Source organism: Arsenicicoccus sp. UBA2120, assembly GCF_002330965.1.
In the GTDB taxonomy this organism is placed as follows: domain Bacteria; phylum Actinomycetota; class Actinomycetes; order Actinomycetales; family Dermatophilaceae; genus Arsenicicoccus; species Arsenicicoccus bolidensis.
Genome location: NZ_DCYC01000028.1, coordinates 1 through 57,671, shown reverse-complemented (window position 1 = coordinate 57,671; position 57,671 = coordinate 1). Strand labels below are relative to the sequence as shown.

The 57,671-nt window shown below is 73.2% G+C and carries 52 protein-coding genes; 40 read left to right on the top strand and 12 right to left on the bottom strand.

What is annotated here, in order from left to right; genetic code table 11:
* Window positions 1-19: 19 nt before the first annotated feature.
* The 3 genes from B2P18_RS03365 (at window position 20) to B2P18_RS03355 (ending at window position 5,349) form a co-directional block, all read left to right on the top strand.
* Window positions 20-286 carry a WhiB family transcriptional regulator gene (locus B2P18_RS03365; RefSeq protein WP_029211591.1) on the top strand — a complete coding sequence of 89 codons (267 nt, stop codon included), beginning with the start codon at window positions 20-22 and terminating at the stop codon, window positions 284-286.
* Window positions 287-361: 75 nt separating this feature from the next.
* Window positions 362-3,853: a glycosyltransferase gene (locus B2P18_RS03360; protein ID WP_286955832.1), complete on the top strand. Its 3,492-nt coding sequence runs from the start codon at window positions 362-364 to the stop codon at window positions 3,851-3,853.
* A complete protein-coding gene (locus tag B2P18_RS03355; protein WP_286955831.1) occupies window positions 3,850-5,349 on the top strand; it encodes a DUF5719 family protein in 1,500 nt (499 codons plus the stop codon). Before B2P18_RS03360 ends, B2P18_RS03355 begins: the two co-directional genes overlap by 4 nt.
* A 93-nt stretch (window positions 5,350-5,442) precedes the next feature.
* Here the strand turns inward: B2P18_RS03355 and B2P18_RS03350 are convergent, their stop codons facing one another.
* Entirely contained in the window at window positions 5,443-5,901 is a 459-nt protein-coding gene (locus B2P18_RS03350; protein WP_029211588.1) for a metallopeptidase family protein, read from the bottom strand.
* A gap of 61 nt (window positions 5,902-5,962) precedes the next feature.
* Between B2P18_RS03350 and B2P18_RS03345 the strand changes: the two genes are divergently transcribed.
* From B2P18_RS03345 to secA, 13 genes are all read left to right on the top strand, one after another.
* Window positions 5,963-6,616 (top strand): DUF3499 domain-containing protein, encoded by a 654-nt coding sequence (locus B2P18_RS03345; RefSeq protein ID WP_286955830.1) that lies wholly within the window; start codon window positions 5,963-5,965, stop codon window positions 6,614-6,616.
* A gap of 41 nt (window positions 6,617-6,657) precedes the next feature.
* The gene (locus B2P18_RS03340) at window positions 6,658-8,118 is read left to right on the top strand and encodes a phosphomannomutase/phosphoglucomutase (RefSeq protein ID WP_286955829.1); all 1,461 of its coding nucleotides are present in this window, start codon (window positions 6,658-6,660) and stop codon (window positions 8,116-8,118) included.
* A gap of 5 nt (window positions 8,119-8,123) precedes the next feature.
* The gene (locus tag B2P18_RS03335) at window positions 8,124-8,318 is read left to right on the top strand and encodes a Trm112 family protein (protein ID WP_037215564.1); all 195 of its coding nucleotides are present in this window, start codon (window positions 8,124-8,126) and stop codon (window positions 8,316-8,318) included.
* Window positions 8,319-8,365: 47 nt separating this feature from the next.
* Window positions 8,366-9,562, top strand: coding sequence for an SIS domain-containing protein (locus B2P18_RS03330; RefSeq protein ID WP_239263885.1), 1,197 nt, complete (start codon window positions 8,366-8,368; stop codon window positions 9,560-9,562).
* Window positions 9,563-9,668: 106 nt separating this feature from the next.
* Entirely contained in the window at window positions 9,669-11,141 is a 1,473-nt protein-coding gene (gene ahcY, locus B2P18_RS03325; RefSeq protein ID WP_029211583.1) for an adenosylhomocysteinase, read from the top strand.
* A gap of 191 nt (window positions 11,142-11,332) precedes the next feature.
* Complete coding sequence (gene mtrA, locus B2P18_RS03320; protein ID WP_029211582.1) at window positions 11,333-12,013, top strand: MtrAB system response regulator MtrA; 681 nt, start codon at window positions 11,333-11,335, stop codon at window positions 12,011-12,013.
* A gap of 3 nt (window positions 12,014-12,016) precedes the next feature.
* Window positions 12,017-13,813, top strand: a complete 1,797-nt coding sequence (gene mtrB / locus B2P18_RS03315; protein ID WP_286955826.1) for an MtrAB system histidine kinase MtrB — start codon at window positions 12,017-12,019, stop codon at window positions 13,811-13,813.
* On the top strand, window positions 13,810-15,582 hold the full coding sequence (locus B2P18_RS03310) for a GerMN domain-containing protein (RefSeq protein ID WP_286955824.1): 1,773 nt from the start codon (window positions 13,810-13,812) through the stop codon (window positions 15,580-15,582). Before mtrB ends, B2P18_RS03310 begins: the two co-directional genes overlap by 4 nt.
* Window positions 15,583-15,679: 97 nt before the next feature.
* A complete protein-coding gene (locus B2P18_RS03305; RefSeq protein WP_286955822.1) occupies window positions 15,680-16,531 on the top strand; it encodes a ComF family protein in 852 nt (283 codons plus the stop codon).
* Between the two features lie 10 nt (window positions 16,532-16,541).
* Entirely contained in the window at window positions 16,542-17,243 is a 702-nt protein-coding gene (gene hpf / locus B2P18_RS03300; RefSeq protein WP_019287651.1) for a ribosome hibernation-promoting factor, HPF/YfiA family, read from the top strand.
* A 117-nt stretch (window positions 17,244-17,360) separates the two neighbouring features.
* Window positions 17,361-18,083 carry a response regulator gene (locus B2P18_RS03295; RefSeq protein WP_029211578.1) on the top strand — a complete coding sequence of 241 codons (723 nt, stop codon included), beginning with the start codon at window positions 17,361-17,363 and terminating at the stop codon, window positions 18,081-18,083.
* Complete coding sequence (locus B2P18_RS03290; RefSeq protein WP_286955821.1) at window positions 18,080-19,444, top strand: winged helix-turn-helix domain-containing protein; 1,365 nt, start codon at window positions 18,080-18,082, stop codon at window positions 19,442-19,444. Before B2P18_RS03295 ends, B2P18_RS03290 begins: the two co-directional genes overlap by 4 nt.
* A 105-nt stretch (window positions 19,445-19,549) precedes the next feature.
* Window positions 19,550-22,282, top strand: coding sequence for a preprotein translocase subunit SecA (secA, locus tag B2P18_RS03285; RefSeq protein WP_029211576.1), 2,733 nt, complete (start codon window positions 19,550-19,552; stop codon window positions 22,280-22,282).
* Window positions 22,283-22,347: 65 nt separating this feature from the next.
* Here the strand turns inward: secA and B2P18_RS03280 are convergent, their stop codons facing one another.
* A complete protein-coding gene (locus B2P18_RS03280; RefSeq protein ID WP_019287655.1) occupies window positions 22,348-22,863 on the bottom strand; it encodes an Rv3235 family protein in 516 nt (171 codons plus the stop codon).
* Window positions 22,860-23,726: a LysM peptidoglycan-binding domain-containing protein gene (locus tag B2P18_RS03275; RefSeq protein ID WP_029211575.1), complete on the bottom strand. Its 867-nt coding sequence runs from the start codon at window positions 23,724-23,726 to the stop codon at window positions 22,860-22,862. Before B2P18_RS03275 ends, B2P18_RS03280 begins: the two co-directional genes overlap by 4 nt.
* Before the next feature lie 161 nt (window positions 23,727-23,887).
* Here B2P18_RS03275 and B2P18_RS03270 point away from each other — a divergent pair, with 161 nt between their 5' ends.
* The gene (locus B2P18_RS03270; protein WP_019287657.1) at window positions 23,888-24,430 is read left to right on the top strand and encodes a hypothetical protein; all 543 of its coding nucleotides are present in this window, start codon (window positions 23,888-23,890) and stop codon (window positions 24,428-24,430) included.
* Here B2P18_RS03270 and B2P18_RS03265 read toward each other — a convergent pair.
* Window positions 24,421-24,663 carry a helix-turn-helix domain-containing protein gene (locus B2P18_RS03265; RefSeq protein WP_019287658.1) on the bottom strand — a complete coding sequence of 81 codons (243 nt, stop codon included), beginning with the start codon at window positions 24,661-24,663 and terminating at the stop codon, window positions 24,421-24,423. The two genes, B2P18_RS03270 and B2P18_RS03265, sit on opposite strands and share 10 nt — an antisense overlap.
* Before the next feature lie 220 nt (window positions 24,664-24,883).
* Between B2P18_RS03265 and B2P18_RS03260 the strand changes: the two genes are divergently transcribed.
* The 5 genes from B2P18_RS03260 (at window position 24,884) to B2P18_RS03240 (ending at window position 30,526) form a co-directional block, all read left to right on the top strand.
* Window positions 24,884-25,612 carry an SAF domain-containing protein gene (locus tag B2P18_RS03260; RefSeq protein WP_029211574.1) on the top strand — a complete coding sequence of 243 codons (729 nt, stop codon included), beginning with the start codon at window positions 24,884-24,886 and terminating at the stop codon, window positions 25,610-25,612.
* Window positions 25,613-25,695: 83 nt separating this feature from the next.
* Window positions 25,696-26,814, top strand: a complete 1,119-nt coding sequence (locus B2P18_RS03255; RefSeq protein WP_239265318.1) for an AAA family ATPase — start codon at window positions 25,696-25,698, stop codon at window positions 26,812-26,814.
* 182 nt (window positions 26,815-26,996) lie between these two features.
* The gene (locus tag B2P18_RS03250; protein ID WP_239265320.1) at window positions 26,997-28,601 is read left to right on the top strand and encodes a sugar transferase; all 1,605 of its coding nucleotides are present in this window, start codon (window positions 26,997-26,999) and stop codon (window positions 28,599-28,601) included.
* Window positions 28,602-28,659: 58 nt separating this feature from the next.
* Window positions 28,660-30,078 carry a WS/DGAT/MGAT family O-acyltransferase gene (locus B2P18_RS03245; RefSeq protein WP_286955819.1) on the top strand — a complete coding sequence of 473 codons (1,419 nt, stop codon included), beginning with the start codon at window positions 28,660-28,662 and terminating at the stop codon, window positions 30,076-30,078.
* 31 nt (window positions 30,079-30,109) lie between these two features.
* Window positions 30,110-30,526: a DUF6912 family protein gene (locus tag B2P18_RS03240; RefSeq protein ID WP_029211571.1), complete on the top strand. Its 417-nt coding sequence runs from the start codon at window positions 30,110-30,112 to the stop codon at window positions 30,524-30,526.
* Window positions 30,527-30,541: 15 nt separating this feature from the next.
* Here B2P18_RS03240 and B2P18_RS03235 read toward each other — a convergent pair whose 3' ends face one another.
* Window positions 30,542-30,880, bottom strand: a complete 339-nt coding sequence (locus tag B2P18_RS03235; RefSeq protein ID WP_029211570.1) for a hypothetical protein — start codon at window positions 30,878-30,880, stop codon at window positions 30,542-30,544.
* Window positions 30,877-31,086, bottom strand: a complete 210-nt coding sequence (locus tag B2P18_RS03230; RefSeq protein WP_156911297.1) for a hypothetical protein — start codon at window positions 31,084-31,086, stop codon at window positions 30,877-30,879. The genes B2P18_RS03235 and B2P18_RS03230 overlap by 4 nt, the downstream gene beginning before the upstream one ends.
* Window positions 31,087-31,340: 254 nt before the next feature.
* On the opposite strand from B2P18_RS03230, the gene B2P18_RS03225 reads away from it, so the two are divergent.
* Both B2P18_RS03225 and B2P18_RS03220 read left to right on the top strand, forming a co-directional pair.
* Complete coding sequence (locus B2P18_RS03225; protein ID WP_286955817.1) at window positions 31,341-36,215, top strand: NAD-glutamate dehydrogenase; 4,875 nt, start codon at window positions 31,341-31,343, stop codon at window positions 36,213-36,215.
* An 86-nt stretch (window positions 36,216-36,301) separates the two neighbouring features.
* On the top strand, window positions 36,302-37,813 hold the full coding sequence (locus B2P18_RS03220) for a sensor histidine kinase (RefSeq protein WP_029211568.1): 1,512 nt from the start codon (window positions 36,302-36,304) through the stop codon (window positions 37,811-37,813).
* A 203-nt stretch (window positions 37,814-38,016) separates the two neighbouring features.
* Here B2P18_RS03220 and B2P18_RS03215 read toward each other — a convergent pair whose 3' ends face one another.
* Entirely contained in the window at window positions 38,017-38,265 is a 249-nt protein-coding gene (locus B2P18_RS03215) for a WhiB family transcriptional regulator (protein ID WP_029211567.1), read from the bottom strand.
* 346 nt (window positions 38,266-38,611) lie between these two features.
* On the opposite strand from B2P18_RS03215, the gene B2P18_RS03210 reads away from it, so the two are divergent.
* Window positions 38,612-39,016 (top strand): hypothetical protein, encoded by a 405-nt coding sequence (locus B2P18_RS03210; protein WP_156911295.1) that lies wholly within the window; start codon window positions 38,612-38,614, stop codon window positions 39,014-39,016.
* Window positions 39,017-39,124: 108 nt separating this feature from the next.
* On the opposite strand, the gene B2P18_RS03205 is transcribed toward B2P18_RS03210, so the two are convergent.
* The 3 genes from B2P18_RS03205 to B2P18_RS03195 are packed head-to-tail and all read right to left on the bottom strand — an operon-like array spanning window position 39,125 to window position 44,189.
* Window positions 39,125-39,502, bottom strand: a complete 378-nt coding sequence (locus tag B2P18_RS03205) for a fluoride efflux transporter FluC (protein ID WP_029211565.1) — start codon at window positions 39,500-39,502, stop codon at window positions 39,125-39,127.
* On the bottom strand, window positions 39,499-40,035 hold the full coding sequence (locus B2P18_RS03200) for a fluoride efflux transporter FluC (protein WP_029211564.1): 537 nt from the start codon (window positions 40,033-40,035) through the stop codon (window positions 39,499-39,501). The genes B2P18_RS03205 and B2P18_RS03200 overlap by 4 nt, the downstream gene beginning before the upstream one ends.
* The gene (locus B2P18_RS03195) at window positions 40,032-44,189 is read right to left on the bottom strand and encodes an FtsK/SpoIIIE domain-containing protein (protein ID WP_286955812.1); all 4,158 of its coding nucleotides are present in this window, start codon (window positions 44,187-44,189) and stop codon (window positions 40,032-40,034) included. Before B2P18_RS03195 ends, B2P18_RS03200 begins: the two co-directional genes overlap by 4 nt.
* Window positions 44,190-44,366: 177 nt before the next feature.
* Between B2P18_RS03195 and B2P18_RS03190 the strand changes: the two genes are divergently transcribed.
* From B2P18_RS03190 to B2P18_RS03160, 7 genes are read left to right on the top strand one after another with little or no spacing between them, the layout of a single operon-like run.
* The gene (locus B2P18_RS03190) at window positions 44,367-45,599 is read left to right on the top strand and encodes a CpaF family protein (RefSeq protein ID WP_286955810.1); all 1,233 of its coding nucleotides are present in this window, start codon (window positions 44,367-44,369) and stop codon (window positions 45,597-45,599) included.
* The gene (locus B2P18_RS03185) at window positions 45,596-46,462 is read left to right on the top strand and encodes a type II secretion system F family protein (protein WP_286955808.1); all 867 of its coding nucleotides are present in this window, start codon (window positions 45,596-45,598) and stop codon (window positions 46,460-46,462) included. Before B2P18_RS03190 ends, B2P18_RS03185 begins: the two co-directional genes overlap by 4 nt.
* Window positions 46,459-47,397 carry a type II secretion system F family protein gene (locus B2P18_RS03180; RefSeq protein WP_286955806.1) on the top strand — a complete coding sequence of 313 codons (939 nt, stop codon included), beginning with the start codon at window positions 46,459-46,461 and terminating at the stop codon, window positions 47,395-47,397. The genes B2P18_RS03185 and B2P18_RS03180 overlap by 4 nt, the downstream gene beginning before the upstream one ends.
* A gap of 27 nt (window positions 47,398-47,424) precedes the next feature.
* Window positions 47,425-47,652: a hypothetical protein gene (locus B2P18_RS03175; protein ID WP_019287675.1), complete on the top strand. Its 228-nt coding sequence runs from the start codon at window positions 47,425-47,427 to the stop codon at window positions 47,650-47,652.
* Window positions 47,653-47,655: 3 nt separating this feature from the next.
* Window positions 47,656-48,102 carry a TadE/TadG family type IV pilus assembly protein gene (locus tag B2P18_RS03170; protein WP_019287676.1) on the top strand — a complete coding sequence of 149 codons (447 nt, stop codon included), beginning with the start codon at window positions 47,656-47,658 and terminating at the stop codon, window positions 48,100-48,102.
* Window positions 48,099-48,605: a hypothetical protein gene (locus B2P18_RS03165; RefSeq protein WP_029211558.1), complete on the top strand. Its 507-nt coding sequence runs from the start codon at window positions 48,099-48,101 to the stop codon at window positions 48,603-48,605. The genes B2P18_RS03170 and B2P18_RS03165 overlap by 4 nt, the downstream gene beginning before the upstream one ends.
* On the top strand, window positions 48,602-49,108 hold the full coding sequence (locus tag B2P18_RS03160; protein WP_286955805.1) for a pilus assembly protein TadG-related protein: 507 nt from the start codon (window positions 48,602-48,604) through the stop codon (window positions 49,106-49,108). Before B2P18_RS03165 ends, B2P18_RS03160 begins: the two co-directional genes overlap by 4 nt.
* Before the next feature lie 7 nt (window positions 49,109-49,115).
* On the opposite strand, the gene B2P18_RS03155 is transcribed toward B2P18_RS03160, so the two are convergent.
* Window positions 49,116-49,442 (bottom strand): MFS transporter, encoded by a 327-nt coding sequence (locus B2P18_RS03155; RefSeq protein WP_286955804.1) that lies wholly within the window; start codon window positions 49,440-49,442, stop codon window positions 49,116-49,118.
* Window positions 49,443-49,614: 172 nt separating this feature from the next.
* Entirely contained in the window at window positions 49,615-50,331 is a 717-nt protein-coding gene (locus tag B2P18_RS03150; protein ID WP_286955803.1) for a FadR/GntR family transcriptional regulator, read from the bottom strand.
* A 155-nt stretch (window positions 50,332-50,486) separates the two neighbouring features.
* Between B2P18_RS03150 and B2P18_RS03145 the strand changes: the two genes are divergently transcribed.
* From B2P18_RS03145 to B2P18_RS03110, 8 genes are all read left to right on the top strand, one after another.
* Window positions 50,487-51,059 carry a gluconokinase gene (locus B2P18_RS03145; protein ID WP_050993353.1) on the top strand — a complete coding sequence of 191 codons (573 nt, stop codon included), beginning with the start codon at window positions 50,487-50,489 and terminating at the stop codon, window positions 51,057-51,059.
* 121 nt (window positions 51,060-51,180) lie between these two features.
* Window positions 51,181-52,566, top strand: coding sequence for a GntP family permease (locus B2P18_RS03140; RefSeq protein WP_029211553.1), 1,386 nt, complete (start codon window positions 51,181-51,183; stop codon window positions 52,564-52,566).
* 102 nt (window positions 52,567-52,668) lie between these two features.
* On the top strand, window positions 52,669-53,427 hold the full coding sequence (locus B2P18_RS03135; RefSeq protein WP_286955802.1) for an AAA family ATPase: 759 nt from the start codon (window positions 52,669-52,671) through the stop codon (window positions 53,425-53,427).
* A 37-nt stretch (window positions 53,428-53,464) separates the two neighbouring features.
* Window positions 53,465-54,580, top strand: a complete 1,116-nt coding sequence (gene prfB / locus B2P18_RS03130) for a peptide chain release factor 2 (protein ID WP_019287684.1) — start codon at window positions 53,465-53,467, stop codon at window positions 54,578-54,580.
* A 121-nt stretch (window positions 54,581-54,701) separates the two neighbouring features.
* Window positions 54,702-54,992: a hypothetical protein gene (locus B2P18_RS03125; protein WP_019287685.1), complete on the top strand. Its 291-nt coding sequence runs from the start codon at window positions 54,702-54,704 to the stop codon at window positions 54,990-54,992.
* A gap of 173 nt (window positions 54,993-55,165) precedes the next feature.
* On the top strand, window positions 55,166-55,945 hold the full coding sequence (gene ftsE / locus B2P18_RS03120) for a cell division ATP-binding protein FtsE (RefSeq protein WP_286955801.1): 780 nt from the start codon (window positions 55,166-55,168) through the stop codon (window positions 55,943-55,945).
* Window positions 55,942-56,853: a permease-like cell division protein FtsX gene (ftsX, locus tag B2P18_RS03115; RefSeq protein WP_019287687.1), complete on the top strand. Its 912-nt coding sequence runs from the start codon at window positions 55,942-55,944 to the stop codon at window positions 56,851-56,853. The genes ftsE and ftsX overlap by 4 nt, the downstream gene beginning before the upstream one ends.
* A gap of 201 nt (window positions 56,854-57,054) precedes the next feature.
* A partial coding sequence (locus B2P18_RS03110) for a hypothetical protein (protein ID WP_286955799.1) occupies window positions 57,055-57,671 on the top strand: 617 nt, incomplete at its 3' end.

Sequence of the window (57,671 nt, the reverse complement as noted above, 5' to 3'; positions counted from 1 at the left end):
ACGAGGTCTAGGAGGGGCCGTGCAAGAACTTCAGCTGGTGCCAGTGCTGGACGCCGCCGACGACAGCCAGCTGTCCTGGCAGGAGCGCGCTCTGTGCGCCCAGACCGACCCCGAGGCGTTCTTTCCCGAGAAGGGCGGTTCCACCCGCGAGGCCAAGAAGGTCTGCACGGGCTGCGAGGTCCGCGCCGAGTGCCTCGAGTACGCCCTGGCCCACGACGAGCGCTTCGGCATCTGGGGCGGCCTGTCCGAGCGCGAGCGCCGCAAGCTGAAGAAGCGCGCCGTCTGACCTGACTCCGGCACCGCCGCGTCGTCACGCTCCACCCGCTGCGCCCACCCGCCCTGTACCAGCCCCGGAGGCCCGGTGCCCGCTCCCACCCCTCCGCGCCCCGGCACGGCATCCGTCCCCGGGGTCCGCGCCGTCGACGGTGTCCTCGTCGTCCATGACGGAGCTCCCTGGCTGACCCGCTGCCTGGACTCCCTGGCGGCCCAGACCCATCCCTTGCGCCACCTGGCCGTCGTGCTGAGCGGCAGCCACGACTCCGTCCCGCAGGCCGCGACGCAGCGGCTGTCCGAGGCCGGGACCCAGGTGCACGTCGTCGAGGCCCGCGGTGCCCGCTATCCCAAGGCCGTCCTGGCCGGGCTCGCCGAGCTGCAGTCCATCGGTGCGCTGCCCGATCGCCCCACCCGCCCTGATCAGGACCGAGAGCTCGGCGCACGGGCCGATGCGGACGCCGAGCTGGCAGCCGCCTCCCACTGGGTCTGGCTCCTCGAGGACGACTGCTTCCCCGAGCCGGCGTGCCTGCTCACGCTGCTGCGCGAGGCCACCCTGTCCGCGACCGTCGCCGTCGCGGGTCCCAAGTACGTCGACGCGACCGACCCCGGCCGCCTGGTCGAGGTGGGGCAGACCGTGTCGCCGACGGGTCGGCGCGTCGCCTCGCCACGGCACGGCGAGCTCGACCAGGGCCAGCACGACCACCGCAGCGACGTCCTGGCCGTCGGCACCGGCGCGATGCTGGCCCGGGCCGACGCCCTCCTGCGGCTGGGCGCCCTCGACCGCGTGTTTCCCGTGGCGGCGGACCTCGACCTGTGCTGGCGCGCCCACCAGGCCGGGCTGCGGGTCGTCGTGGTCCCCGAGGCCGTCGCGCTGGACGCCCGGGCGACCACCCAGGGGCTGCGGTCCCGGGACCGGATGCCGTTCGCCGGGCTGGGCCTCGACGACATCGACGACGACCGGTTCTCGCGCGAGCACGTCCTGCGCGAGCGGCGGGCCTGGGAGCGCGAACGCCGGGGCGCCGTCGACCGGGCCTACCGCCGCGACCGGCGGGCGGTGCGACGGATCGCGCTCGCGCGCTGTCCCGGGCGGCTGGTGCCCTGGTATGCCGTGCGCATCCTGCTCGGAGCGTTGCTGCTGTCGGCGGTGCTCCTGGTCCTCAAGCGCCCGCGCGCCGCGTTCGCCGAGCTCTCCGACGCGGGAGCGGTGCTCACCTCCTGGCGCAGCCTCGGGTCTCGCAGGCGGGCACGGCACGCGGCCATCGTCGGTGGCGCCGGGCTCGGTGGGCTGCTGGCCCCGCACGGCCGCGCCCTGGCGGGGGTGCGCGACGAGGTCTATCGCGGCCTGCCGCACCTGCCGTCGGTCGTGTCGCCCACCGACGGCGGCACCGGCCCGAGAGGACGTGGCGGTGCTGCGGGCACCGGGAGCTCCCTGGCCGAGCCGGGCCCGGTCAGCGACGAGGCGACCGACCTCGACGGGGACGACCTGGGCGCCCGCGCCGCCCGGCACCCCGGCGTGCTCGCGGTCCTCATCTCCGTCGGCCTCGCCGTGGCGGCCTGGTGGCCGGTGGTGCAGGGCAGGGGAGGGGCGCTGCTGGACCGAGGGCTGGCGGGCGGTGAGCTGCGCCCGGGGGCGGGCGGTTCGTCGGCCGCGTGGACCCGCTACCTCACGGGGTGGGACCCCGCGGGCCTGGGTTCCTCCGCCGACCCACCCGCGTGGCTGCCGCTGCTGGCCGCGCCGGCCTGGGCGGTGGAGCACCTCCCGGGGCGCTCCCCGAGCTCTGCCCTCGGCGCCGCCGCAGCCCTGCTCCTCATCGTCGCGATCCCGGCGGCGACGTTCAGCGCCTACCTGGCCGGGCGGGCCGCCACGCGCCGCCCCTGGCCCCGCGCCCTCGCCGCCCTGGCGTGGGGACTCTCACCCGCTCTCCTCGTCGGTCTGGGGGAGGGCCGGGTCGGGGCCGCCCTGCTCGCGATCGTCCTCCCGCTGCTGCTCGCCGGACTTGCCGCCTGCGGACGGCGTTGCCCCTGGTGGCCCGCCGTCGGAGGCACGGTGCTGGCCGCGGCCGTGGCTGCCGCCGTCGCGCCGGTGCTGCTGGTGGTCGTCGTGGCGCTCGGGCTCGTCCTGGCCGCCACCAACCACGGACGCGGCAGGGTCGCCGGGTTGCTCCTCGCCGTCGCGCCCGTCGTCCTGCTCGGGCCGTCGGTGGCGACCTGGTGGCGCGAGCCGGCGTCGGTGCTGACCGGGCCCGGGCTCGCGTCCTGGACCGAGCAGCCGAGGCCCTGGCACTTCGCCCTGCTGTGGCCCGCCGAGCCCGTGACGTCGACCGCCGCCGGGCTCACCGATCCGTCCCTCGCCTCCACCGTCCGCCTCGTGCTCCCGCTGCTCATGGCCACCGTCGTGCTGGCCGGGGTGTGGGGCCTCGCGGTCGACGGGCGCCGCATCGGGTCGTCCCGCGTCCTGGCGGTGCTGGCCCTGCTCGGCATCGCCGGCGCCGCCGCCGCCCCGCACCTCGTCGTCGGCCACGCCACCGACTCCGCCGGAGGACCTCAGGCCATCTCGCCCTGGCCGGGCACGGGCCTGCTCCTGCTGACCCTGGCCCTGCTCGCCGCGGCGTTGCAGGGAGCGGAGGCGCTGCGGCGGCCCGTCCCCGCGCGTCCGCGCGCGACCAGGATCCTGCGGGTGGCCGGAGGCGTGGTGGCGGGGCTCGTGACCGTCGCCGTGCTCGCGCAGGGGACCTGGCTGGCCCTCACCCGCCTCGACCAGGTGCTGGCGTTCCCTGCCCGCCAGGTGCCGTCCGTCGCGCAGGACAGCGCGGACAGCGCGCTCGCGGCGCGATACCTCGCCCTGGAGCGTCGTGGGACCGTCATGGGATATCGCCTGGAGCCCGGCGATCCGTCCGACGTCGTGCGCGACCTCCCACGGGACACGGCTGCTGTCGCACCCAGCGCGCTCCTGCCCGATGTGGCCCACGACCTCGTCACCGACGAGCCCGTCGCTGGTCGCCCGGTGGCGGACCGGCTGGCGGACGCAGGAGTCGGCTTCGTCGGCCTCTCACCGGCGGACCCGGTCGTCGCGGCCCGCCTAGACACCACGGCCGGCCTGTCCCGCCTGACCGACACCGAGGGCGACCCCGTCTGGCGCGTGACTGCGCGACCCGGACCGGACGGCGCAACCGTCCCCGTCTCGGCGGTCCGGGTCCAGCAGCCGGACGGGACCCCCGTCGCGACGGTGCCCGTCCACGGCAGCGGCCCCGAGGTCGACACGGCGCTGAGCGCCTCAGGATCCGGAGCTGGCCCAGGGACGGAGGGGCCTGCAGGGCCGTCACCCTCCGTGCTTGCCTTTGCCCAGCAGCGTGGCTGGGCCGACACCGCGCGGGTGCTCGCCGACGGTCGTGCCCTGACGCCGCGGGACGGCGAGCTCGCGGCATACGACCTCCCGGCGGACACCCGTCACGTGCGGGTGAGCCAGGTGCCCGCCCACCCGACCTGGTCGCTCGTCCAGGGCGCGGGCCTGGCGCTCGTCCTGCTGCTGGCCCTGCCGTTCGGCGTGCGACGCGGTCGAGACGGAGAGGTGGTCCGATGAGCGGGGCAGGGCTGCTGCGCGTGGTCGGCGTCGTCGTGGTCGGTGTGGCCGTGGTCGCCGGCTCCGGCGCGGTCGACGGCCGGGTCACGGTGCCGGGTGCACCGCGAGCCGCGGCCCCGGAGACGGCCCCACCCGCCCGACCCGTCGCCACCCGGACGCTCGTCTGCCCCGGCCAGGAGACCGTCGGGGTCCCGGGACTGCCTGCCGAGCCCGGGGCCACCCCCGTCGACTTGGTGGCCGTCGCCGCCCCCGACGGCGTCTCCGCCGCCCGCGGGCGCGAGCTGCCCGCGGGCATCCTGCAGGTGGGCCCCACCGACGCCGCCGACGCGCAGCGGGTCACCGCGCCCGGCAGCGCCGCGACCGCGCGGCTCGCGGGACCGAGGTCCGGGGTCGTCACCGCGACGCAGCGACTGGCGCCCGCGCTGGCGGCGGTGCAACGGTCCCTGGCGACGTCCGGCGAGAGGGCCGCCCTGGTGTCGGTCCCCTGCGGCGTGCCCGTGACCGATGCCTGGTTCCCCGCGGGTGCGGGCCAGGCCGGCCGCCAGGAGCACCTCGTCCTCACCAACCCGCACGAGACGCCGGTCACCGTCGACGTGACGCTGCACGGCGCGACCGGGCCGATCGCGAGCGTTGCGGGCCGCGACGTCGTCGTCGAGCCCCGCGGACGCACCGTCGTGCTCCTCGACGCCCTCGACGGCACGGAGGCCAGCCCGACGGCGCAGGTGCACGTGCGCGGCGGCACCGTTCACGCGTCGCTGCACGACGGGTGGCTCGACGGCATCACCGCCCGCGGCGCGGACGACGTGGCACCCAGCGCCACCGGCCAGGACCTCGTCGTCCCCGGACTGGTCGTCGCCGGCCCCGACGACCCCACGGTGGTGCGGGTCGCCGGGGTCGCCGATCGGGCCACGGAGGTCAGAGTGACCACCCTCGGTCCGAACGGCCCGGTGGGGGACCCCCTGCGGCCCGTGCGGATCCCCGCCGGGGCCAGCCGCGACGTGGGTCTGCCCTCCCTGCCCGCCGGCACCTACGGCGTCCGCGTGTCGGCCACGGCCCCCGTTGCCGCGGCGGCCTATCTCGGGAGGGCCGACGGCCGACGCCCGCAGGGATCGGGGTCGGTGGGAGCGCCCGTCCGCGACTTCGCCTGGGTGCCGGCGGTCCCGGCGCTGGACGACCTGGCCGGTCTCCCGCTGGGCCAGCCCGAGGGCGCCAGGCTCAGGCACCGTGTCGCGCTCACCAACCCGGGCGACACCGCCGTGGCCACGACCGTGACCGTGGTGGGAGGCGACGGGTCCACGGCCCCGCGCCGGGTCGACGTCCCCGCCCGGGGGACCAGCGCCGTCGACGTCGGCGACGCGACCTCGGTGTGGGTGTCGGCGGCGCAGGGCGTGCGGGCCGCGGTGGTGTCCGAGGCCGACGGCGGTCTGGTGACCGTCGCCCCGCTGGTCGCCCCGTGGCAGACGACCACGCCGTATGTCCTGTCGCCCTCCCGCTGAGCCTGCAGGGGCCATCCCGAGGGGCACGCCAGGGGCAGCCGCGCAGGGGGACGCCCCGTGCGGAACTCCAGCGCGGCTGCGGCGGGGTGACCCTCAGGGGTGACCGTCGTAGTCCGGGTCCAGGTCCTCGGGGGCGACCATCAGCAGGGCCGCCGCCTGCTCCACGACCACGGTGTCGACCAGCTCTGCGAGCTCGGTGCGGTCGCGGACCCGTGACTCCACCGGCCGGCGGTAGACGACGATGCGCGGCCCGGATCGTCCCTGGCCCTGGCGGGCGTGGCCCAGCGGGATCGACCCCTCCCGCTCCGCCGCGACGAGGACGTCGCCGCCCGGCACCAGCTCGACGGCGACTTCCACGCCGTCCAGCCGACCCGCCGCCCGGGGCACGAGCCGCTCGACCGCGTCGAGGACCAGCTGGTCGAACCGGTCCTCGCGCGAGGTCATCTCGGGCACCGGGGGCCACGCGAGCGGGCCGCGTCGTCCGCGGCCCCGGCGGTCGCGGGCGAGCCGACGAGCCGTGGTGGGGTGCGGGTCGGGGGCTGGATCGGTCACGGCCATCACGATACGGCGCGCCGATGGCTCTGCCGCAGAACCAGGACTAGGGTTGCCCACCGTGACCGTCCAGCGACTGTGCTCCAAGACCCCGTGCGGCCGACCGGCAGTCGCGACGCTGACCTACGTCTACGCCGACTCCCAGATCGTCCTCGGGGCGCTCGCGACCTTTGCCGAGCCGCACTCGTACGACCTGTGCGCGGACCACGCCCGCCGGCTCACCGCCCCGCGCGGGTGGGAGGTCGTGCGGCTGGTGCCGGAGTTCGCGGAGCCCGAGCCCGCCCCGGACGAGCTGGTGGCGATCGCGGACGCCGTCCGAGGCCCGCGCCGGCGGCCTTCCTCGCAGCCGCAGCCGCAGTCGCAGGCACAGTCCCAGTCGCAGTCCCGAGATGGTGGCGCGGGTGCGGAGCGTCGCACGGTCGTCGCCACGCCGCGCACGTCCGAGCAGGCCCGTGAGGTCTCGGCGCGGGTCGCCCGCCAGTCGGGGACGGTCTCCGCCGTCGAGGTGGGTCGTCGCGGTCACCTGCGGGTCCTGCGCGACCTCGACACCGACGCTCCCGGCGCTCCCGGCCGCTCCGCCACGGGTGACGTCTCCGACGCACCCGACGCACCCGACGTCTCCGACGCATCCGACGTGCCCGGAGCGCCCGACGTGCCCGACGACGCGGTCGCCTCCGACGAGCCCGGTGGCACCACGCCGGCCCGCTCCTCCTGACCACCCGCGCCCGTCGCACCCGGACCGGTAGGCTCCCCGTCGTGACCTCTCGCACCGACCTCTCGACCTTCGTCAAGGCCTACGACGTCCGGGGCCTCGTGCCCGAGCAGCTCGACTCCCGCGTGTCCCGTGCGCTGGGTTCCGCGTTCGCCCGGGCCGTGATCCTGCCCGAGGGCGCGACCAGCCTGGTGATCGGCTATGACATGCGCCCGTCGTCGCCGGAGCTGTCGCGGGCCTTCGCGGAGGGGGCCGCCCAGCACGGCGTGGACGTGACCATCATCGGCCTGTGCTCCACGGACGGGCTCTACTTCGCCGCCGGGCACCTCGACGTGCCGGGCGCGATGTTCACGGCGAGCCACAACCCCGCGGCCTACAACGGCATCAAGCTGTGCCGGGCAGGGGCGCGCCCGGTGGGCCAGGAGTCCGGTCTCGCGCAGGTGCGCGACCTGGCGCAGGCGATCCTCGACGGCGACGACCCCTCTGACGACAGGGAGGGCGAGCGGCGGACCGGTGCCATCGTCGAGCGTGACCTGCTGGGCGAGTACGCCGCGTTCCTGCGCTCTCTCGTGGACCTCTCGTCGCCGCGCCGCAACCGCCCCATCAAGGTCGTGGTCGACGCCGGCAACGGCATGGGCGGGCTCACGGTCCCCGCGGTCCTCGGCGACGCGGCCGGTCTGCCCGCCCTGCCGCTCGAGGTGGTCCCGCTCTACTTCGAGCTCGACGGCACCTTCCCCAACCACGAGGCCAACCCGCTCGAGCCCGCCAACCTCGTCGACCTGCAGCGCGCCGTCGTGGAGCACGGGGCCGACGTGGGCCTGGCGTTCGACGGCGACGCCGACCGCTGCTTCGCGGTCGACGAGCGTGGCGAGGCGGTCAGCCCCTCGGCGATCACCGGGCTGATCGTGTCCCGCGAGACGGCTCGTATGACGCAGACCGGCGCCTCGGCCGCCGACCTCACGTTCGTGCACAACGTCATCACCTCGCGGGCCGTCCCGGAGGTCGTGGCGGAGGTCGGGGCGCGGGCCGTGCGCACCCGGGTGGGGCACTCCTTCATCAAGGCGACCATGGCCGAGCACGGCGCGGTCTTCGGCGGGGAGCACTCGGCGCACTACTACTTCAAGGACTTCTGGTACGCCGACACCGGCATGCTCGCGGCGATGCACGTGCTGGCGGCGCTCGGCGAGCAGGACGGTCCGCTCAGCGAGCTCGTGGCCCGCTACGACCGCTACGCCGCGAGCGGCGAGATCAACTCCACCGTCGACGACCAGGCCGCCCGCAGCGCCGAGGTCACCGCGTGGGCGCGCGAGCGCGGGCTGGACGTCGACGAGCTGGACGGCCTGACGGCGACCCACGAGGCGGACGGAGACGGCCCGCTGTGGTGGATCAACGTCCGCCCGAGCAACACCGAGCCCCTGCTGCGACTCAACGTCGAGGCAGCCGACCGGCCCACCATGGAGCGGGTCCGCGACGAGGTCCTGACGATCATCCGAGGAAAGGCGTGACCGACATGTCCGAGCCCACCACCAGCACCACGATCCAGCCCTGGCTGCGGGAGATCCTGCGGTCCCCGGGCGGCGAGCACGAGCTCGTCGACGCCGAGGGACCGGACGGCCCCGAGCTGCGCTGCGCCGAGCTCGGCGTGGCCTTCCCGATCGTCGACGGGATCCCCGTCCTGCTCATGGACGAGGCCCGCACCCTCTGACCCACCCGCACGAGCACCCGCACCGCACCACCCGAGGAGGGCCGGCGATGCCGCAGCTGGACGAAGCACTGGTCGACGACCTCGACGAGGTGCAGCGCCTCGACTCGCGCGGACACCTCCGGGCGCTCGCCACGGCAGGGGCTCAGGTCCGGGAGGCGGCCCACCTGGCGGTCGAGGCCGGCGTCGACCGGCTCGGTCGCGAGGAGCGTCCTCGGGCCGTGCTCGTGGCCGCGCTCGGCGGGTCGGCGGTGGTGGGGGAGGTCCTCACCGTGCTCGCCGAGGCCCACAGCCCGGTGCCCGTCTCCCAGCGCGCCGCAGGACCCCTGCCCGCCTGGGTCGGGCCCCTGGACCTCGTCGTGGCCGTCTCGCTGTCGGGACGCGCTCCCGGCCCGCTGGGCCTCGCCGCCGAGGCCGGCCGTCGTGGTGCCCAGCTGGTGACGGTCGGGGCGGCCGAGTCGCCGCTCGCGGACGTCACCGCCCGGGCGCGAGGGCTGCACGTCCCGGTCCCGCGGGGCGTCGTGTCCTCCCGGACCTCGCTGTGGTCCCTGCTGACGCCCGTCCTGGTCGCCAGCGCCACCCTCGGGGTCGTCGACCTGCCGACGCCCGTCCTCGACGAGCTCGCCGACCGCCTCGACGCGCAGGCCGAGGCCTGCCGCCCGTCGTCCGAGTGCTTCGTCAACCCCGCCAAGATCGCCGCGCAGACGCTGGTCGAGACGGTCCCCGTCGTGCTGGGGGACGGCCCGCTCATGGGGGTGGCCGCCCACCGCGCCGTCGCGGGTCTGGCCCGCACGGCCCGCATCCCGGCGATGTACGGCTCCCTGCCGGACGCGGCGTCGCAGGTCGTCGCGACCTTCGGCGGGCCCTACACCGCGGCCGGGGGCCAGGGCGTCGGAGCCCGGTCTGGTGGGCGTGGCGCGCCCGGCGGCGCCGGCGGGCGGGACATCTTCGCCGATCCCTTCCTCGACGCCCCCGAGGAGCCGCCGCTCGGGCTGCTCATGCTGCGCGAGGGCGGCCGCGACATACCGCCGGCGCAGTCCTCGCTGGCCGACCTGGTGCTCCAGGAGGCGCACGACGTCGGGGTCCGGGTGCACGAGGTCTCGAGCGAGGCCGGCCACCCGGCCGTGCGGCTCGCCGAGGTCATGGCGCTCACGGACTTCCTCAGCACCTATGCCGCCCTCGGCCTGGGGCTCGACCCCTCCACCAACCCGCACGTGGCCAACCTGCGCGCGGCCGGCCACCCCTGACCCGTCACCTAGACTGGCCGACGGTCGGCGCAGGTGAAACCGTGCAGCCCAGATGGGCGGCGCCGGGCCCAGACTGTCGTCATACCAACCGAAGGGACTGTCCATCGTGACGTTCGACCACCAGGTCCGCGACCTCTCGCTCGCCGAGGCGGGCCGCCACCAGATCCGGCTCGCCGAGCACGAGATGCCCGGCCTCATGTCGCTCCGCGAGGAGTACGCCGAGGCCCAGCCGCTCGCCGGCGCCCGCATCGCCGGCTCGCTGCACATGACCGTGCAGACCGCCGTGCTCATCGAGACCCTCACGGCGCTCGGCGCCGAGGTCCGCTGGGCCAGCTGCAACATCTACTCCACGCAGGACGAGGCGGCCGCCGCCATCGTCGTCGGGCAGGGCACCCCCGAGGACCCGCAGGGCGTCCCCGTCTTCGCCTGGAAGGGCGAGACGCTCGAGGAGTACTGGGACTGCACCAACCAGATCCTGACGTGGGGCCAGGACGCATCCGGCGAGCAGGTCTACGCCAACATGATCCTCGACGACGGCGGCGACGCCACGATGCTCGTCCACAAGGGCAAGGAGTGGGAGGCCGCCGGCCAGGTGCCCCCCACGACCGAGGAGGACTCCGAGGAGTTCGGCGTCTTCAAGGCACTCGTGCGCCGCACCCTCGCGGAGGACCCCCAGAAGTGGACCCGCGTGGCCGCCGAGATCAAGGGCGTCACCGAGGAGACCACCACCGGCGTCCACCGCCTCTACGAGCTGGCCCGCGACGGCGAGCTGCTCTTCCCGGCGATCAACGTCAACGACTCGGTCACCAAGAGCAAGTTCGACAACAAGTACGGCTGCCGCCACTCGCTGATCGACGGGCTCAACCGCGCCACGGACACCCTCATCGGCGGCAAGGTCGCGGTCGTCTGCGGCTTCGGCGACGTCGGCAAGGGCTGCGCGGACTCGCTGCGCGGCCAGGGCGCGCGCGTCATCGTCACCGAGATCGACCCGATCTGCGCGCTGCAGGCCGCGATGGAGGGCTACCAGGTCGCCACGCTCGAGGACGTCGTGGAGTCCGCGGACATCTTCATCACGACCACCGGCTGCTACGACGTCATCCGCACCGAGCACATGGTCGCGATGAAGGACAAGGCGATCGTCGGCAACATCGGCCACTTCGACAACGAGATCGACATGGCCGGCCTGGCCAAGGTCCCCGGCATCACCAAGACCGAGATCAAGCCGCAGGTGCACGAGTGGACCTTCGCCGAGACCGGCGAGAACGGCCAGCCCGCGGGCCGCTCGATCATCGTGCTGTCCGAGGGGCGCCTGCTCAACCTCGGCAACGCGACCGGGCACCCGTCGTTCGTGATGTCCAACTCCTTCGCCAACCAGACGATCGCCCAGATCGAGCTGTTCACCAAGCCGGGGGAGTACTCCACGGACGTCTACGTCCTGCCCAAGCACCTCGACGAGAAGGTCGCCCGCCTGCACCTCGACGCGCTGGGCGTGCGGCTCACCGAGCTGACCAAGCCGCAGGCGCAGTACCTCGGCGTCGACGTCGCCGGCCCCTACAAGCCGGAGCACTACCGCTACTGAGCGGGTCCGCTGCCTGACCGCGCACCTGCCGTATGCCGCGGGCCGACGCCTCCACCCCGGAGGCGTCGGCCCGCTGCGGCATACGGCCTGGTCACCCCGGGACACGCCGTCGGGCCGTGACCCTTCCGTTATCCCGGGCCCACTGTGTGTGAAGATGACGCAGGACGTCCCGCAGCGAAGGAGCACCCCCCGTGAAGAGCCGGATCCTGGTTGTCGACGACGACCTCGCGCTCGCCGAGATGCTGGGCATCGTGCTGACCAACGAAGGCTTCGACGTGACGCACGTGGCCACCGGCACGGCCGCCGTGCCCGCCTTCCGCGAGGTCAAGCCGGACCTGGTGCTGCTCGACGTGATGCTGCCGGGCATGGACGGCGTCGAGGTGTGTCGTCGCATCCGCGCGGAGTCGGGCGTGCCGATCGTGATGCTCAGCGCCCGCACCGACACGACCGACGTGGTCGTCGGGCTGGAGTCCGGCGCCGACGACTACATCGTCAAGCCGTTCAAGCCGGCCGAGCTGATCGCGCGCATGCGGGTCCGGCTGCGGCGTGGCGAGGAGGTCGAGCAGGAGCACCTGACCATCGGTGACCTGTCGATCGACGTGGCGGGGCACGCCGTCAAGCGCGGCGACGAGGCGCTGTCCCTCACGCCGCTGGAGTTCGACCTGCTCGTCGCCCTGGCGCGCAAGCCGTGGCAGGTCTTCACGCGCGAGGTGCTGCTGGAGCAGGTGTGGGGCTACCGCCACGCCGGGGACACCCGCCTGGTCAACGTCCACGTGCAGCGGCTGCGGTCCAAGATCGAGCACGACCCCGAGCACCCGGAGATCGTGCTGACGGTCCGCGGGGTGGGCTACAAGGCCGGCGGACCGGCCTAGGCCATGGCCCGCACCCTCAAGTCCGACCTCGCGGCCCTGCGAGGTCGGATCGCTCGTCTCGGGGGTGGTGCTCTGTCACGCTCCTGGCCGTGGCTGCGGCACGGCGTCAACCGGCTGGTCGAGCTGTGGAGCCGGTCCCTGCTGCTGCGCACGGTCGCGAGCACCATGGTCCTGGGGACGGCGATGCTGCTCATCGTCGGGTCCTACCTGCACGGCCGGGTGGCCGACGGCCTCACCGAGGAGAAGCTGCGGACCGCCTCCAACGACGCCGCCGCCCGGGTGCGCTCGGCGCAGGCGAGGTTCGACGACGCCGACAAGACCGACGACGCCGCGCTGCGCCAGATGGCCACCGACATCGTGCAGCAGGACAAGGCCCCCGACCTGTCGCGCGACGTGATCTTCACGCCCGCGCAGGACAACACGCGCAAGCCGCTGCCGACCGTCGCGGCGGGGGACCTCACCCTCGGCGAGATCCCGGCGACCCTGCAGGGCCGGGTGCAGGCGGACCGCGGGCACCAGCAGATCCAGGTGGTAACCCTGGCGCGCGACGACGGAGAGCTGCCCACCGTGGTCGTGGGGGCGCGGGTCCAGCTGCCGCCCGGGGTGGGTGGCTACGACCTCTACTACGCCTATCCCATGCGGGCCGAGTCCAAGGCCCTCGACATCGTGACCCGCAACCTGCTGCTGGCCGGGGGCCTGCTGATCGTCCTCATCGGCGGCGTGGCGTTCGTCGTCACCCGGCTCGTCGTGGATCCCGTGCGACGGGCCGCGCAGGTGGCCGAGCGGCTCGCCTCGGGTCGGCTGGACCAGCGGATGGCGGTCAAGGGCACCGACGACATTGCCGTCCTCGGCCGGTCCTTCAACCGGATGGCGTCCAGCCTACAGACCCAGATCGTCCAGCTCGAGGGGCTGTCCCGGCTGCAGCAGCAGTTCGTCTCGGACGTGTCGCACGAGCTGCGCACGCCCCTCACCACGGTGCGCATGGCGGCCGACGTGCTGTACGACGCCCGGGGCGACTTCTCCGCCGGCGCGGCTCGCAGCGCCGAGCTCCTCACCGGTCAGCTGGAGAGGTTCGAGAACCTCCTGACCGACCTGCTCGAGATCAGCCGCATCGACGCCGGGGCCGCGACGATCGAGCCGGCGCCCGGCGACCTGCGCGAGATCGCGCGGGAGGTCGTCGACGACGCGGCGGCCCTGGCCGAGCGTCGTGGCAGCACCGTCAGCGTCGTCGCACCCACCCAGCCGGTGGTCGCCGAGATGGACCGGCGGCGGATCACGCGCGTCCTGCGCAACCTCGTCGTCAACGCCATCGAGCACGGCGAGGGGGAGCCCATCTACGTCGAGATCGGGCGCAACGCCCAGGCCGCCGCCGTCGCGGTCCGCGACAGCGGGGTCGGGCTGCGGCCGGGGGAGGCGTCGCTCGTCTTCACCCGGTTCTGGCGCGCGGACCCGGCTCGGGCGCGCACCACCGGTGGGACGGGTCTCGGGCTGTCCATCTCGATGGAGGACGCCCACCTGCACCACGGCTGGCTCGAGGCCTGGGGCCAGCCCGGCGTCGGCTCGTGCTTCCGCCTCACGCTGCCGCTGACCTTCGGCAAGGACGTGACCGAGTCCCCGCTGCCCATGCAGCCCCTCGGCCTGCGCGTCAACCCGCCGGTCCCCACCCAGTCGACCAACGAGGTCCTCGACCCGGTCCCGGGCACCTCGCTCGACGCCGGGACGGCGGGGGTCCTCGCGCTGCTGCCCGACCAGCTCGCGGCGGCGCCGCACAAGGACCCGACCGGGGTGAACCACCCGTGAGGCCGGGCCGGGCACGTCATACGGCCCGTGCCTGGGGCCTCGCGCTCGCGGCCGCGGTCCTGGCGGCGGGCTGCTCCGGGCTGCCGAGATCGACGCCGGTGGTCCAGGGGCAGGCGGTCGGCGGCGCGCAGGACGCGGGGGTGCGGATCATCCCGCGCGGACCGGTGTCCGGGTCGGACGCCGACGACCTGGTGACGGACTTCCTGCGGCAGGGCCTGGGGGCGGACGACGACAGCAGCGTGGCGCGGGAGTACCTCACCCCCAGGGCGTCGGGCCAGTGGCAGCCGGACGGCTCGGCCTGGATCTACGACGGCCCCGAGGCGCTCACGGTCAAGGTCACCGCGCCCGGCACGGTGACGGTGACGGGGCGCATCAGCGCCCAGCTGGACCGCGAGGGGCACTACGCCGAGCTGCCGCCCGGCCAGACGCGATCGGTCGCGCTGCGCCTGGTCAAGGTCGGTGACCAGTGGCGCATCGACGGCGGCCTGGACGGACGGCCGACGGTGTGGATCAGCCGCGCGGACTTCGGCCTCTACACCAGCTTCCCCATCACCTATGTCACGCCGGATGGCACGGGCGTGACCGACCGGCGCTGGTTCCTGCAGGGCCCGGGGCTCGTGACCCGGCTCGCGCGGGCCCAGCTCGCGCCGCCCCCGACCTACCTGCAGGGCGCGGTCCTGACGGGGGTGCCGGAGTACACCGAGCTGGCCCACGGCTCGGTGTCGGTCGAGGGCGGCACGGCCCGCGTGGTCCTCAGCAGCCGGGCCCTCAACGCGGACGACCTCAACCGGCGGCGCATGTGGCAGCAGATCACGACGACCCTGACCGCCGTCGGAGGCGTCGACGCGGTGCAGCTGGAGGCGGACGGCGCCCGGCTCAGCGTGCCCGGGCTGCCGGACCGCGCCCTCGGGGCGGAGGACGTGGACCTGCGCGACGCCGAGGCGCCGACCGGCCCGGTCCTGCTGCGCAGCGGCGCCGGCCTGGAGCGGGTCGACCCGCGCCAGCTCACCGAGAACCGGTCGCGCAAGGAGGCGCGCGCGGACGGCCCCCCGCTGCCCGACGTCGGCCCGGAGTGGTATCGCCTCGCCGCATCCGCCGACGGGCACGAGATCGCGGGCCTCGACGGCGACGAGGAGGAGCTGGCCCGCTGGCGGGACGGCCGGCTGGTGCGGGTGCGCGGGTTCGCCACCGACCTCACCCGCCCGGCCTACGACCCCGCGGGCTACCTCTGGCTGGCCGGTCGGACCACCGCGGGCACCCGCGTGCTCGTCCAGCCGACCTCCGACCTGAGCGGTCGCCCACCGGTCGCGATCAACGTGCCGTGGCTGGCCGACCGGAGGGTGGTCGCCCTGCGGCCCTCCGCGGAGGGGCAGCGCGTCCTCGTCGTGTCCGAGCCGATCGGTGGCGGGCCGTCCACCGTGGGGGTCGCCGGCGTGCTACGCCGCGACGGTCGCCCCGTGGGGCTGGCCACGCCGATCGCCGTGGGCGGTGCCTCGACGGACGTGACCGACGCGACCTGGCTCGACGCCGAGACGATCGGCGTGGTCGGCGCCGTCGACACCAAGAGCGAGCAGCGGGTGGTGATCGCCCCGATCAGCGGACCCAGCCAGGTGCTGGGGACGGTCCGCAACCCCACGGGCATCACGACCTTCGGCGGCAGCCGCAGCATCGTGGTCACCACGCGCCGCGGCGCCGCGCTGGTCCGGTCCGGCAACGGCCTGACCCCGATCGTGTCCAGCACCAGCGACTTCGTGGTCCCCGGCCACTGAGCTGGCGCACGTCGACCTGTGGACGGCCGACGGGCCCCATCCACAGGCCGGCCGTATGCCGTCCGCCCGCTGCCACGCGGGTGGGACGCTGGGGCGCGTGACTCCCACGCTCGCCTCCGCCCTGGTCGACCTGGCGCTCCCGGTGGTGTGCGGCGCGTGCGGCCGTCCAGGCGGCCGGGTGTGCCCGGCCTGCCGATCGGCCCTGTGGGGGTGGTGCTACCCCGGCGGTCCCCGCGTCGTGCTGCCCGACCCCTGCCCGCCGGGTCTGCCGGCCGTCGTGGCCACGGCGGTCAACGACGGCGTCGTCCGCCGGGTGCTGCACGCCTACAAGGACGAGGGGCGGCGCGACCTGCGCGGCACCCTGCTCGAGCTGCTCGTCCCGGCGCTCGACCTGGCGGTCGGGGCGCTGCGCCCGCCCCCGCGGCGGGGGGGGGCGGTGGTCCCGGCCCCCACGTCCCCGGCCGCCCGCCGGCGGCGGGGCGACCGCCCGCTCGAGCAGCTCGTCGCGGCCGCGTCCGGCGAGGTGGCCGGGGCGTCATACCGCTCCGTCCTCACGACGCGGGGCCGTCCCGCCGACCAGGCGCTGCTGGGTCGGGAGGCGCGCGCGGTCAACCTGCGTGGAGCCATGCGCGTGACCTCGCGAGGTGCGTGCGAGCACCTGCGTGGGCGGCCGGTGCTGCTGGTGGACGACCTGCTGACCACCGGCGCCACGCTCGTCGAGGCCGCCCGGGCGCTGCGCTCCGAGGGGGTGGAGGTGGCCGGTGCCGTGGTGGTCGCCGCGACCCGCCGCAACCCGCCACGGGGCGCGCTGGGCAATCACCGACGGCGTGCGCTAACGTCGGGTAACGGCTCGATGACGAGCGTGGTCCTCCCAGATGGACGGGGGTGGTTCGACACAGTTCTCCGCAGGCCCGACGGGCCTGAGTATGTCGAGCAGGTCACTCCCTAGGAGGGAATTCATGGACATCCAGATCACCGGCCGTCACGTCCCCGTCACCGACCGGTTCCGAGACCACGCGCAGGAGAAGCTCGACAAGATCGAGCTGCTCGCCAACCGCGATCCTCGTCTGGACATCGTCGTCTCCAAGCACGGCAGCGCCAACGGCGTGGGCACCATGACCGTCGAGATCACGTGCCGCGTCAAGGGCCCGGTCATCCGGGCCGAGGCGACCTCGGACGACAAGTACGCCGCCTTCGACGTCGCGGCGGACAAGCTCCTGGACCGGCTCAAGAAGGCCAACGACCGCCGTCGCGGCAAGCGCCGCAAGGTCACCACGTCCACCGACGTGCCGCCCCCCGCCCAGCTGGTCGACGCCGGACCCGGTGCCGCCGCCACGCCGCAGCTCACCGCCACCGACGCGGGCTCCGGCGCAGGAGCCGGGGAGAGCCCCTCCGCCACCCCGGAGGACGACGGCCCCGAGGTGGTCGAGGTCGCGGACTCACCGATCGAGGTCCGCGTCAAGCACCACAGCTCCGCTCCCATGAACCTCGAGCAGGCGCTCTACGAGATGGAGATGGTCGGGCACGACTTCTTCCTGTTCACCGACGCCGACTCGGGCACGCCCAGCGTGCTCTACCGCCGGCGCGGCTGGTCCTACGGCGTGCTGCACCTCGACAGCGAGGTGCAGCCCGAGTCCGACCTCGAGAGTCGTTCGACCTGACCGCCGCTCGCACCACCGCCCAGGGGCGGCCCACCACGGGTGGGCCGCCCCTCGGCACGCGGGCGTGACTGGCACGCCAGACCGGGCTGGGGCCCACCACCGTGGCATCATGCGGGCATGACGGGCATCCAGGACATCCACCCCCGATCCCACGCCCCCGGCGACCGGACGCGGCCAGAGCGGATCCGGGTGCTGGTCGCCGACGACCACGTGCTCTATCGCCGGGGTCTGGAGATGGTGCTCGCCCAGGAGCCCGACATCGAGATCGTGGGGGAGGCCAGCGACGGCGCCGACGCGGTCGCGCAGGCCGAGGAGCTCATCCCGGACGTCGTCCTCATGGACGTGCGCATGCCCCGGCTGTCCGGCCCCGAGGCCACGGCCCGGGTGCGGGAGGTCGTCCCGTCGAGCAAGGTGATCATGCTGACGATCTCCGACGAGGAGCAGGACCTGTACGACGCCGTGCGGGCCGGCGCGACGGGCTACCTGCTCAAGGACGTGCCCGGCGAGGACATCGCGGTCGGGATCCGCCAGGTCCACGCGGGTCAGTCGCTGATCTCCCCGCCCATGGCCTCCAAGCTGCTCGCCGAGTTCGCGCTGATGATGAAGCGGCAGGAGGAGGGGCAGCAGATGCCCGTGCCCCGCCTCACGGACCGCGAGCTGCAGGTCCTCAAGCTGGTGGCGCGTGGGATGGCCAACAAGGACATCGCCACGGACCTGTTCATCTCGGAGAACACCGTCAAGAACCACGTCCGCAACATCCTCGAGAAGCTCCAGCTGCACTCGAGGATGGAGGCCGTGATGTACGCCGTCCGCCAGAAGATCCTCGAACTGCCCGAATGACCGCGCGACGGGACGATCTCGGGACCGCCACCGGGCCGGCCTCCCCGGTGCGTCGGCTCACCTTGTCGCAGGCCCGTCGTATGGCGCTCGGGGCCCAGGGCTTCACCCGCCCCCGCCCGGAGGTGGTGACGGCACGCGACCTCGTGCGGGTCCTGTCCACCGTCCAGGTCGTCCAGATCGACTCGGTCAACGTCCTCACCCGCAGCCACTACCTCCCGTTCTTCTCCCGCGTCGGCGCCTACGACACGGCCCTGCTGGACCGGCTGCGTGACCGTGCCCCCCGCCGCATGGTGGAGTACTGGGCCCACGAGGCCAGCCTGGTCCCGCCCACCACCTGGCCGCTGCTCGACGTGCGGATGCGCCGGGCCGAGGACGACGCCTGGGGCGGCATGCGCCGGGTCGCCCAGGAGCACCCCGAGCTCGTGGCCGCGGTGCTGGCAGAGGTCGTCACGCGCGGTCCGCTGACCTCGCGCGAGGTCGAGCGCGCCCTGGCCCACGACCTGCCCCGGCAGCGGGACGACTGGGGCTGGAACTGGTCCCTGGTCAAGAACGCCCTCGAGCACCTCTTCTGGGCCGGGCGGATCACCAGCGCCGGGCGGACGGCCGGCTTCGAGCGGCGGTATGCCGCCCTGGAGCGCGTCCTGCCCCGCACCGTCCTGGACGACGTGGCCGCCGCACGCGCCGCGCGGGCCGCCGCCGAGGTGTCGTCCTCGACATCGCCGACATCGCCGACATCGCCGACATCGTCCGCCGAGCCCTACGCCAAGCCCCAGGCCGAGCCCCACGCCACGCTCGACGCCGAGCACGTCCGGCGGCTGGTCGAGCTGTCCGCCCGCGCGCTGGGGGTCGGCACGCTGCGCTGCCTGCGGGACTTCTTCCGCCTCTCGCCCCAGCAGGTCGGCCCCGCGGTCGCCGACCTCGTGGCGGCGGGAGCGCTCGTCCCGGTGACCGTCGAGGGGTGGCGCGCGGCGGCATACGTGCACCGGGACGCCAGGGTGCCTCGCACGGTGACGGCGAGCGCCCTGCTCAGCCCGTTCGACTCGCTGGTCTGGCAGCGGGACCGGACCCGGGCGCTGTTCGGCTTCGACTTCCGACTCGAGATCTATGTGCCCGCCGAGCTGCGGGTGCACGGCTACTACGTCCTGCCGTTCCTGCACGGCGAGCGGCTCGTGGCGCGCGTGGACCTCAAGGCGGACCGGCCCACCGGCCGGTTGCTCGTCCGCGGGCTGCACTGGGAGGACGGCGCCGCGTCGGAGGAGGCCGTGGTCGCGCTGCAGCAGGAGCTGTCCACGCTCGGGCACTGGCTCGGCGTCCCCGACGTTGTCCATGACGGCGTGCGTGCGGACCGACCAGCTCGCTGACGCCGGGTTGCCACCCAGCGCCCGCAGGACGGACTACCCTGGGCCAGGTGTGCGCCGACCAGGGGGTCGGCCCCCACGCGTCATCCATCATCGAGGGAGCTCAACGTGTCAGTGATCGAGCGTCTGCTGCGCGCCGGTGAGGGCAAGACCCTCCGCCGGCTGCAGGGCATCGCGGCCCAGGTCAACGCCGTCGAGGAGGACTTCGAGCGCCTCACCGACGCCGAGCTGCGGGCCGAGACGGACACCTTCCGGGCGCGACTCGCGGACGGCGAGACCCTCGACGACATCCTCCCCGAGGCCTTCGCCGTCGTCCGCGAGGCCAGCAAGCGCACCCTCGGCAAGCGGCACTTCGACGTGCAGCTGATGGGCGGGGCAGCGCTGCACCAGGGCAACGTCGCCGAGATGAAGACCGGTGAGGGCAAGACCCTGGTCGCGACCCTGCCGGCCTATCTCAACGCCCTCGAGGGCAAGGGCGTCCACATCGTCACGGTCAACGACTACCTCGCGTCCACGCAGGCCGAGCAGATGGGCCGCGTGCACCGCTTCCTCGGGCTGGAGACCGGGTGCATCCTCGCCTCGATGACGCCCGAGCAGCGGCGGGCCGAGTACGCCAAAGACATCACCTACGGCACCAACAACGAGTTCGGCTTCGACTACCTGCGCGACAACATGGCCTGGTCGACCGAGGAGCTCGTGCAGCGCCCCCACAACTTCGCGATCGTCGACGAGGTCGACTCGATCCTCATCGACGAGGCGCGCACCCCGCTCATCATCTCCGGGCCCGCCGACCAGGCGACCAAGTGGTACGTCGAGTTCGCCCGCCTGGTGAAGCGGCTCGAGCGCGGGACCGACGGCGCCGGCGACTACGAGGTCGACGAGAAGAAGCGCACCGTCGGCATCCTGGAGGCAGGCATCGCCAAGGTCGAGGACTTCCTCGGGATCGACAACCTCTACGAGTCGGTCAACACCCCGCTCATCGGCTACGTCAACAACGCCATCAAGGCCAAGGAGCTGTTCAAGCGCGACAAGGACTACGTCGTGATGAACGGCGAGGTCCTGATCGTCGACGAGCACACCGGCCGCATGCTGCCGGGCCGTCGCTACAACGAGGGCATGCACCAGGCGATCGAGGCCAAGGAAGGCGTCGAGATCCAGAACGAGAACCAGACGCTCGCCACGATCACGCTGCAGAACTACTTCCGGCTCTACAAGGTGCTGTCCGGCATGACCGGCACCGCCCAGACCGAGGCCGCCGAGCTGCACCAGATCTACAAGGTCGGCGTGGTGCCGATCCCGACCAACCGCCCGATGATCCGCAAGGACCAGCCGGACCTCGTCTACCGCACCGAGGCGGCCAAGTTCGAGGCCGTCGCCGACGACCTGCAGGAGCGGCACGCCAAGGGCCAGCCGGTCCTCGTCGGCACCACCTCCGTGGAGAAGTCGGAGTACCTCTCCGAGCTGCTGCGTCGTCGTGGGGTGCCGCACGAGGTCCTCAACGCCAAGCACCACGAGCGCGAGGCCGCGATCGTCGCGGAGGCCGGGCGCAAGGGCGCCGTCACCGTCGCCACCAACATGGCCGGTCGAGGCACCGACATCATCCTCGGCGGAAACCCCGAGTTCCGCGCCATGGCCGACCTCAAGGCCCGCGGGCTGGACCCCGACGAGACGCCGGAGGAGTACGAAGCGGCCTGGGACGAGGCGCTCGCGGCGGCGGAGCGGGCCACCGCGACCGCGCACGAGGAGGTCGTCGGCTACGGCGGGCTCTACGTCCTCGGCACCGAGCGGCACGAGTCCCGCCGCATCGACAACCAGCTCCGCGGCCGGTCCGGTCGCCAGGGCGATCCCGGCGAGAGCCGGTTCTACCTGTCGCTGCAGGACGACCTCATGCGGATGTTCAACGGCGCGATGGTCGAGACCTTCATGGCCCGGGCCAACATCGAGGAGTCGGTCCCGATCGAGTCCAAGATGGTGAGCCGCTCCATCCAGAGCGCGCAGACCCAGGTCGAGGGCCGCAACTTCGAGATCCGCAAGAACGTCCTCAAGTACGACGACGTCCTCAACCGCCAGCGCACCGTCATCTACGACGAGCGACGCAGCGTCCTCGAGGGCGAGAACCTCCAGGACCAGATCCGGCTGTTCATCAACGACGTCGTCGACGGCTACGTCACGGCCGAGACCGGTGAGGCCTTCCCGGAGCAGTGGGACCTCGACCGGCTGTGGACGGCGCTGCGCCAGGTCTGGCCGGTCGCGGTGACCTGGCAGGAGCTCGAGGCGGACGCTGGCGGCCGGTCGGCGTTGCGGAGCGAGGACCTCGCCCTGGAGCTCAAGTCGGACGCCCAGCACGCCTACGACCAGCGCGAGGCGGAGCTCGGCGAGCCCGTCATGCGCGAGGTCGAGCGCCGGGTCCTGCTCTCCGTGCTCGACCGCAAGTGGCGCGAGCACCTCTTCGAGATGGACTACCTCCAGGAGGGCATCGGCCTGCGTGCGATGGCCCAGCGCGACCCGCTGGTCGAGTACCAGCGCGAGGGGTTCATGCTCTTCGAGGCCATGATGGACGGGATCAAGGAGGAGTCGGTCGCCTACCTGTTCAACCTCGAGGTGGAGATCGGCGAGGAGGAGGCTCAGCGCCTCTCCGACGCGGCCGAGGCCAAGGCCGAGGCCAAGGCACAGTTCAAGGCCAAGGGCCTGGAGCCCGAGCGTCATCAGGAGCGGCTGCACTACAGCGCGCCCGGCGAGGACGGTGGCGTCGAGGAGCACGACGAGGGCGCACCCGACTCGTCCGCCGGCTCCCGCAAGGAGCGTCGCGCCGCCAAGCGCAGCCAGCGCAAGGGACGCTGACCAGCCTGTATGACGAACGCCCCCGCACCGGGTAGCCGGGTGCGGGGGCGTTCGTGCTGGTGGGGTCAGCCCACCACGAGCTCGTCGATGACCCAGCGGCCGTCGCGACCGACCATCCGGAAGGCCAGCGCACGGACCCGCTCGCCCACGACGACGACCGCCGTCACCTCGGCGAGGCCGTCGCGGTCGCCCGAGACGTGGACGCTGCGCACGACCGGGCGTCGGCCACGACGTGCGTGCCGGTTGCCGACGGCCTGCGACCCGCGCGCCAGCCGGGCGTAGACGTCGGTGGTGGTCCAGCGCACCAGCTGGCTGACCGGCCGATGCGCTCCGAGCACCTCCACGAGGGCCTGACTGACCTGCTGGGCCCAGACCCGGGCGGACGGCAGGTCCGCGCTGGCGGTCGGCTGGGGCCCGAAGAAGGCGTCCCGCTCGTGGAAGTCGAGCGCGAGCACCGGCTGGCGGTCGTGGTCGGGCTCGTCGTCGAGCGGCAGGGTGACGACGCCGCCGGCGGTGTCCAGCGGCTCCGGGGCGATCACCGGCGCGGGGCGCAGGTGCGGACGGGTCGCGATGACGGTCATGGGTTCCCCTGGAGCTGGTTCACGGTGGGTGCGGCCACCGGGGCGGTCAGGACCTGTCCCGGCAGGATCAGGTCACGGTCCGGGCCGATGGTGTCGCGGTTGCGGTCGTGCCAGGCGGCGCAGGCCCGCGCCACGGTCTCGGCGTCGGCGTCGGGCGGCAGGTGTCGAGCCGCGATCCTCCACAGCGTGTCCCCACGCACCACGACGTGGGTAGCCGCCGGTGCGGGGCGACCGGTCTGGGCCTGGCGGGCCGGTCGCAGCTCGGGGTCGACGGGGGAGGGCTGGGGAGGAGCAGGCGCTCGGAGCTCCGGTGACACGGGGCCGGCCGGGGCACCAGCGCGGTCGCCCTGCCTGGAGCCCGGGGACGAGGACGTCGTCCAGCCCGCGGTGGACCGAGCCCGGGAGCCGTCGGACGGGGTCGCGGGTGCCGCCGCGGTGGTCCCGGCCGTCGACGCGACGGTGGCCGCGGGCGACCGGGGCGCGGCCTGGGCCGGGAGGGCCGTGGCCCCGAGGCTGACGCCCAGGAGCAGGGCGGCGACCCGAGCGCGCCCGGTGGGGAGCATCAGGTGGGAGGGCGAGCCGGGCCCGGCGTCCGACCTCGCGGCCTCCTGGGAGAGGGACCAGACGTCGGTCGAGGTCCGTGCCAGCCAGGCGCCGGCCCCGAGCGCCAGCGCGAGCTCGACCGCCGAGACGAGGACGTCCGGCAGGCCCAACGAGCCGGTGCCGGCCTCGACCAGCTGCCGGCCGAGCAGGACGGCCACGACGACGCAGGCCGCGGCGCCCAGGGCCGTCCCGGCGATGACGAGTGCTGCGCGGGCACGACGCGGACGGGTGGCGTGCACGGGCAGGGGTCGACTGGACATGGCAGCGACTGTAGGAAGTTTGCGATCGTTTGCCTATGGGTGATGCTGAAAGAGTCGTTCCTGGAACTCAGGGTGAGGAGGCCTCGACGGTTCGTGTCTCTGTGTTGACGATGACAGTCACGCAGGGCCACTGGACGTACCCTGAGTGCAGGAGGCGTGACATGGATCGGTGGGACGGCTTCTTCGACGACCTCGAGGGTCGGGTCGAGGAGCAGCGGCGTGCGGACGAGCTGGCCGGGCTCGCCGACCGGGTTCGTCGGGATCGGGCGGGGATCACCCTTGCTGCCCGGCTCGCCGGAGTCGCCCGCTCCGGGGTGCGCGTGCACGTCCTGGGAGGGGAGCAGGTGTCAGGCCAGGTCGACGAGGTGATGGTCGACTGCGTGGTGCTGGAGGACGGCGGTCGACGAGCGGTGGTGCCGCTGGCGTCCGTGGTGCGCGTGGATCGGCTGGGGGACCGTCCGGGCCCGCTCTCGCTGGGGGACCGGCCGGGGCTCGGCCGAGCGGTGCGAGACCTGGCCCGGGACCGACGCCCGGTGCGAGCGCACGACGTCACCGGGGTGGTCAACGAGGGCGTCCTGGACCGGGTGGGTCAGGATCACCTGGACCTGCTCGTCGTGCCTGCCGACCTGACCGTGCGCGCGGCGGAGGGGCGCTCGCGGACGACCGTGCCCTTCAGCGCCCTCGCGGTGGTGCGTCAGCTCTGAGCGCCGGCGTCGGGGTCGACCGAGCCGAAGGGATGGGCCGCGACGAAAGCCTTGGTCTCGGAGTACATCCGCTCGATGTAGTCCTCGAGCTCGCTGGTCTCCACCCGCCACTGTCCTCGTCCGCCGACCTTGATGGCCGGGAGCTCGCCCGAGCGCACCAGCGCATAGGCCTGCGCGGAGGAGATGTCGAGGATCTCGGCGACCTCGGCGAGCTGGATGAAACGCTTGGCCATGGAGTGCTGCTCCTCATGAGGCGGTTGTCGGGCAGGTGGGCCACGTCGGTGCCCGGCGAGGACGAGTCTAGGGCGGGCGGGCCCTTCGTGCGTTCGCCGAGCGGCGAGGGTGTGGACAACTCGGCGGCCTGTGGATGACGGGCGACGCGTCCGCTGCGGATTGACGACGATGGAGCCACGGCTCGCCTCGACGTGCGGCCGTCCAGCAGCAGGAGGTCTCATGCGTCGTTCTCGTCCGACCGCCACCGGCACCACGTCGTCAGGCTCGTCGGCCTCATCAGGTTCGTCGGCCTCGCCGCGGCCCACCGCCCGGCGGCTGCGCCAACCGTCCTGGCGCGACGCCCGGCTCGTGGTGGGGGTGCTCCTCGTCCTGGCCTCGGTGGTGCTCGGCGCTCGCGTCGTCGCCGCGGCCAAGGACACGACCCACGCGCTCGTCGCCACCCGAGACCTGAGCCCGGGGGAGGCGGTGGCCCCGGCCGACCTGAGGGATGTCGAGGTCCGCCTCGGCGACCTCACCGGGGTGTACGTCGCTCCGGGGGCCGTCGGCTCGTCCGGGATGCACGTGGTGCAGGCGGTGCGCGCCGGAGAGCTGGTGCCGGCAGACGCGCTCGGCACCCGCGAGCAGGTGGGGCAGCGGCAGGTCGCGCTCCCTGCGCCCAGCGGGTCCGTGGGGGCGCTGGTCCGCGGAACGGCCGTCGAGGTGTGGGTCAGCAAGCGCAGCGCCGTCGGTGGCACGGACGTGTATGCCGCCCCGCGCAAGGTCGTCGGTGGCGCCACGATCGCGCGGGACCCCCAGGAGGGGGCGAGCCTGATGGGTGGTGGCTCGACGGTGACGCTGCAGGTGTGGGTCCCGGCCACCGTGGTCCCTGAGCTGCTGGCGGCCGTCGACGCGCGCGACCGGATCACCGCCGTGCCGCTGCCCGGCGCCGCGCTGCGGGTGGACTCGTGACGGCGCGGCGGCCCTCGGTCCTCACGGCGCTCCCGGATGTCTGGGACGGCGCGGTGGTCGGGCGTCTCGGGTCCCGTGTGACGGTGGGTCGACGGTGCGTCGACCTGCCCGACCTGCTCGCCGCGGCCCACGCCCGGCTGGGGGACGTGGCGCTGGTCTCGCCCCGCCTGCGGGGGCTGGACCTGAGTGCCGTCCGCGACCTGCGCCTGGGCTCGGTGGGTGTCCTCGGGGTCGTCGACCCGGACGACGAGGCTGGCGAGGCGATGCTGCGCCAGCTGGGCGTCCGGACGTTCGTCGCCCCCGACGCGCCGGCGGCCGACCTCTACGGCGCGGTGGTGGGAGCCCTCGCCGTCCCGTCCGTGCCCTCGGACGGGGACGGGGACGACCTGACGGAGGAGGACGAGATCACCCGTCGTGGACAGGTGGTCGCGGTGTGGGGGCCTGCGGGCGCTCCCGGCCGCACGACCGTGGCGGTCAACCTGGCCGCCGAGCTCGCCCTCGGCGGCCGCGAGGTCGTCCTCGTCGACGTCGACACGCAGGCCGCCTCGGTCGCCCAGCACCTCGCGATCCTCGACGAGGCGCCCGGCGTCGCCGCCGCCTGCCGGGCCGCCGAGCACGGCACCCTCGACGTCACCTCCTTCGGCCGGCTGGCGCCGGAGGTCCTGCCCCGCCTGCGGGTGCTCACGGGTCTGCCCAGCCCCGACCGGTGGCCCGAGCTGCGGTCGGGCGCGATCGAGCGGATGCTCGAGGTGGCGCGCCTGGACTGCGACGTCGTGGTGGTCGACTGCGCGTCGTGCCTCGAGGACGACGACGAGCTGAGCTATGACACCGTGGCGCCCCGTCGCAACATGGCGGCGCTGACGGCGCTGGACGTCGCCGACCAGGTGGTGGTCGTGGGTGCCGGCGACCCCGTCGGCCTGCAGCGGCTGGTCCGGGGTCTGCAGGACCTGGCCGGGCGTGACGTGGAGATCGGGGGGGTCGTGGTCAACCGCCTCCGGGCCAGCGCCGTGGGCGCGCGGCCGATGTCGCGCGTCCAGTCGCTCCTCGAGAGGTTCGGGGGTGTCGAGGCACCCGTCCTGGTGCCCTTGGACGTGGAGCGGGTGGACGCGGCACTCCTCGCCGGGACCGTCCTGCACGACGTCGCGGCGGATGCCCCCGTGCGTCACGCCATCGCGTCGGTGGCCACGGCCCTCGTCGGGTGAACGGCAGGGCCGACCGCCGGGCACCACCGAGCGAGCACGCTGAGTAATCGAAAATCACGGACGGTTCGCCTGCGGGACCAGTCGTGCGGAGATGTTGCAACGGCTCACAGGACCGACATGCGTCACCGTAGTGTGATGGTGAACCGTGGCGTGCACGACACCAGCTTTGCAGGGGGGGGTAGATGACGATCCAGCACGAGCGGATGGGTGAGGATCAGGCGGAGCAGGGGGACGACCGCCGCGAGCCCACCACCCGCACCAGGATCTCGTGGGCAGCCGAGCGGCCGTACGTCGTGCCGGCCGCCGTCGACGACACCAAGGTCGGGCGCGAGCTCGACCACGACTTCGACCCGGTGGCGCGCGCCCACACGCGACGCGCTCGCTGGGAACGACCCGTGATGCTCCAGGCGGTGTCCGGTGACGTGCTCATCGCCATCGGCATCACCTTCGTCCTGATGATCAACGACTGGCGGTCCTTCGGGGAGTCCGTCGCCGGGGCGCTCCTGACGGGCCTGCTCTGGGGCGCGCTGCTGCTCATCCGTCGCGGCTACGACCTGCGGCGCATGAGCGAGAGCACCGCCGCCGTCCAAGCGGTCCTCGGTGCGGCCTTCGGGGCCATCGCCGTGCTGGGCTTCATGTCCTACGCCGTCAAGGTCGAGCTGCCGCGACGCTACGTCCTCGTCGGGGTCCCGGCCATCGCGCTGCTCACCATCGTGCACCGGCTCGTGGTGAGGCACACGCTCAAGCGGCGCCGCACCTCGGGCGACGCCATGCTCCGCACCCTGGTGGCGGGGGACGGCCTGACGGCCGGAGCCTTCGCCCGCGAGCTCGCGAGCACCAAGGATCACGGCATGCACGTGGTCGGTATGGCGTTGTCCAGCCTCGACGTCGTCCCCATGACGCGGGGCGCGCAGGTGCCGGTCTGGGGCGTCCTGTCGGAGATCCCGCAGATGGTCGTGGACCACGACATCGACACGGTCGTCGTGACCGGTGGGGGGCTGTCCGGCACCTCGCTGCGACGCCTGTCGTGGGCCCTCGAGCGCACCGGCGCCGACCTCGTGGTCTCGCCCGGCATGGTCGACACCACCCCGTCGCTGGTCACGATGCAGCCCACGTCGGGCCTGCAGCTCCTGCACTGGGAGCGACCGTCCGACAAGCTGGGCCGAGGTCTGGTCAAGAACATCCAGGACCGCACCATCGCGTGCCTGGCCATCCTGGCGGTCTCGCCGATCCTCATCGCGACCGCGCTGGCCATCAAGCTCACGAGCAAGGGCCCCATCTTCTACACCCAGCAGCGGCTGGGGCAGGACGCCGAGCCGTTCACCATGATCAAGTTCCGCAGCATGGTGACCGACTCCGACGAACTGCGCGCCCAGCTGGTCAAGCAGCAGCAGGCGGCCTCGTCCGAGGGCAGCTCCGGTGGCAACAAGGTCTTGTTCAAGATGGCCGACGACCCCCGGGTCACCAAGGTCGGCAAGATCATCCGCCGCTACAGCATCGACGAGCTGCCACAGCTCATCAACGTCCTGCGCGGCGACATGGCCCTGATCGGTCCGCGTCCCCCGCTGGCCGAGGAGGCGGAGAAGTACCACGACAAGGACAACCGCCGGCTGCGGGTCAAGCCGGGTCTCACCGGCCTGTGGCAGGTCAGCGGTCGCTCCGACCTCGACTGGGACCAGTCGGTCAACCTGGACCTGCGCTACGTCGACAACTGGTCGGTCGGGATGGACATGCAGATCCTGTGGAAGACCGCACGCGCGGTCATCAAGGGCGACGGGGCCTACTGACTAGGGCCCGTCCGTGCACGGGACGGCGACCCCGCCAGAGGTCTGCGAGCATGGTGCCGTGACCACCCGACTGACCCCGCTGGACGCCTCCTTCCTCTATCTCGAGCGGCCCAACGCCGTGATGCACGTGGGTGCGGTCCTGGTCTTCGACGGGGACCAGGCGGCCCCCAGCCACGAGGCGCTCCTGGAGCGCGTCAGCGGTCGGATCGCCCAGTACCCTCGCTACCGCCAGCGGGTGCGGGCCGTCCCGGGCGGCGTCGCCAACCCGGTCTGGGTCACGGACGAGGCGTTCGACGTCACCTATCACGTGCGGCGGTCCGCCCTGCCGAGACCCGGCACCCGCGAGCAGCTCGACGAGTTCGTCGCGCGGGTCCTGGCCCGGCCCCTCGACCGGGCGCGCCCCCTGTGGGAGCTCTACCTCGTGGAGGGCCTGGAGGGTGGGGGCTTCGCGCTCGTCACCAAGACGCACCAGGCGCTCGTGGACGGGGTGGAGGCCGTCGACATCGCCGAGGTCGTCCTCGACGACGAGCCGGTCGAGCAGGAGCCCCCGGCAGCGCCGTGGGCTCCCAGCCGCGAGCCCAGCGACGTCGAGCTCGTGGTCGGTGCCCTCGTGGGCGCCGTGCGTCGTCCGAGCCGTCTGCTCGACGTGGCGCGGAGCGGTGCCGGCGAGCTGAAGGACGCGGGGGAGCGCGTCACCGCCGGGGTCGGCCAGGTGGTCTCGGCGCTGGCCAGCACCTCGCGCAGCACCAACCGCAGCCCGCTCAACGGGCACACCGGGTCGGCCCGCCGGTTCGTCACCGTCGACACCGACCTCGAGGACTACCGGGTCGTGCGCAGCGGTGCCGACCGCGGCGACGTCGGGCTCCAGCCGAGCGTCAACGACGTCATCCTGGCGGTGATCGCGGGCGCGCTCCGCGCCTGGCTGGAGTCGCGCGGCGAGCACGTCACCCGCAGCACGTCCGTGCGCGTCCTGGTCCCCGTCAGCGTCCACGACGGCACCGACGACGGCACCGACGACGGCAGCGGCGACCGGCTGACGGCCTGCTTCATCGACCTCCCCGTCGGCGAGCCGACGCCCCTGGTCCGCCTGCACCAGATCGCCTACGCCATGTGGCGCCAGGTCGACCGGGGTCGCGCGCTGGGTGCGGCCACCCTGGCGGGCCTGGCGGGGTTCGCGTCTCCCACCCTGCACTCCCTGGGGTCCAGGCTGGGGGCGGCGGCGTCGCGCAGCCTGTTCAACCTCGTGGTGACCAACGTGCCGGGACCCCAGACCCCACGCTTCCTCGGCGTCGCGACCATGACCGACACCTATCCCGTGATGCCGGTGGCCGAGGGGCAGGCGCTCGCGATCGGGGTCACGTCCTACGACGGTCAGGTCCACTACGGCATCAACGCCGATCGCGACCTCGTGCCGGACCTGGACGTGCTCGCGGCCGCGATCACCGAGAGCCTCGGCGAGCTGCTCGACCACGCCTGACCGCATCGACCGCCACCACCAGAGGAGCCCCATGTCCCTGCGCCGCGTCTACGTCGCCCTCGATCCGTCCGACCTGCACCAGCTCGCCGACGAGGGCCGGGTGGAGGTCGACGGGAGGCCTGCGCGGGCCGTGACGGCAGCCGTCCGCCGCGAGCTCGCCGAGGTCGACGAGGAGGAGCAGGAGTATGACGCCCTGCTGGAGTGCGCGGCCGCCGCCTCGGAGCGCGCCGGCTCGTCGCGACGCGTCGTGGCCGCGGCGGACCTGCCCGAGGCTGCGGTGCACGACGTCGCCGACGGCTACGCCGAGGTGACGCTCGACGGCCCGCTGCCGCGCGAGCGGCTGGTGTCCTTCCACGTCGACGAGACGACCGAGCACCAGGACGCCGACCTGCTGTGGCACGACGTCACGGAGCTCGAGCAGGTGATCTCCCTGGCCGAGGGCCGCTGAGCGACGCTCGCTCGGCTAGGCCGGCAGGTCGTGCAGGCGCGCGTCGACGGCGGCCAGCACGCGCCGCATCCGGACGACCTCGGCGCGGTGCCGTGCGGTGGCGAGCACGCGCTCGTCGTCCCCCGCCGGTGGGTGGGACTGCAGGTCGGACAGGTGCGTGGCGTGCGCCTGCAGACCTGAGGCGAGCCGGTCCATCGCCTCCAGCAGGCCACGCTCCTCGTCCGTCGTGGATGACCCGCCAGGCTCGCGCGCAACGGCCAGCGCGTCGGCGACCCGGCCGTGGTGGCGGCGCAGGGCGGCGGCCAGCGCCGAGCAGGACGCCGGGTCGCCGGCGGGCGCGGCATACGGGCTCATGACCCGACCAGCTCGGTCGAGCGGTCCTGCAGGGTCGCCAGGCGGGAGGCGAGCCGCACGAGCGTGTCCGACAGGGCCTCCTGCAGCTCCGGCGCCGGCTCGGGTGCCGACCAGGTCAGGTCCTCGACCGCGTCGTCCAGCACCTGCGCGAGGTGACGCCAGGCGTCCCCGGCGCCGGGGGAGGAGGTCGCGGTGGGGGCGGGCACGCGCACGACTCTAGCGGGCCCCGGGAGGCCTGACGGCGGTGTCCACAGGCCCCTGACGCGATCGCAAGGATGAGGGTCCAGGGCCGGACCGACCGGAGGATCGGTGGCCCGCCCGCCACCCTGGTCCACATCCTGCGGGTGCGGAGCCGGGCGAGGCGCAGGGGTCGCCTGCGCGGCACGGCGTCGGGAGGCTAGTCTCGGGGTGGTGCACACCGTCGTGCACGACGTCGAGATCGATGAGGTACCCACAGGCCATGTCTGCATCCTTCGACCAGACCCGCACGGAGCTGCTGACCGCAGCCGCGGAGGTGGCAGGTCGCTCCCGGGACGGCACAACCGCCCAGCTCCTGCCCCGCTACTACCGACACACCGTCGACGAGGACCTGCGGGCGCGCGCGCCCGAGGACCTGCTCGGCGCGGCGCTGTCGCACCGAGAGCTGGCGCGACGCCGAGCGCCGGGGCGAGCGAGCGTGAGGGTCTTCACCCCCACGGTCGCGGAGAACAAGTGGTCCTGCGGGCACACGGTCGTGCAGACCGTCACCGACGACATGCCCTTCCTCGTCGACTCGGTCACCGCCGCGATCATGGCCGGGGGGCGCACGATCCACCACGTGGTGCACCCGCAGCTCGTCGTGCGGCGCGACGCCGTGGGCGAGCTCGTCGAGGTGCTGGACGTCGACCCCGAGGACGCGCCAACGGGCGAGTTCGGCATCCACGTCGAGTCGTGGATGCACGTGGAGATCGACCGTGAGTCCGACGCGCCCGACCTGCGGGAGGTCCAGGAGCGGCTCGAGCAGGTGCTCGGGGACGTGCGCGAGTCGGTCGAGGACTGGTCCAAGATGCGTGACCGGGCTCGTCAGACCGCGGACGCCTTGCGCGAGGACCCGCCCGGTCCGGTGAGCGACGGCGAGGTCGACCAGGCGGTCCGGCTGCTCGACTGGCTCGCCGCGGACAACTTCACCTTCGTCGGGTGCCGCGACTACGCCCTGCAGGAGGACGGCGACGACTTGTCGCTGCACGCCGTGCCGGGCACCGGGCTCGGGATCCTGCGCTACGACGAGCGGCAGGCCTCGGTCCCGCACCTCGTCGGCGCCGTGCGTGACAAGGCCCGCGAGCCGCACCTGCTCATCCTGACCAAGGCCAACTCGCGCTCCACCGTGCACCGCTCCGGCTACCTCGACTACATCGGGGTCAAGACCTTCGACGCCGACGGCGTGGTGACGGGGGAGCGCCGCTTCCTGGGGCTGTTCACGTCGGGGGCCTACACCGAGTCGGTGATGCGGGTGCCCGTCGCGAGCGACAAGGTCCGCGAGGCGCTGCGCCTGTCCGGCTACGCCCCGGAGAGCCACGACGGCCGCGACCTCGTCAGCGTGCTGCAGACCTTCCCCCGGGACGAGATCTTCCAGTCCGAGCCGACCGAGCTCGCCGAGACCGCGAAGTCCATCATCCACGCCAAGGTGCGCCGCCAGCTGCGGGTGTTCCTGCGCAAGGACGTCTACGGCCGCTTCACCTCCTGCCTCGTCTACCTCCCGCGCGACCGCTACAACACGACGGCCCGCCTGCGGATCGAGGCGCTGCTGCGCGACACCTTCGGCAGCGACCAGATCGACTACACCACCCGCGTCAACGAGTCGACGCTGGCCCGCCTGCACTTCGTCGTGCGCGTGCCGCGAGGCGTCTCCCTGCCCGACGTCGACCGAGAAGCCTTGGAGCGCAAGATGATGGAGATCACCCGGGCCTGGGGCGACGACCTCGCCGAGGCCGTCACCCAGGAGCACGGCGAGGAGGACGCGGCCCGGATCCTGAAGTCCTATGGCCAGGCCTTCTCCGAGTCCTACAAGGAGGAGTTCTCCGCCCGCGTCGCCGTCGTCGACCTGGACCACCTGGACTCCGTGCCCGGCGACGGCCTGGGCCTCAACCTCTACCACTCCCTCGGGGCGCCGGGCGACGAGCGCCGGATGAAGGTTTACACCGAGCAGGAGCTCTCGCTGTCGCGACTGCTGCCGATCTTCACCCACCTCGGGGTCGAGGTCACCGACGAGCGGCCCTACACCGTGGACCGCGCCGGTCGTGCGCCCGCCTTCGTCTACGACTTCGGGCTCAAGGCCGACTCCGCCGGCGTGTGGGAGGACCACGGCGGTGACGTGCGTCAGCACATCCAGGAGGTCTTTGCCCAGGCCTGGTCCGGCGAGATCGAGTCGGACTCGCTCAACGCGCTGGTGCTGCGCGCCGGCCTCACGTCCCGCCAGGTCGTGATCCTGCGCTCGATCGCCAAGTACCTCCGCCAGGCCGGCACCACCTTCACGGCGGGCTACATCGAGTCCGTCCTCACCGGCAACCCCGAGATCAGCCGCATGCTCGTCGAGCTGTTCGAGACGCGCTTCGCCGTCGGCACCTACGCCGACGACGAGCGAGGGATCCAGGAGCGGCACGGCGCCGAGCAGGCCGTGGCCGACCGCATCACCGACGCGCTCGAGGAGGTCGCGTCGCTGGACGCCGACCGGATCCTGCGGTCCTTCCTCGGCACGATCCAGGGCGTGCTGCGCACGAACTTCTACCAGCACCAGGACGACGGCACGCCCAAGACCTACCTGTCGATGAAGCTCGACCCCCACGCCGTCCCCGGCCTCCCGGCCCCGAAGCCGAAGTTCGAGGTCTGGGTCTACAGCCCCCGCGTGGAGGGCGTCCACCTGAGGTTCGGCAACGTCGCGCGCGGTGGCCTGCGCTGGAGCGACCGGCGCGAGGACTTCCGCACCGAGGTCCTCGGGCTGGTCAAGGCGCAGATGGTCAAGAACGCCGTCATCGTCCCCACCGGGTCCAAGGGCGGCTTCTTCGCCAAGCAGCTGCCCGACCCGGCGGCCGATCGTGACGCCTGGCTGGCCGAGGGGATCGCGGCATACAAGCTGTTCATCTCCGGGCTGCTGGACCTCACCGACAACCGGGTGGGTCAGGAGATCGTGCCGCCGCGCGACGTCGTCCGGCACGACCCCGACGACCCCTACCTCGTGGTCGCGGCGGACAAGGGCACGGCGAGCTTCAGCGACACCGCCAACGGCGTGGCCCAGTCCTACGGCTTCTGGCTGGACGACGCGTTCGCCTCGGGCGGCTCGGCGGGCTACGACCACAAGGGCATGGGCATCACCGCCCGCGGTGCCTGGGAGTCGGTCAAGCGCCACTTCCGCGAGCTCGGCCTGGACACCCAGACCGAGGACTTCACGGTCGTCGGCGTCGGCGACATGAGCGGCGACGTCTTCGGCAACGGCATGCTCCTGTCGGAGCACATCCGCCTGGTCGCGGCCTTCGACCACCGGCACATCTTCGTGGACCCCTCGCCGGTGGCCGACAGCTCGTATGCCGAGCGCCGGCGCCTGTTCGACCTGCCGCGATCCTCGTGGGCGGACTACGACGCCTCGCTGATCAGCGAGGGCGGCGGCATCTTCCCCCGGTCCGCCAAGTCCGTGCCGGTCTCGCCGCAGCTGGCCGAGGCGCTCGGGATCGCCGACGCGCCCGCGTCGATGACCCCGGCCGAGCTGATGCGGGCGATCCTGCAGGCGCCGGTCGACCTCGTGTGGAACGGCGGCATCGGCACCTACATCAAGGCGTCGACCGAGGTGCACGCCCAGGTCGGTGACCGCGCCAACGACGCGATCCGCGTCGACGGCCGCGACCTGCGCTGCCGGGTCGTCGGCGAGGGCGGCAACCTCGGCGCGACCCAGCTCGGCCGCATCGAGGCCGCCAAGGCCGGCATCCACGTCAACACCGACGCGGTCGACAACTCGGCGGGCGTGGACACCTCGGACCACGAGGTCAACATCAAGATCCTGCTCACCGGCCTGATGAAGGACGGCGACCTCACCCTCAAGCAGCGCAACGAGCTGCTGGCGTCCATGACCGACGAGGTCGCCTACCAGGTGCTCCGCGACAACTACGAGCAGAACGTCCTGCTCGGCAACGCGCGCTACCAGGAGCACGCGATGCTCCCCACGCACCGGCGGCTCATCGCCTGGCTGGAGGAGCGCGGCGAGCTCGACCGCACGCTGGAGTTCCTGCCCGGGGACGCCGAGCTGGACGAGCGCGGCGAGGCCGGCCACGGCCTGACCTCGCCCGAGGCCTCCGTCCTGATGGCCTACGCCAAGCTGGCGCTCAAGGCGGACCTGCAGTCGAGCGGCCTGGCCGACGAGCCGTTCTTCACCCGGACGCTCGCCGAGTACTTCCCGGAGCCGGTGCGGGGACGCTATGCCGAGGAGCTGCAGCAGCACCCGCTGCGACGCGAGATCATCGTCAACTCGGTGGTGAACTCCCTGGTCAACCGCGGCGGCATCACCTTCGCGTTCCGCGCGGTGGAGGAGACGGCGGCCAGCCCCGAGCAGATCACCAAGGCCTTCGTCGTGGCCCGCGAGGTGTTCGGCCTGCGGGACTTCGTCGAGCAGGTCGAGGCGCTGGACACCAAGGTCCCCACCGACACGCAGACGTGGATGTATCTCGAGTTCCGTCGCCTGCTGGACCGCGCCACCCGGTGGTTCCTGCAGAACCGCCCGGCCAACCTCGACGTCGAGGCCGAGATCGAGCGGTTCGCCGACACGGTGCGGCGCGTGCAGCCCCAGGTGGCGGGCCTGCTCCAGGGCAGCGAGCACGAGCGGCTGCGCGAGCAGGCCGACCGGCTCGTCGACCAGGGCGTGCCGGAGGAGCTCGCGGTGCGGGCCGCCGGGCTGCTCGACCTCTACTCCGTCCTCGACATCGTCGAGATCGCCCGTGAGACCGAGCGCCCCGGCGACGCCGTGGCCCGGCTCTACTTCCTGCTCTCGGAGCACTTCGGCGTCGACAGCCTGCTGACGCGGGTCTCGGCCCTCCCTCGCGAGGACCGGTGGGACGCCCTGGCCCGCGGCTCGATGCGGGACGACCTGTATGCCGCCCTCGGCGCCCTCACGATGGCGGTGCTGGGATCGGCCGGGGACCTGCAGGACCCCGGCGAGCAGATCGAGCGGTGGGAGCAGCTCCACGCCGACCAGCTGGGTCGCGCGCAGACGTCGCTCACCGGCATCGCGCGGATCGAGCGTCCCGGGATCGCGCCGCTCTCGGTGGCGCTGCGCACGCTGCGCAGCGTGATCCGCAGCGGAGCGGCGGACTGACGGCGACCCCGCTCGCGGCGGGCCCCGGCATACGGCTCGCAAGGGTCGTGCGCCGGGGCTCGCCTCCGGTCACCTAGGGTGAGGACGTGGCGACCCTCACCGACATCCTGCGTGCCGAGACCGACCTGGACGACGTCGACCTCAACTGGCTCCGCCTGCTGGTGGGCGACTGGCAGATCATCTCGGACCTAACCTTCGCCGACCTGGTGCTGTGGGTGCCGACGCGGTCGGGGGAGTGGCTGGTCGTGGCGCACGCGCGCCCGACGACCGGGCGCATGGTGTTTGCCGAGGACATCGTGGGGACGCGCACCCCGCGCAGCCGCCGACCGCTCCTCAACGAGTCGTTCGCATCCAGGCGGACCGTTCGCGACCAGGACCCGGGCTGGATCGACGACGACGGGATCCGGCAGGACGCCGTCCCGGTCGTGCACAACGGCCGGGCGGTCGCGGTGATGAGCCGCTGCACCAATCCCGCCTACCTGCGGGTGCCGAGCCGGCTCGAGCTGACCTACATGTCCACCGGCGACGCCATGTGCCGGATGATCGCGTCGGGCGCGTTCCCCAGCAGCGAGGTCCCGACGGGGCAGCGGCGCGGGGCTCCCCGCGTGGGCGACGGCATCGTGCGTCTCGACGTCGACGGCGTCATCACCTATGCCAGCCCCAACGCCATCTCGGGCCTGCACCGCATCGGGCACGTCGGGGCCGTGATCGGGGTGACGCTCGCCGAGATCACGACGGGCGTGCTCCGGGACCACGCACCGGTCGACGAGACCCTCGCCCTGGTCGTGACGGGGCGCGCGCCGTGGAGCACCGAGGTCGAGACCCGCGCCGGCCACGTGACGATGCGCGCGATCCCCCTGGTCGAGCGCGAGCAGCGGGTCGGCGCGGTCATCATCATGCGCGACGTCAGCGAGCTGCGGCGCCGCGAGCGGGAGCTCATGACCAAGGACGCGACGATCCGCGAGATCCACCACCGGGTCAAGAACAACCTGCAGACCGTCGCGGCGGTGCTGCGCCTCCAGGCCCGTCGGATGCCGTCAGAGGACGCTCGCGTGGCCCTGCAGGAGGCGGTGCGGCGGGTGGGCACGATCGCGCTGGTGCACCAGACCCTCAGCCAGGCGCTGGACGAGACCGTGGACTTCGACGACATCGTCCGGCGGTCCAGCAGCTCGGTCGTCGAGGTGGCACGCACGGAGGAGCCCGTGCGCACGCAGCTCGTCGGGTCGTTCGGGCGGCTGCGGGCCGAGGATGCCACGTCGTTGTCGATGGTGATGGCCGAGCTCGTGTCCAACGCCGTCGAGCACGGCCTGGCCTCGACCGGTGGCGAGCTCGTCATCGAGGCGCGCCGCGACGCCGACCCGAACGACCCGTCGGACGACGCGGGGGAGCTGCTGACGGTGACCGTCTCCGACGACGGGGTCGGGCTGCCGGAGGGCTTCACGCCGCAGGGCGACAGCCTGGGCACCCAGATCGTGTCGAGCCTGGTCCAGGACCTGCGGGGTCACATCCGCTGGGAGCGCCGCGAACCCCGCGGGACGACCGTGACGTTCACCGCCAAGCTGCGTCCCGAGGGCAAGCCGACCGACGACCTGGTCTGACCGCCGTCGCGTGGGGTCGGGGCGTGCGAGGTCCGCGCTGCGAGCGCTGAGCAGGCACGGTGCGGGGGTCGGGGGCGTGCGGGGTCCGCGCTGCGAGCGTCGGCTCGGCACGGCGCAGCTTCATGGGCCTGCTAGGCGCACGAACGACGGCGTCGCCACCCGGGGGTGGCGACGCCGTCGTTGGTGTGATGTGCCTGCGGGAGTCAGCTCGCGCGGCGGGCCCGGGCGTTGCGGCGCTTGAGAGCGCGTCGCTCGTCCTCGGACATGCCGCCCCAGACGCCGGCATCCTGACCGGACTCGATGGCCCACTTGAGGCAGGTGTCCATGACCGGGCAGCGTCGGCACACGGCCTTCGCCTCCTCGATCTGCATGATTGCCGGGCCCGTGTTGCCGATCGGGAAGAAGAGCTCAGGGTCCTCCTCAAGGCAGGCCGCGCGGTCGCGCCAGTCCATCTTGATCATGCTCCTTGCATTGACGATGCGGCCTGGGTGCGTGAGGGCATCCAGGGTTCCGTACCCTTGTGGGGTGTGGGAGATGTTGGGTCCAACGATGGACATGCCCAGCGTGTTCCGACCCGCTCTCGTCCACCATCACATCTGCCGCATCTGTGGCACAAGGGGTGGGCGTCAGAAGCTGTCGCCTACGCTTGTGGGTACCGTTTGATCGAGCAAAGCTCGTCGCACGCCGACTAGCAACCTTAGTAAGAACATGCCTCGTTGACTAGAGGCTGGGACGAATTCAGGGCCGATCGTGCGATCGGACCTGACCTTTGGTCACGATTGAAGAGGATTGGTCACGTTGAGTAGCAGCAAACCAGCGCGAGGCGCGGCCACGAGCGCCGGGGCCGCACTCTGGTCGGCCCTCGTCCTGGCGATCCAGGCGGTCGTGGCCGTGGTGGCCGCGGGCTACTGGGCAGTGCAGATCGGGTCCGGTGGCACCGACGAGGTGGCGCGGAGCGTGGTCGAGCTCGTGCTGTTCCTCCTGGCCGCGGCGGGCTTCGTGGCGCTGGCGCGGGGACTGTGGCGCGGGAGCAGGTGGCCGCGCACCCCGACGGTGCTGTGGCACGTGCTGCTCGTGCCGGTGGGGATCAGCCTGTGGCAGAGCGGCGAGGTCGTGCTGGCCGCGCTGGTGCTGCTGGGCGTCACCGTGGCGATCGCCGGGATCGTGCTCTCCCGTCCCCACGGCTCGGGCGTCGACGCCTGAGGCGGCGACCCCGACCTCGACCCCCGCGCCGACCCGGACCCCGAGCCGGCGTCGGCCCCCTGCCTGCGTCTCCGAGGCGAGCACCAGCCGTATGACGGTCCGCCGGCGTCAGGCGCCGGCGACGGCCCAGCCCAGGGTGGCGGCCAGCACCCCACCGAGCACGTTGCCGCCGAGGTAGGTGCCGAGCAACGTCCACTCCCGGCGGTGCACGAGCTCGGCGCACCCGACGGCCAGCGGCGACCAGCTGCCGAGGCTGCCGGCGAAGCCCATCCCGACGAGGGCATAGAGCGGCTGCGCGAGGCCGCCGGCGACGAACCAGTGCAGCATCATGCCGATGAGCAGCGACGCCGTGACGTTGACCGCGGTCGTCGCGACGGCGCCGCGGGGGAGGTCCTCTCGGGATGGGGCGCGCAGCGCGACGGCATACCGGACCATGGAGCCGAGCCCGGCCCCGACGGCGAGGCACAGGGTGTCGACGAGCCTCATCGGCGCCACCTCGGACGGGCGGCGCGGACGGGCGAGGTGTGCTCGCGCGGGTCGCGGGACTGGACGGGGTGGGTGCCGGTGGAGGCCTGCCGGCGCACGGCCGAGCGTGGCCCCCCGGAACCGCCCGGACGGTCGGAGCGGTCGGGGCGCTCGATCAGCCTCATCGCGAGGTGCAGGCCTGCGACGGCGGCGGCGACGCCGACCAGGACGGTGGCGAGGAGGTAGACGACGGCGGTCGCGAGTCGCTGCGGGGCGAGCAGGATGACCTGGCCGGTGAACAGGCCGAAGGTCGTGAAGGACGCGAGCGCCCCGGTGAGAAAGGCGAGTGACCACAGGGGTCCGCGGCGCAGCAGGTAGGGCGTGAGGAAGCCGGCCAGCCCGCAGCCGATCGCCTGGGTGAGCAGGAGCGAGGTGGGGAAGTGGCCCGCGTCGTAGGGGACGAGCTCGCTGATGCCTGCTCGCAGGAGCGCTCCGCCGATCCCGCCCGCGGCGACCACGGCGAAGCGCGTCGTCGGGCTCAGGCGGGTGGTCACCCGTCGATTGTGCCCTGTCCCTGCAGGCGGTGGGTCAGCGCGACCTGCACGACGAGGGTGCGGCCACGATCGACCAGGACGCCGCGACCAGGTGGGGGTCCGTGCAGGCGGGGGAGGGCGACGCCGAGGAGGTCGCCGTCGGAGGCGTGGCGTGGCTGCAGGACGATGCCGGTGGCGGCGCGGCGGAGCTCCGTGGCGAGGCCGCGGTAGGTCGCAGCGAGGTGCTGGGTGGTGCCCGCGGCGACGACGGCGGCCCCACCGGGGTGGCTGACGGCGTGCCGCGCGAGCTCGACCAGGACCTGCTCGACGGGGCTGTCCAGCAGGCGCTCGACATCGTCGACGAGGACCAGCGTCGCGGGCTGCTGGGCGAGGTGCCGGCGCAGCGCTTCGTCGTCGCTCGGGCCCAGGACGCTGGCTGCGGAGCCCGAGACGGCCCACGCGGCCACCGGAGAGGGGCCGACAGCGATGACGAGCACCTGCTCGGTCGGCCGCCCGGATGCCTGCGCCAGGGTGATCAGGGTGGTGCTGCGTCCGCTGCCCGGTGGGCCGCACACGGTGACGACCGGCCGGAGGGCCAGGTCCAGCGCGACGGGGGTGGCGGTGTCCCCGCCGAGCCCGAAGGCGCGCGGATCTGCTTGCCGCAGAGCGTCGTCGGTGACCATGGCCGGCAGCGGTCGCAGGGCCAGCGGTGGTCGCCGACGGGCCGGCACCAGGTCACGGGCGAGCTGCCGCACGTCGTTCGGCTCGGTGAGGACGACCTGGACCTCGGCGTGGTCCGTGGCCCGGATGCCGCGCCCGGGAGGCTGGTGGTCCGGGCGGGCCGAGGCCGGGACGCCGCACAGGGCCAGGTCCGTCGCGTCGGCGAGCCGCAGCAGCAGACGCTCTCCCAGGTGGGTCGCGATCGACGAGGTCAGCAACGAGCGATCACCGGCGAGCACCACGACGAGGCCGTGCCCGGGCCCGTCGCGCAGGAGGCCGGTCAGGGCGTCCTGCAGGGCGGCACCGGTGAGAGGGTCCGCGCCGGCGAGGACGGCGTCCCACCGATCGACGAGGACCAGGACGGTCGGGTGCGCGTCGTCGGAGGCAACCTCGGAGGGCACGGTGGGGTGCAGCCCGGCGGCGAGCAGCTGCAGGAGACGCAGGACGCGACCCGGGTCGGCACGCGTCACGCGAGTGCCGCAGTGGGGCAGGGTCTCGAGGTCGCCGAGCCCGCCGTCTCCGTCGACGACGTGCAGGTGCAGCTGGTCTGCGGTGTGTCGCGAGACCGCCTCGACCGCGACGCTCCGCAGCAGGCTCGTGCGGCCGGTCCGGTGGGTCCCGACCACGGCGAGGTGACGACCGGCCTGCAGGTCGTAGTGCCAGACCGCTTGCTGCTGCTCGTGCGGGAGGTCCACCAGGCCCAGGGGCAGGGCGCCGTGGCCGTCGCTCGGGCCGGGGTCGGGCGGGAGGTCGGCGGGGTGGACGAGATCAGGCAACGGCGCGAGCCAGGGACTGGCCGGTCGGGACCGTCCCACGGCCGCCTCGCAGGTGGCGCGAACGAGGGCTGCGAGCTGGGTGTCTGGTCCGTTCCGGGCGGAGGACACGCGTCGCCCGTCCTCGAGCTCCACCGTTACGTCGCCGGTCGTGACGAGGGCCGGTGCTCCGGCCCACGCGGTCTGGAAGGCTCGAAGGCTTCCGTCGCCGGTCCGCCAGAGCGCGCGACCGGCCAGCCGGTCGCTGATCCGGGCCGCGTCGGGTGCCTCGATGACGTCCTCGGAGTCGGCGCGGTCACGCATGCGCAGGGCGATGCGAGCGTTGACGTTGGCACGGATGTCGGGCGTGACGACACCTGCCGGTCGCTGCGTCGCGAGCACGAGGTGGACGCCCAGGGAGCGACCGATCGTGGCGACGGTGAGCAGCCCCGGCACGAAGTCCGGGAGCTCCTGCGCCAGGACCCGGAACTCGTCGACGACGATCACCAGCCGGGGCACGAGCGGGTCGCCGGGCCGGCGGACCCGCTGGTAGGCCTCCAGGTCGACCGCGCCGGCAGCACGCAGGGCACGCTCGCGGCGGGTCAGCTCGGCGCGCAGCGAGGTGAGGGCTCGACGGGCGAGGTGGGGGTCGAGGTCCGTGACGAGTCCTGTGGTGTGCGGCAGGGCGGCGCACTCGGCGAAGGCCGCCCCACCCTTGTAGTCGAGCAGCACGAGGGTGAGCTCGTCCGGCGGCAGCGCGAGAGCCAGCCCCGCGACGAGGGTCTGCAGCAGCTCGGACTTGCCGGCCCCGGTGGTGCCGCCGACGAGCACGTGCGGGCCGTCGGCGGCGAGGTCGAGGGTGATCGGGCCGCCTGCCGAGCGGCCGAGCGCTGCGAGGGGGTGCCGGGTGGGCCGGGTCCAGGCCGCGGCCACGTCGGTCGGGCTGTCCAGCCCGACGGGGCTGACGTCGGCCAGGGTCACCAGGTCGGGGGTGATGGCCGCCGCGCCCGAGGTGGACGCCCGCAAGGGCGCGAGCGCTCGCGCCAGCTCCCACGACACGTTGGGTCCGACCGCGTCGGGGACGGCGCCCGAGACCAGACCTCCGCCCGGCATACCGACTGAGGCCCGGCCATCGGGATCGAGTCGCAACCAGGCCCCGGCCGACGCCGGGAGCCGGTCCGGTTGCTCCGCGACGGTCAGGACCAGCACCGACTCACCTCCCACCCCGGACAGGAGCCGAGGGAGCAGCTCGTCCAGCCCGGCCGAGTCGAGCCCGGCGACCACCACCAGGTGCCGGGGTGATCCAGCCGCGTGCGGGCTGCCGAGGACGTCGTTCCCGAGCAGCTCCTCGATCAGGTCGGAGGCCGCCTGGGTGCCGACGACGGGCACGGGCGTCGTCGGCCGCTGCGAACGGTGCGGCAGCCAGCGGCTCCACTCCCACGACCGGGCCTGGCGGGGCGAGCCGGCCACCACGTCGATGGTCAGCGAATCTGGAGGGCACTCGACGGTGAGGGCGCCCACGACGGCCCGCGCGACGCCGATCGCGCCGGGTCCGCTCAGGCCGATGATGCGGGCCTCCGCCAGGTCCACGTCGACCGGGACGTCGTCCAGGGAGGGCCGGGTCAGGGCGCCGTCCGGCTCGCGGACGGCCGCGCGGGCCGGCAGCCGGGCGCGGCCGAGCCGGACGACCAGCGGCACCGTCGCCCCGGCGGGTCGGGACCACAGCCCGGGCGCCTCGAGCCGGGCGGTCATCAGGACCGCCGCCGGATCCCGCGACGCCTGCTCGCGTCTCACGCGTTCGTCAGCCAGGACCTCGGCCAGACGCCGGTCGAGGTCCGCACCGGCGGCCCGGTGGTCCTCGCGCTCGGCTCGAGCCCGACGACCCCGGGCCGAACGGTCCGTGAGATAGGTGCCGAGCACCATCACCGGGCCCAGCAGGCCGAAGAGCAGGAGGTAGGGCGAGTGCATCACCCAGGCGAGCACCCCCGAGGCGATCAACGGGAGCAGCAGGGTCAACCACGGAAAGCTCCGGCCCTCTGCCCCGGCGGGGGGCCTGGGACGTTCCAGGACGACGTCCTCGGGACGCGGCACGACCGTCGGGAGCGGGTGGACGACGAGGTGGCCCTCCCCGTCAGGCTCGGCACGCTGACGGCGGGCGCTGCGACGGACCGACACGACGGAGCTCCCGAGGCGCACCCGGGTGCCCACCGTCAGGGCCACCGACCCCTCGACCGCCTCCCCGTCGACGTGAGACCCGTTGGTCGAGCCGCAGTCCGTCAGGAGCACGCCGTCGTCGTCCACCGAGACGACGGCGTGACGGCGGGACAGCTCCGGGTCGTCGAGGGTGATGTCGGACGTCGGGTCGCGGCCGACGACGTGCGGTCCTGCGGGCAGCGGCACCACGCGCCCGGCATCCGGCCCGCCCACGGTGACGAGGTGCAACGCCGACGGCGGTCTCGCGGGGGCGGACGCGTCCCCGACGTCGGGCCGGTCGCTCACCCGGGCTCCCCGCACCAGGGGCGGCCGACCCACCACGGCGCCGTCCGGGATCACGGCGGGGCCGAGGCGCCATACGGTCCCTGGGTCGCCTCCGACGGCCGTCGCCAGGAGCGGCCGCACCGTCGACCAGGGCGTGCCTGGCGGGGCCGTGACGGCCACGACCGACTCCACCCCGGCCGACTGCACCCTCAGCTCCACTCGCACTGCGTCCTCCTCCCGCGTCGGGCCCACTGTGCAGGCCGCCACCGACAGGCTTTGGGCGTCATCCACAGGACCGGAGGAACGGTGACGCGCACTCCGTGACATCCACAGCCATTCAGGTGGACGGAGCCTGTGACGCCCGGAATCTCCCTAGATTCGAGGGACCCGGAGCAAGGAGCCATGGTGCAGACGAGCACGACCCTCGAGGCAGAGGTCAGGGACGCGATCAGGCGCGACGGCGTCGACCCCGTGGCCGATCGCGCCCGCGTGACCGCTCTCGTCGCCCGGGCCATCGACGACTACGAGGAGCGGGCGATCGCCGCCGGGCTGCCGCCGCTCGAGGACGTCGACCTCACCGCCAAGCGCATCGTGGACGAGGTGGCCGGGTTCGGTCCGCTGCAGCCGTACTTCGACGACCCTCTGGTGGAGGAGATCTGGATCAACGAGCCGGGCAAGGTGTTCGTCGCCCGGGACGGGGTGAGCGAGCTGACCCCGACGATCCTCACCGCCGACGGCGTCCGCGACCTCGTGGAGCGCATGCTCAAGTCCTCCGGGCGACGTGTGGACCTCTCGTCCCCGTTCGTCGACGCGTCCCTGCCGGACGGCTCGCGCCTGCACGTCGTGATCCCCGACGTGTCCCGCGAGCACTGGCAGGTCAACGTCCGCCGGTTCGTGGCCAAGGCGACCCACCTGGACGACCTCGTGCGGCTGGGCACCCTGACCCGGCACGCGGCCGACTTCCTGGCCGCCGCGGTCGCCTCCGGGCTCAACGTCCTGGTCAGTGGCGGCACCCAGGCCGGCAAGACCACCATGCTCAACTGCCTGGCCTCGGCGATCCCGCCGCGGGAGCGGGTGGTCAGCTGCGAGGAGGTGTTCGAGCTCCAGCTGCCGCTCCGCGACGTGGCGGCCATGCAGTGCCGCCAGTCCTCGCTGGAGGGCACCGGCGAGATCCCGCTGCGGCGTCTCGTCAAGGAGGCCCTGCGCATGCGGCCCTCGCGGATCGTCGTGGGGGAGGTCCGCCAGGCCGAGAGCCTCGACCTGCTGATCGCCCTCAACAGCGGCCTGCCCGGCATGGCGACCATCCACGCCAACTCCGCCCGCGAGGCCATCACCAAGATGTGCACCCTGCCGCTGCTGGCCGGGGAGAACGTCGGCTCCCGCTTCGTCGTCCCCACCGTCGCCGGCAGCATCGACGTCGTCGTGCAGGTCGCCCTGGAGCGTGACGGGACGCGGCGGGTGCGCGAGATCGTCGCCGTGCCCGGCCGGGTCGAGGACGACGTCATCGAGGTCGCCGACCTGTTCACCCGGCGCGGTGACGAGCTCGTGCGCAGCGACGGGTTCCCGCCCCACCTGGACCGGTTCGAGCGGGAGGGGCACGACGTCACCGCCATCCTCGGAGCACCGCGATCATGAGCGGCCTCGCGGTGGGGCTCCTCCTCGGCCTCGGGCTGTTCTGCATCTGGTGGTCCTGCTGGGTGCCGTCCGAGGACCGGGTCGAGCAGGTGCGTGGGCCTCGGCTGGCCCGCCTGGGCGACGAGCTGGTGCAGGCCGACCTGCGCTCGGTGACACCTGCCCAGGTCGTGACGGGCTGCGCCCTCCTCGGCCTCATCACCTTCGTGGCGTCCTGGGCGACCACGGGCGTGGTCCCCGTCGCCGTGTGCTTCGCGGTGATCGCCGGCTACGCCCCGCTGGCGGTGGTCCGCGGGCGGGCACGCCGGCACCGCATGCTCCTGCGCGACCTGTGGCCGGACGCCGTCGACAACATCGCTTCGGGCGTGCGCGCGGGGCTGGCGCTGCCCGAGGCCCTGGCTCAGCTGGCGGTCCGCGGCCCGGAGCCGCTGCGGCCGGCGTTCGCGGCGTTCGCCGACGACTACCGCGTGACCGGACGGTTCGGCGACTGCCTGGACCGCCTCAAGGCACAGCTCGCGGATCCGGTCGGTGACCGGCTGGTCGAGTCGATGCGGCTCGCCCGTGAGGTCGGCGGCAGCGACCTGGGGCGCCTGCTGCGGACTCTCTCTTCGTTCCTGCGCGAGGACGCCCGCACCCGCGCCGAGATGGAGACCCGCCAGAGCTGGACCGTCAACGCGGCCCGGCTCGCCGTGGCCGCACCCTGGGTCGTCCTGGCCACGATGGCCACCCGCCCTGCGTCGCTGCAGCCCTTCGGCACCCCGCTCGGGGCCGTCGTCCTGGCCTCCGGCGCCGTCATCACGGTGATCGCCTACCAGCTGATGATGCGCATCGGGCGCCTCCCCGAGGAGCGGAGGGTGCTGCGATGAGCTGGTTGGCCGACTGGTCGTGGGCCGGCGCCGCCCTCGGGCTCACCTGGGCCACGGGTGTCCTGCTCGTATGGCGCCGCCTCCCCGCACGGCGCCGACCCACGATCGACGACCGGGTGGTGCCATACCTGCAGGACGTGGCGCTCCCACCCCCTGCGGTGGGCCGAGAGCTCGACGACCGTGGGTTGCTGGCACTCCTGCAGCCCTGGCTCGTGCGCGCCGGGGCCCGGCTGGACCTCGCGCTCGGCGGGCAGGAGTCGGTGCGGCGACGGCTGCAGCGCTCCGGCCAGGTGCCCGACGTCGAGGGCTTTCGCGCCCAGCAGGTGCTGTGGGGCGCCGGGGGAGCCGTCCTGGGCGCGGTCGGGGCCACCGTCGCCGTCTCTCGCGACCGGGGCGCGTTGGTGCCGGCCGTGGTGCTCGTCGTCGTGGCGACCGCGGCCGGGGTCGTCCTGCGCGACCACCTGCTCAGCCGCGCCGTCCGCAGCCGTGAGGAACGCATCCTGCAGGAGTTCCCTACGGTCGCAGAGCTGCTCGCCCTGTCCGTGAGCGCGGGGGAGGGTGCCTCCGGCGCCCTGGACCGCGTCTGCCGGCTCTCCGGCGGGGACCTCGCCGAGGAGCTGCGCCACTGCCTCGCCGACGCCCGCGCGGGGTCGTCGCTGCCCGCCGCCCTGCAGTCCCTGGCCGACCGCACCGGGCTCCCGGGCCTCGCCCGCTTCGTCGACGGCATCGTCATCGCCGTCGAGCGCGGCACCCCGCTCGCCGATGTCATGCGCTCGCAGGCGCAGGACGTGCGCGAGCAGGGCCGTCGCGCCGTCATGGAGGAGGGCGGCCGGCGCGAGATCGCCATGATGACGCCCGTCGTCTTCCTCATCCTGCCGGTGACCGTGCTCTTCGCGGTCTTCCCCGGTCTCCAGCTCCTGACCCTCACCGTCTGACCCATCCATACCCTCACGGAGGACGACATGCACCACCTCACCGACGCCGGGCTCGCCCTGCTGACCCGGACCACCGCCACCCTGCACGTCCTCGGTGCGCGGCTGCACGACGACCGTGACCGCGAGCGGGGCGACGTGCCCGGCTGGGTCATGATCACGCTGATGACGGCGGGTCTGGTCGCGGCCCTCGCGCTCGTGGCCAAGCCCGCCCTGACGGGGTTGTTCGAGAAGGCCATGGCCACCATCGGCGGCTGACCGGTGACCCCTGCCCTCCTGCGGGTCGCCGAGCGCGACCACCCCGAGCGCGACCACCCCGTGCGCGACGACCCCGAGCGCGGCTCGGCCGTGGCGGAGTACGCCATGGTCACCGTCCTGCTCATGGTCCTCGTGCTCGGCGTGGTCCAGGTCGCCGTCGCGCTGCACGTGCGCAACACCCTCGTGCAGTGCGCGGTCGAGGGCGCCCGCTACGGCGCCCGCGCGGACGTGGATCCCGGGGCGGCGGTCGGACGGGCGCAGGAGCTCGTGCGGGGGTTCACCACGGACCGCTACGCCCAGGACGTCTCGTCCCGCGTCACCTCCTCCGGTGGTGCCGAGGTCGTCGAGGTGACGATCCGGGCGCCGCTGCCGGTCATCGGCACCCTGGGGCCGGCCGGGCAGCTGACCGTGTCGGGACGGGCCTATCGGGAAGGGCAGGAACCGTCGTGACCTCGCTCGACCGGCCGCAGCAGCACAACCGGCCGAGCCGGCTGCCGGGGCTGCGCCGCCGTCTCGGCCGGGACGTGCGCGAGCAGGGCGACCGCGGGTCGGCGAGCCTGGAGCTGATCGGCGTCTCGGTGCTCCTGCTCGTCCCGCTCTTCTACCTCGTCATGACCCTGGCCCAGCTCCAGGCCGGTGCGTATGCCGTGTCCGGGGCCGCCCGCGACGCGGGCCGCGTGTTCGCCGAGTCCCGCGACGTGGACGCCGCGCAGGGACGGGCGCAGGCGGCGGCGCGCATCATCTTCGAGGACTACGGCTTCGCGGCCGGAGAGGTCCAGGTCGCGTGCCTGGACGATCCCTGCCTCGGGCCGGACGCCCGGGTGCGGGCGACCACGACGCTGCGCGTCCCGCTGCCGCTGGTGCCTGACTTCGTGCGGGGCGTGGTGCCGTCGGAGGTCGTGGTGCACGGTGAGCACCTGGCGACCGTCGAGCGTTTCCGGGGCGAGTCGTGAGGTGGTCCGCGCTCGGGGCGACCGGTGCTCGTGAGAACGCCTCCAGCCCGGGCGTGGGCACCGACGAGGAGGACCGCGGGTCGATCTCGCTGCTGTCCCTCGGGATGATGCTGGTCGCCGCCATGCTCATCGTGGTGGGTGTGGACATCACGGCCGTGCAGCTGGCCCGCACCCAGCTGTGGGACGCCGCGGACTCGGCTGCGCTGGACGCGGCCGACCGCATCGACGAGGACCGCGTCTACACCCAGGGCCTGCCCTCGATGGTCCCCGTCACGAGCGCGGGCGTCGCCGAGGTCGCCGGTGAGCACCTGTCGGCGGAGCGGCGACCCCACCTGGTGCGGTCCTGGTCGTTGGGTGGGCGGACGGGCAGCCCGGACGGGGAGACCGCGGTGGTCGAGGTGACCGGTCACGTGGACCTGCCGATCGTCGGCAGCGTGGTCGAGGCCTTCGGCGGGGGAGTGGACGTGACCGTCGTGTCCCGCGCTCGCTCGGCGGTGCGCTGACCTGCGGTCAGGCGGTCGCGAGCTCCCGCGTTCGCGGCCCGAAGAAGGCGAGGACCAGCGCTCCGACGAACCAGGTGGCGGCGATGAAGGAGAACACCGAGCGATAGCCGGACGAGGTGTAGATCGAGGTGATGACCAACGGGCCCGCGGCGTTCGACAGTCGACCGAGTCCGTAGCTGAATCCCGTCCCGAGCGAGCGGGCGTCGGTGTCGAACAGCTCGGGCGAGTAGGCGTAGGCCAGGGACGTGTAGCCGCGCTCGAAGAGGTTGACCAAGAACCCGAAGGCCACGATCAGGACCGGCGTGAACATCAGGCCGTAGAAGAGGCCGCTCACCCCGATGATCACGAGCTCGGGCGGCCCTCACGGTGACACGCGCGCAACCGGGCCGTCTCGGGCCATTCCACCTCACGGAATCCACGGATGGGCCTGGCCGCAGACTCAGTGCCCAGCGTCGCGCCGGCCGCGCGCCTGGTCGTGCCCCCTGGCCGTATGCCGGCGCCCGCTGTCAGGATCCGACGACGGCGGCAACCGCGGCGGCGGCCTCGTCGATGATCTCCTGCATCGCCCGCGTCGCCGCGAGCGCGTCGCCGGACTGGATCGACTGGGCGACGTCGCCGTGCAGGCGGATCGCCTCGGGGTTGGGGTCGACGGGCATCAGGTCGTGGTGGGTGCGCCCGGCGAGGACCTCGGCGACCACGCCGTCCAGGGCCGCGAGCATCTCGTTGCCGCTGGCCCGCAGCAAGGTGGTGTGGAAGACGACGTCCGCCTCGAGATAGGCCTCGAGGTCCTGGGCCTTGGCCCAGCGGGCCATCTCCATGACCGAGCCGACCAGCGTCCCCGCCTGCTCGGGGGTCGCGTGCTGCGCCGCGAGGCCGGCCGCGATGGGCTCGATCCCGGCGCGGAGCTGGTTGAGGGAGCGCAGCTGCTCGGCGCGGTCCTGCTCGGTGCCGTCGAGGCGCCACCGGATGATGCGGGGGTCGAAGACCTGCCACGCCGACCGCGGCTGCACCGTGATCCCCACCCGGCGGCGGGTCGCGATCAGGCCCATGGCCTCAAGGACGCGGGCTGCCTCACGGACGACCGACCGCGAGGTGCCGAAGCTCTCCTCGAGCAGGTCGGCCCGCAGGACCGTGCCCGGCGCGTGCTCCCCGGAGACGATGGAGCGACCGAGGCGCTCCACCACGATGTCGTGCAGGCTGGATCGGGAGGGTGCGGGGGGCATGGCTCGATCGTCCCACACAGTGACGTTTGGCAGCCCATACGGGTCAATCGTCATACATATTTTGCCCAAGGTCTTGAAATCGTCTGCCTAGAGGTTGCATGCTGGTGCCCTCGACGCGCGACGAGGCGTGTCCCCAAGACCTGGAGGCTTCGACGATGAGCTCCTCCGACATCGGCACGGACGGCGCGCGGACCCGCGCCCCACGTGTCGTCGTCATGGGCGTCACCGGCTGCGGCAAGACCACCGCCGGTGCGGCCCTCGCGCAGCGGCTGCGCGTCCCGTTCGCCGACGCGGACGACTTCCACCCCGAGGCCAACGTCACGAAGATGGCGGCCGGCATCCCCCTCGACGACGACGACCGCAGCCCCTGGCTGTTCCGCCTCGCGACCTGGCTGCGCGACCACGAGGAGACCGGTGCCGTCATCGGCTGCTCCGCCCTCAAGGTCAAGTACCGCGACATCCTGCGCAGCGGCGCCCCCGAGCTGACCTTCCTGCACCTGCACGGCGACCGCGAGGTCGTGGCCGCGCGGGTCGCCGGACGCCCGGGCCACTTCATGCCCGCCTCCCTCGTCGACTCGCAGTACGACACGCTCGAGCCGCTCCGCGAGGACGAGGCGGGCGTGGCGATCGACTTCGCCCTGCCCGTGGACGTCATCATCGACGACTACGTGCGGGCCTTCCCGGCCCAGGCCGTGCCCGGCGACCCCGTCGTGCCCGCCGCCTCCTGAGGCACCCGCCCCCGAGGCCCCCACCACTACGTCATACGGACCGCTCCAGCACCACCCGACCCACCCTCTCGATCGCCCCCGCGACGACGAAGAGCCCTGACAGACAAGGATGTCGCCCAGCATGACCACCACCCTGATCTCCCTGGCCCAGGCCGGGGAAGCAGCCGCCGCGATCCCCGCGGGCCGCCTCATCCCGGCCGCGCTGATCGGCATGGCGCTGATCGTCCTGCTCATCACCAAGTTCAAGATGCACCCCTTCCTCGGCCTGACCATCGGGTCGCTGGCCGTGGCCGCCGTCGCCGGGCTCAACATGAACACCGCCGTCGAGTCCTTCACCAAGGGCTTCGGCTCGACCGCGGCCAGCGTCGGCACCCTGATCGCCCTCGGTGCGATCTTCGGCAAGCTGATGGCCGACTCCGGCGCCGCCGACGAGATCGTCGACACCATCGTCGGCAAGGCCTCCCCGGCCGCGCTGCCGTGGGCGATGGCCGGCGTCGGGGCCCTCATCGGTCTGCCGATGTTCTTCGAGATCGGCCTCGTCCTGCTGATGCCGGTCATCTACCTCGTGGCCCGCCGCTCCGGCCAGTCGCTGATCAGGATCGGCATCCCGACCCTGGCCGGCCTGTCGGTCATGCACGGCTTCGTGCCGCCGCACCCCGGCCCGCTCGCCGCCATCGGCGTCCTCAAGGCCGACCTCGGCCTGACCCTGGCCCTCGGCGTCCTGCTCGCGATCCCCGCCCTGATCGTCGCCGGCCCCGTCTTCGGCACCATCGCCGGCCGCTGGGTCGACGTGCCCGCGCCGGACCTGTTCGAGTCCCGCGAGGACACCACCGGTCGTCGCCCGGGCTTCGGCATCACGCTGTTCACCGTGCTGCTGCCCGTCGTCCTCATGATGGGCAAGGCGCTCGCCGACATCCTGATCAGCGACAAGAAGAACCTGATCCGCGTCAGCCTCGACTTCCTCGGCACCCCGTTGATCGCGCTGCTCATCGCGGCGCTCGTCGCCATGTGGACCTTCTCCCGCGGCGCCGGCTGGACCCGCGCCGAGCTCACCAAGAGCGTCGAGTCCTCGCTGCCCCCCATCGCGGGCATCATCCTGATCGTCGCCGCCGGTGGTGGCTTCAAGCAGGTGCTGGTCGACACCGGCATCGGCAAGCTCCTCGCCGACGGGATGGCGAGCTCCGGCCTGTCCGTGCTGCTCCTCGCCTGGCTCGTCGCCGTGGTCATCCGCCTCGCGACCGGCTCCGCGACCGTCGCCACGGTCACCACCTCCGGCATCGTCGCCCCGCTGGTCGCCGGCATGGGCAGCGGCGAGACCTCGCTGCTGGTCCTCGCGATCGGCTCGGGCTCGCTGTTCTTCTCGCACGTCAACGACGCCGGCTTCTGGCTGGTCAAGGAGTACTTCGGCCTCAAGGTCTCCGAGACCATCAAGACCTGGTCGATCATGGAGACCCTGATCTCCGTGATGGGTCTGCTCTCGGTCCTGGTCGCCTCGCTGTTCGTCTGAGGCAGGTCCGCGCAGAGTGGTCGCGGATCCGACGTCTGGAGGCTCCTGACGTCGGATCTGCGACCACTCTGGCGTTGACCGCTGATGGGGGAGCATGGCCGTATGACGCCGCGCCGCCCCACCGCCCAGGCCTGGCACGACGTCCGGCTGCCGCTGCGGAGGGTCGAGGCGCGGGTCACCGGCGAGGTGCCGGAGCGCCGCGACGACGTCTGGCCGTTCGACATACCGGCCGTCGCCCAGCTGCTGCGGGAGGGGCTGGACCTGGGTCCGGCCACCGTGCTGGTGGGGGAGAACGGCGCGGGCAAGTCGACGCTGGTCGAGGGGATCGCGATGGCCTACGGCCTCAACCCCGAGGGCGGGTCGACCGGGGCACAGCACACGACGCGGCCCAGCGAGTCGCCGCTGCACCAGCACCTGCAGCTGGTGCGGCACGCGGGGTCGGCGACGCGGTGGGGGTTCTTCCTGCGGGCCGAGACGATGCACTCCTTCTACACCTACCTCGACGGGATGTTCGGGGAGGACTTCCACGGTCGCTCGCACGGCGAGGGCTTCCTCGACCTGTTCACCGGGCACCGGTTCACCGACAAGTTCGGGCTCTACGTCTTCGACGAGCCGGAGTCGGCGCTGTCGTTCACGAGCCAGCTGCACCTGCTGGCGGTGCTGCTCGGGCTGATGGAGCGCGGCGACAGCCAGGTGCTCCTGGCGACGCACTCGCCGGTCCTCGCCAGCCTGCCCGGGGCGACGCTGCTGCAGCTCGACGAGGACGGCTACCGTCCCGCGGCGTGGGAGGACCTCGACCTCGTCGACCACTACCGCCGATTCCTCGACGGCCCCGAGCGCTACCTGCGTCACCTGCGCTGAGCGGGCGGTTTGCACCCGGGCGGTAGGCTGTTGCTTTGTGGCTGTCGACTTCTCCGAAGAGATCAAGAACCTCCGCGCGACCATGGCGTCGGTGCGTGAGGTGACCAACCTGGACGCGCTGGCGGGTCAGATCGCCGAGCTCGAGAAGCAGGCCAGCGCCCCCGACCTGTGGGACGACCCCGACGCCGCGCAGAAGGTCACGAGCGCCCTGTCCCGCGCCAACACCGAGCGCGACCGGGTCGTCGAGATGGACCAGCGCATCGAGGACCTCGAGGTGCTCGTCGAGATGGCGACCGAGGACGGCGGCGACGCCGACACCCTCGCCGAGTGCGAGCGCGAGCTGGTCTCCATCACCAAGGCCGTCGGCGAGCTCGAGGTCCGCACCCTGCTGTCGGGGGAGTATGACGAGCGCGAGGCCGTCGTCACGATCCGCTCGGGCGCCGGTGGCGTCGACGCGGCCGACTTCGCCGAGATGCTCATGCGGATGTACCTGCGCTGGGCCGAGCGCCACGGCTACCCGACCAAGGTCATGGACACGTCCTACGCCGAGGAGGCGGGCCTGAAGTCCGCGACCTTCGAGGTCAACGTGCCCTATGCCTTCGGCAACCTGTCCGTCGAGGCCGGCACGCACCGCCTCGTGCGGATCAGCCCGTTCGACAACCAGGGACGCCGCCAGACGAGCTTCGCCGCCGTCGAGGTGATCCCGCTGATCGAGACCACGGACACCGTCGAGATCCCCGAGAACGAGCTCAAGGTCGACGTCTTCCGCTCCTCGGGCCCCGGTGGTCAGTCGGTCAACACCACGGACTCCGCGGTCCGGATGACGCACATCCCCACCGGCATCGTCGTGTCGATGCAGAACGAGAAGTCCCAGATCCAGAACCGCGCGGCTGCGCTGCGCGTCCTGCAGTCCCGCCTGCTCCTGCAGAAGAAGCAGGAGGAGGACGCCAAGAAGAAGGAGCTCGCCGGCGACGTCAAGGCGAGCTGGGGCGACCAGATGCGGTCCTACGTCCTGCACCCCTACCAGATGGTCAAGGACCTGCGCACCGAGCATGAGGTCGGCAACACCTCGGGCGTGCTGGACGGCGACATCGACGGCTTCCTCGAGGCCGGGATCCGCTGGCGCCGCAACAAGGCCAACGACACCGAGTAGTCGACGCTGGGTAGTCGTCGTGGAGCACCGCGTCACCCGTGCGTCGTCCATCAGGCGGCATCCGGGTGGTGAGGCCCAGTATTCACTCCGACGTGACCTGACCGTGACCTAGGCTGACCCCATGGCACTGCTGTGGGGGGACTCGTCGGGTCGTGAGGTCGCGTTGCTGCGCCGCCGCGTCGAGCTGCTCGAGGAGCAGGTCGCCATGCTGGCCAAGTTCGCCGGCATGGACCCCAACCACCTGCCGCAGGCGCGCCCGGTGCTCGACGAGCAGGCCCAGCAGCTCGCCCTGCGCGGCCAGCGCATCGCGGCCATCAAGGTCCACCGCGAGACGCGCCACCTCGACCTCGTCACCGCCAAGGACGACGTCGAGGCCTTCCTCGCCGAGCACTCGCGGGCCAGCACCTCCTGACCCTCCTCCGCCGGCAGGTCCTGACGCATCGTCACCGCCGGTCGCCGTCCGCAACGCCGAGTCGGCAAGACGTGCGGCGCTCGTCCCCCCGGTCGGCCTAGGCTCGTCCTGTGCCGTGGGTCGCGACCTGACCCGGCGGCGGCCGACGGGACGAGGACGGGGCGCGCCACGCGATGATCAGGTTCGACCACGTGTCCAAGGTCTACCCGCGCACCACGCGGCCCGCCCTGGACGACGTCAGCGCCAGCATCGAGCGGGGACAGTTCGCCTTCGTCGTGGGCTCGTCCGGCTCCGGGAAGTCCACGCTGCTGCGCTTGGTGCTCAAGGAGGAGACCGCCACCTCGGGCCGGGTCCAGGTCGCCGGCCGTGAGCTCGAGCGGCTGCCACGCCGGGACGTGCCCGCCCTGCGCCGCGAGATCGGCTGCGTCTTCCAGGACTTCCGGCTGCTGCCGGCCAAGACCGTCACCGACAACGTGGCCTTCGCCCTGCAGGTGATCGGCGGTCGCCGCCGCGACATCCGGCGCCAGGTGGGGGAGACCCTCGAGATGGTCGGCCTGCAGGACCTCGGCCGCCGCCTGCCGCACGAGCTGTCGGGCGGCGAGCAGCAGCGCGTCGCCATCGCCCGCGCCATCGTCAACCGGCCCTCGATCCTGCTGGCCGACGAGCCCACCGGCAACCTCGACCCCGCGACGAGCCTGGACATCATCAACCTGCTCGACCAGATCAACCGCCGTGGCACGACCGTGCTGATGGCCACCCACGACGACGAGATCGTCAACGCCATGCGCCGGCGGGTGCTCGAGCTGGACGAAGGGCGGCTGGTCCGCGACGACGAGCGGGGCGAGTACGCCCTCACTCGCGCGACCGGGCTCCGCGGACCTGACGGCGGCGCGTCCCGGCATACGGCCCGGTCCACGGGCTCGCTCGAGCCCACAGAGGAGGGGGACCGATGAGGCTCGGCTTCATCCTCGGCGAGGCCTGGACCGGCCTGCGCCGCAACCTGTCGATGACCGTGTCGGTCGCCCTGGTCACCATGGTCAGCCTGCTGTTCCTCGGCATCGGCCTGCTGAGCTACCAGCAGGTCCAGACGATGAAGGGCTACTGGTACGACAAGATCCAGGTCTCGATCATCCTGTGCAACGCCACGTCCGCCGAGGCCGCGTGCTCCAAGGGCGCCGCCACCGACGCCGACCGCACCGCCCTCGAGAAGCAGCTCGACGCGATGCCGATCGTGCAGGAGCGCTACTTCGAGAGCCAGCAGGAGGCCTACGACCGGTTCAAGGAGCAGTTCCGCGACAACCCGCTGGTCCAGAGCACGCGTCCCGAGCAGCTCAAGGCGTCCTACCGCGTCCGGCTCAAGGACCCGCAGCAGTACCCCCAGATCACCAGCACCTTCCAGGGCTCCCCGGGCGTCGAGAAGGTCGAGGACCAGCGCAAGGTCGTCGAGCCGCTCATCGACCTGCTCAGCACGCTGACCGTCGCGACGATCGCGCTCGCGGGCGTCATGCTCCTCTGCGCCACGCTCCTCGTGGCGACCACGATCCGGCAGTCCGCCTACAGCCGGCGGCGCGAGACCGGCATCATGCGCCTCGTCGGGGCGGGCGCGGCCACGATCCAGGCGCCGTTCGTGATCGAGACGGTCGTCGCCTCGCTGCTCGGCGCGGCCCTGGCCACCGGTCTGCTGTGGGGGGTCCTCGCGTGGTTCGTCGGGCAGAAGGCCGGCCAGCTCACGATCCTCGGCGGCATCGCCGTCGTCGACCAGGGTGACCTGTGGCGCGTCGCGCCCTGGCTGTTCCTGACCGCCCTGGTCGTGGCCCTCCTGACCTCGCTGGTCACGCTGCGTCGTTATCTGCGCGTATGACGGACGGGGCCGCCGTCATTCTTAGGCCATTCGCATGGTCAGAGGTCGCGGACGGGTGACAAAAGCGTCTCGGGGAGGTTCCGTGCGAGGTCGGTGGTCGTGCGACTGCTGGTGCTGGTGGTACCAACGTGGAGGCGGTGTCGCTCGGCACCGACCTCGTGCTCGACCGCCATCGCCCCCGGAACCCCCAGGACGTCAGACATGAGCGTGCTCCACCGAGGCCGTCTCCATCGCGGCTCCGTCGCCCTGGCCTGTGCCCTCGCCGCCGCCCTCCCGGTGCTGCCGTCGGTCCTCCTCGCGGCGCCGGCGCACGCCGCCCAGGTGCGTGGCGACTCCGACGACGACCTGCGCGACCGCCGGTCCGCCCTGGAGCGGGACATGGGAACGCTCCGGGGGACGCTCGAGGTCACCTCCTCCGCCCTCGCCGACGCCTACGCCGAGCTCGTGACGGCGGAGCGCCAGCTGCCCGGGGCGCGTGCCGCCGAGGCGGCCGCCACGTCCGCCCTGGAGGCGGCCCGTCGTCGCGACGCCGAGCTGGCCGCCCAGCTCGAGCAGGCGCGCGCCGACGAGACGACTGCCCGTGACGACCTGGCCCGCACACGCGCCTCCATGGTGTCCGCGACCGAGGCGATCGGCCAGGTCGCCAGCGAGATGCAGGACCCCGGCGCCGAGCTGCGCGACCTGTCCCTGCTCGTCGAGGCCCAGACCCCCGACGACCTCTACACCCGCTACTCCGTCCTCGAGGCCGTCGGGTCCGTGCGTGCCTCGGCGGCCCGCGACCTCGCCACGGTGCGCGCCGCCGAGACCTCCAAGCAGGC

Coding starts and splice junctions, on each gene's coding strand:
- B2P18_RS03175 (WP_019287675.1), top strand. CDS start 47,425: ATGCACCACCTCACCGACGCCGGGCTCGCCCTGCTGACCCGGACCACC.
- mtrB (WP_286955826.1), top strand. CDS start 12,017: ATGGCCCGCACCCTCAAGTCCGACCTCGCGGCCCTGCGAGGTCGGATC.
- B2P18_RS03140 (WP_029211553.1), top strand. CDS start 51,181: ATGACCACCACCCTGATCTCCCTGGCCCAGGCCGGGGAAGCAGCCGCC.
- B2P18_RS03265 (WP_019287658.1), bottom strand. CDS start 24,663: ATGGCCAAGCGTTTCATCCAGCTCGCCGAGGTCGCCGAGATCCTCGAC.
- B2P18_RS03185 (WP_286955808.1), top strand. CDS start 45,596: ATGAGCGGCCTCGCGGTGGGGCTCCTCCTCGGCCTCGGGCTGTTCTGC.
- B2P18_RS03275 (WP_029211575.1), bottom strand. CDS start 23,726: ATGTCCAGTCGACCCCTGCCCGTGCACGCCACCCGTCCGCGTCGTGCC.
- B2P18_RS03260 (WP_029211574.1), top strand. CDS start 24,884: ATGCGTCGTTCTCGTCCGACCGCCACCGGCACCACGTCGTCAGGCTCG.
- B2P18_RS03240 (WP_029211571.1), top strand. CDS start 30,110: ATGTCCCTGCGCCGCGTCTACGTCGCCCTCGATCCGTCCGACCTGCAC.
- B2P18_RS03335 (WP_037215564.1), top strand. CDS start 8,124: ATGTCCGAGCCCACCACCAGCACCACGATCCAGCCCTGGCTGCGGGAG.
- B2P18_RS03180 (WP_286955806.1), top strand. CDS start 46,459: ATGAGCTGGTTGGCCGACTGGTCGTGGGCCGGCGCCGCCCTCGGGCTC.
- B2P18_RS03280 (WP_019287655.1), bottom strand. CDS start 22,863: ATGACCGTCATCGCGACCCGTCCGCACCTGCGCCCCGCGCCGGTGATC.
- ftsE (WP_286955801.1), top strand. CDS start 55,166: ATGATCAGGTTCGACCACGTGTCCAAGGTCTACCCGCGCACCACGCGG.
- ftsX (WP_019287687.1), top strand. CDS start 55,942: ATGAGGCTCGGCTTCATCCTCGGCGAGGCCTGGACCGGCCTGCGCCGC.
- B2P18_RS03270 (WP_019287657.1), top strand. CDS start 23,888: ATGGATCGGTGGGACGGCTTCTTCGACGACCTCGAGGGTCGGGTCGAG.
- B2P18_RS03295 (WP_029211578.1), top strand. CDS start 17,361: ATGACGGGCATCCAGGACATCCACCCCCGATCCCACGCCCCCGGCGAC.
- B2P18_RS03135 (WP_286955802.1), top strand. CDS start 52,669: ATGACGCCGCGCCGCCCCACCGCCCAGGCCTGGCACGACGTCCGGCTG.
- hpf (WP_019287651.1), top strand. CDS start 16,542: ATGGACATCCAGATCACCGGCCGTCACGTCCCCGTCACCGACCGGTTC.
- B2P18_RS03250 (WP_239265320.1), top strand. CDS start 26,997: ATGACGATCCAGCACGAGCGGATGGGTGAGGATCAGGCGGAGCAGGGG.
- B2P18_RS03215 (WP_029211567.1), bottom strand. CDS start 38,265: ATGGACTGGCGCGACCGCGCGGCCTGCCTTGAGGAGGACCCTGAGCTC.
- B2P18_RS03355 (WP_286955831.1), top strand. CDS start 3,850: ATGAGCGGGGCAGGGCTGCTGCGCGTGGTCGGCGTCGTCGTGGTCGGT.
- B2P18_RS03145 (WP_050993353.1), top strand. CDS start 50,487: ATGAGCTCCTCCGACATCGGCACGGACGGCGCGCGGACCCGCGCCCCA.
- B2P18_RS03205 (WP_029211565.1), bottom strand. CDS start 39,502: ATGAGGCTCGTCGACACCCTGTGCCTCGCCGTCGGGGCCGGGCTCGGC.
- B2P18_RS03330 (WP_239263885.1), top strand. CDS start 8,366: ATGCCGCAGCTGGACGAAGCACTGGTCGACGACCTCGACGAGGTGCAG.
- B2P18_RS03150 (WP_286955803.1), bottom strand. CDS start 50,331: ATGCCCCCCGCACCCTCCCGATCCAGCCTGCACGACATCGTGGTGGAG.
- B2P18_RS03225 (WP_286955817.1), top strand. CDS start 31,341: ATGTCTGCATCCTTCGACCAGACCCGCACGGAGCTGCTGACCGCAGCC.
- B2P18_RS03290 (WP_286955821.1), top strand. CDS start 18,080: ATGACCGCGCGACGGGACGATCTCGGGACCGCCACCGGGCCGGCCTCC.
- B2P18_RS03235 (WP_029211570.1), bottom strand. CDS start 30,880: ATGAGCCCGTATGCCGCGCCCGCCGGCGACCCGGCGTCCTGCTCGGCG.
- B2P18_RS03125 (WP_019287685.1), top strand. CDS start 54,702: ATGGCACTGCTGTGGGGGGACTCGTCGGGTCGTGAGGTCGCGTTGCTG.
- B2P18_RS03190 (WP_286955810.1), top strand. CDS start 44,367: ATGGTGCAGACGAGCACGACCCTCGAGGCAGAGGTCAGGGACGCGATC.